44 protein-coding genes, 5 tRNA genes and 3 rRNA genes (2 of these 52 running past the window's edge) are annotated in these 57,671 nt (G+C 59.0%); 34 read left to right on the top strand and 18 right to left on the bottom strand.

Going from position 1 to position 57,671, the window contains the following annotated elements:
* The 9 genes from CJEIK_RS01970 to CJEIK_RS02010 all read left to right on the top strand — a co-directional run.
* Nucleotides 1–1,177, top strand: partial view of an acetyl-CoA hydrolase/transferase family protein gene (locus CJEIK_RS01970; protein WP_011273083.1) — the 3' portion only. Its footprint begins 329 nt before the window's first position; the window shows 1,177 of its 1,506 coding nt (coding positions 330–1,506); its start codon lies beyond the left edge, outside the window; it ends in the stop codon at nt 1,175–1,177.
* A 94-nt stretch (nt 1,178–1,271) separates the two neighbouring features.
* Nucleotides 1,272–1,344 (top strand) — tRNA-Lys (locus CJEIK_RS01975).
* A 239-nt stretch (nt 1,345–1,583) separates the two neighbouring features.
* On the top strand, nt 1,584–1,835 hold the full coding sequence (locus CJEIK_RS01980) for a hypothetical protein (protein WP_231913314.1): 252 nt from the start codon (nt 1,584–1,586) through the stop codon (nt 1,833–1,835).
* A 142-nt stretch (nt 1,836–1,977) separates the two neighbouring features.
* A tRNA-Glu gene (locus CJEIK_RS01985) sits at nt 1,978–2,050 on the top strand.
* Between the two features lies 1 nt (nt 2,051).
* Nucleotides 2,052–2,128, top strand: a tRNA-Asp gene (locus CJEIK_RS01990).
* A gap of 257 nt (nt 2,129–2,385) precedes the next feature.
* Nucleotides 2,386–3,576, top strand: coding sequence for an IS1249 family transposase (locus CJEIK_RS01995; RefSeq protein ID WP_169305858.1), 1,191 nt, complete (start codon nt 2,386–2,388; stop codon nt 3,574–3,576).
* A gap of 221 nt (nt 3,577–3,797) precedes the next feature.
* Nucleotides 3,798–3,871 (top strand) — tRNA-Asp (locus tag CJEIK_RS02000).
* 36 nt (nt 3,872–3,907) lie between these two features.
* Nucleotides 3,908–3,980 (top strand) — tRNA-Phe (locus CJEIK_RS02005).
* A gap of 101 nt (nt 3,981–4,081) precedes the next feature.
* Nucleotides 4,082–4,366, top strand: coding sequence for a GNAT family N-acetyltransferase (locus CJEIK_RS02010; protein ID WP_005296593.1), 285 nt, complete (start codon nt 4,082–4,084; stop codon nt 4,364–4,366).
* Between the two features lie 12 nt (nt 4,367–4,378).
* Here the strand turns inward: CJEIK_RS02010 and epsC are convergent, their stop codons facing one another.
* The gene (epsC, locus tag CJEIK_RS02015; RefSeq protein ID WP_005296589.1) at nt 4,379–4,963 is read right to left on the bottom strand and encodes a serine O-acetyltransferase EpsC; all 585 of its coding nucleotides are present in this window, start codon (nt 4,961–4,963) and stop codon (nt 4,379–4,381) included.
* A gap of 174 nt (nt 4,964–5,137) precedes the next feature.
* Nucleotides 5,138–6,073 (bottom strand): cysteine synthase A, encoded by a 936-nt coding sequence (gene cysK / locus CJEIK_RS02020; protein ID WP_005296586.1) that lies wholly within the window; start codon nt 6,071–6,073, stop codon nt 5,138–5,140.
* 192 nt (nt 6,074–6,265) lie between these two features.
* Here cysK and CJEIK_RS02025 point away from each other — a divergent pair, with 192 nt between their 5' ends.
* From CJEIK_RS02025 to CJEIK_RS02080, 12 genes are all read left to right on the top strand, one after another.
* Complete coding sequence (locus CJEIK_RS02025; RefSeq protein ID WP_005296584.1) at nt 6,266–7,063, top strand: enoyl-CoA hydratase-related protein; 798 nt, start codon at nt 6,266–6,268, stop codon at nt 7,061–7,063.
* Nucleotides 7,064–7,101: 38 nt separating this feature from the next.
* Nucleotides 7,102–7,641: a DUF2505 family protein gene (locus CJEIK_RS02030; RefSeq protein ID WP_005296581.1), complete on the top strand. Its 540-nt coding sequence runs from the start codon at nt 7,102–7,104 to the stop codon at nt 7,639–7,641.
* A gap of 182 nt (nt 7,642–7,823) precedes the next feature.
* The gene (gene ramA / locus CJEIK_RS02035; protein ID WP_011273089.1) at nt 7,824–8,681 is read left to right on the top strand and encodes an acetate metabolism transcriptional regulator RamA; all 858 of its coding nucleotides are present in this window, start codon (nt 7,824–7,826) and stop codon (nt 8,679–8,681) included.
* A gap of 91 nt (nt 8,682–8,772) precedes the next feature.
* The gene (gene murA / locus CJEIK_RS02040) at nt 8,773–10,029 is read left to right on the top strand and encodes a UDP-N-acetylglucosamine 1-carboxyvinyltransferase (protein WP_005296579.1); all 1,257 of its coding nucleotides are present in this window, start codon (nt 8,773–8,775) and stop codon (nt 10,027–10,029) included.
* Nucleotides 10,030–10,785: 756 nt separating this feature from the next.
* Nucleotides 10,786–12,313, top strand: a 16S ribosomal RNA gene (locus CJEIK_RS02045).
* A 405-nt stretch (nt 12,314–12,718) separates the two neighbouring features.
* Nucleotides 12,719–15,794 (top strand): 23S ribosomal RNA (locus tag CJEIK_RS02050).
* Nucleotides 15,795–15,947: 153 nt separating this feature from the next.
* Nucleotides 15,948–16,065, top strand: a 5S ribosomal RNA gene (rrf, locus tag CJEIK_RS02055).
* Together the 16S, 23S and 5S rRNA genes form the textbook arrangement of a ribosomal RNA operon.
* 211 nt (nt 16,066–16,276) lie before the next feature.
* A complete protein-coding gene (locus tag CJEIK_RS02060) occupies nt 16,277–17,029 on the top strand; it encodes an ABC transporter ATP-binding protein (protein ID WP_005294486.1) in 753 nt (250 codons plus the stop codon).
* A 2-nt stretch (nt 17,030–17,031) separates the two neighbouring features.
* Entirely contained in the window at nt 17,032–19,671 is a 2,640-nt protein-coding gene (locus CJEIK_RS02065) for an ABC transporter permease (protein WP_005294484.1), read from the top strand.
* A 41-nt stretch (nt 19,672–19,712) separates the two neighbouring features.
* The gene (locus tag CJEIK_RS02070; RefSeq protein ID WP_005294481.1) at nt 19,713–20,699 is read left to right on the top strand and encodes an alpha/beta fold hydrolase; all 987 of its coding nucleotides are present in this window, start codon (nt 19,713–19,715) and stop codon (nt 20,697–20,699) included.
* 45 nt (nt 20,700–20,744) lie between these two features.
* On the top strand, nt 20,745–22,004 hold the full coding sequence (locus CJEIK_RS02075; RefSeq protein ID WP_034964844.1) for an NRAMP family divalent metal transporter: 1,260 nt from the start codon (nt 20,745–20,747) through the stop codon (nt 22,002–22,004).
* A 41-nt stretch (nt 22,005–22,045) separates the two neighbouring features.
* Nucleotides 22,046–22,861 (top strand): putative hydro-lyase, encoded by an 816-nt coding sequence (locus tag CJEIK_RS02080; protein ID WP_005294477.1) that lies wholly within the window; start codon nt 22,046–22,048, stop codon nt 22,859–22,861.
* 35 nt (nt 22,862–22,896) lie between these two features.
* On the opposite strand, the gene CJEIK_RS02085 is transcribed toward CJEIK_RS02080, so the two are convergent.
* From CJEIK_RS02085 to CJEIK_RS02110, 6 genes are all read right to left on the bottom strand, one after another.
* A complete protein-coding gene (locus tag CJEIK_RS02085; RefSeq protein WP_005294474.1) occupies nt 22,897–23,541 on the bottom strand; it encodes a GntR family transcriptional regulator in 645 nt (214 codons plus the stop codon).
* Between the two features lie 14 nt (nt 23,542–23,555).
* The gene (locus CJEIK_RS02090) at nt 23,556–25,382 is read right to left on the bottom strand and encodes an acetyl/propionyl/methylcrotonyl-CoA carboxylase subunit alpha (RefSeq protein ID WP_011273095.1); all 1,827 of its coding nucleotides are present in this window, start codon (nt 25,380–25,382) and stop codon (nt 23,556–23,558) included.
* A 65-nt stretch (nt 25,383–25,447) separates the two neighbouring features.
* A complete protein-coding gene (locus CJEIK_RS02095; protein WP_005294469.1) occupies nt 25,448–27,115 on the bottom strand; it encodes a 5-oxoprolinase subunit B/C family protein in 1,668 nt (555 codons plus the stop codon).
* Nucleotides 27,112–27,888 (bottom strand): LamB/YcsF family protein, encoded by a 777-nt coding sequence (locus CJEIK_RS02100; protein ID WP_005294467.1) that lies wholly within the window; start codon nt 27,886–27,888, stop codon nt 27,112–27,114. Before CJEIK_RS02100 ends, CJEIK_RS02095 begins: the two co-directional genes overlap by 4 nt.
* Before the next feature lie 138 nt (nt 27,889–28,026).
* The gene (locus CJEIK_RS02105; RefSeq protein WP_005294463.1) at nt 28,027–28,782 is read right to left on the bottom strand and encodes a DUF3239 domain-containing protein; all 756 of its coding nucleotides are present in this window, start codon (nt 28,780–28,782) and stop codon (nt 28,027–28,029) included.
* A gap of 37 nt (nt 28,783–28,819) precedes the next feature.
* Nucleotides 28,820–30,466: a DNA repair helicase XPB gene (locus tag CJEIK_RS02110; protein ID WP_011273096.1), complete on the bottom strand. Its 1,647-nt coding sequence runs from the start codon at nt 30,464–30,466 to the stop codon at nt 28,820–28,822.
* 114 nt (nt 30,467–30,580) lie between these two features.
* On the opposite strand from CJEIK_RS02110, the gene CJEIK_RS02115 reads away from it, so the two are divergent.
* The 3 genes from CJEIK_RS02115 (at nt 30,581) to pbp2m (CJEIK_RS02125) (ending at nt 34,163) form a co-directional block, all read left to right on the top strand.
* Nucleotides 30,581–31,441 carry a LysR family transcriptional regulator gene (locus CJEIK_RS02115; RefSeq protein WP_012360809.1) on the top strand — a complete coding sequence of 287 codons (861 nt, stop codon included), beginning with the start codon at nt 30,581–30,583 and terminating at the stop codon, nt 31,439–31,441.
* Nucleotides 31,438–32,268 (top strand): serine hydrolase, encoded by an 831-nt coding sequence (locus tag CJEIK_RS02120; RefSeq protein WP_011273098.1) that lies wholly within the window; start codon nt 31,438–31,440, stop codon nt 32,266–32,268. The genes CJEIK_RS02115 and CJEIK_RS02120 overlap by 4 nt, the downstream gene beginning before the upstream one ends.
* Before the next feature lie 113 nt (nt 32,269–32,381).
* Entirely contained in the window at nt 32,382–34,163 is a 1,782-nt protein-coding gene (gene pbp2m, locus CJEIK_RS02125) for a penicillin-binding protein PBP2M (RefSeq protein WP_011273099.1), read from the top strand.
* A gap of 16 nt (nt 34,164–34,179) precedes the next feature.
* Here pbp2m (CJEIK_RS02125) and CJEIK_RS02130 read toward each other — a convergent pair whose 3' ends face one another.
* Nucleotides 34,180–35,760 (bottom strand): helicase-associated domain-containing protein, encoded by a 1,581-nt coding sequence (locus tag CJEIK_RS02130; RefSeq protein ID WP_115597293.1) that lies wholly within the window; start codon nt 35,758–35,760, stop codon nt 34,180–34,182.
* Between the two features lie 114 nt (nt 35,761–35,874).
* Between CJEIK_RS02130 and CJEIK_RS02135 the strand changes: the two genes are divergently transcribed.
* The 3 genes from CJEIK_RS02135 (at nt 35,875) to pbp2m (CJEIK_RS02145) (ending at nt 39,457) form a co-directional block, all read left to right on the top strand.
* Entirely contained in the window at nt 35,875–36,735 is an 861-nt protein-coding gene (locus CJEIK_RS02135) for a LysR family transcriptional regulator (protein ID WP_012360809.1), read from the top strand.
* On the top strand, nt 36,732–37,562 hold the full coding sequence (locus CJEIK_RS02140) for a serine hydrolase (protein WP_011273098.1): 831 nt from the start codon (nt 36,732–36,734) through the stop codon (nt 37,560–37,562). The genes CJEIK_RS02135 and CJEIK_RS02140 overlap by 4 nt, the downstream gene beginning before the upstream one ends.
* A gap of 113 nt (nt 37,563–37,675) precedes the next feature.
* Nucleotides 37,676–39,457, top strand: a complete 1,782-nt coding sequence (pbp2m, locus tag CJEIK_RS02145) for a penicillin-binding protein PBP2M (protein WP_011273099.1) — start codon at nt 37,676–37,678, stop codon at nt 39,455–39,457.
* A 16-nt stretch (nt 39,458–39,473) separates the two neighbouring features.
* Here the strand turns inward: pbp2m (CJEIK_RS02145) and CJEIK_RS02150 are convergent, their stop codons facing one another.
* Both CJEIK_RS02150 and CJEIK_RS02155 read right to left on the bottom strand, forming a co-directional pair.
* Entirely contained in the window at nt 39,474–41,054 is a 1,581-nt protein-coding gene (locus CJEIK_RS02150; protein WP_011273100.1) for a helicase-associated domain-containing protein, read from the bottom strand.
* 118 nt (nt 41,055–41,172) lie between these two features.
* Nucleotides 41,173–43,758: a helicase-associated domain-containing protein gene (locus CJEIK_RS02155; RefSeq protein WP_005294451.1), complete on the bottom strand. Its 2,586-nt coding sequence runs from the start codon at nt 43,756–43,758 to the stop codon at nt 41,173–41,175.
* Between the two features lie 201 nt (nt 43,759–43,959).
* Here CJEIK_RS02155 and CJEIK_RS02160 point away from each other — a divergent pair, with 201 nt between their 5' ends.
* Nucleotides 43,960–44,148, top strand: coding sequence for a hypothetical protein (locus CJEIK_RS02160; protein ID WP_005294448.1), 189 nt, complete (start codon nt 43,960–43,962; stop codon nt 44,146–44,148).
* A gap of 128 nt (nt 44,149–44,276) precedes the next feature.
* On the opposite strand, the gene CJEIK_RS02165 is transcribed toward CJEIK_RS02160, so the two are convergent.
* Together CJEIK_RS02165 and CJEIK_RS02170 are read right to left on the bottom strand one after the other, a co-directional pair.
* On the bottom strand, nt 44,277–45,461 hold the full coding sequence (locus tag CJEIK_RS02165) for an IS256-like element IS3503 family transposase (RefSeq protein WP_011018353.1): 1,185 nt from the start codon (nt 45,459–45,461) through the stop codon (nt 44,277–44,279).
* 303 nt (nt 45,462–45,764) lie between these two features.
* A complete protein-coding gene (locus tag CJEIK_RS02170) occupies nt 45,765–46,391 on the bottom strand; it encodes a resuscitation-promoting factor Rpf1 domain-containing protein (RefSeq protein ID WP_005294445.1) in 627 nt (208 codons plus the stop codon).
* 401 nt (nt 46,392–46,792) lie between these two features.
* Between CJEIK_RS02170 and CJEIK_RS02175 the strand changes: the two genes are divergently transcribed.
* Entirely contained in the window at nt 46,793–47,176 is a 384-nt protein-coding gene (locus tag CJEIK_RS02175; protein WP_005294442.1) for a cold-shock protein, read from the top strand.
* 67 nt (nt 47,177–47,243) lie between these two features.
* Here CJEIK_RS02175 and CJEIK_RS02180 read toward each other — a convergent pair whose 3' ends face one another.
* Together CJEIK_RS02180 and CJEIK_RS02185 are read right to left on the bottom strand one after the other, a co-directional pair.
* Complete coding sequence (locus CJEIK_RS02180) at nt 47,244–47,837, bottom strand: DUF2771 domain-containing protein (RefSeq protein WP_005294438.1); 594 nt, start codon at nt 47,835–47,837, stop codon at nt 47,244–47,246.
* Between the two features lie 63 nt (nt 47,838–47,900).
* Nucleotides 47,901–48,686: a glutaminyl-peptide cyclotransferase gene (locus CJEIK_RS02185; RefSeq protein WP_034964830.1), complete on the bottom strand. Its 786-nt coding sequence runs from the start codon at nt 48,684–48,686 to the stop codon at nt 47,901–47,903.
* 135 nt (nt 48,687–48,821) lie between these two features.
* On the opposite strand from CJEIK_RS02185, the gene CJEIK_RS02190 reads away from it, so the two are divergent.
* From CJEIK_RS02190 to CJEIK_RS02200, 3 genes are all read left to right on the top strand, one after another.
* Complete coding sequence (locus CJEIK_RS02190) at nt 48,822–49,565, top strand: DUF3027 domain-containing protein (protein ID WP_005294434.1); 744 nt, start codon at nt 48,822–48,824, stop codon at nt 49,563–49,565.
* 174 nt (nt 49,566–49,739) lie between these two features.
* Nucleotides 49,740–51,233, top strand: a complete 1,494-nt coding sequence (locus CJEIK_RS02195) for an NCS2 family permease (RefSeq protein ID WP_005294431.1) — start codon at nt 49,740–49,742, stop codon at nt 51,231–51,233.
* 2 nt (nt 51,234–51,235) lie between these two features.
* On the top strand, nt 51,236–52,156 hold the full coding sequence (locus tag CJEIK_RS02200) for a TrmH family RNA methyltransferase (protein WP_005294429.1): 921 nt from the start codon (nt 51,236–51,238) through the stop codon (nt 52,154–52,156).
* A gap of 6 nt (nt 52,157–52,162) precedes the next feature.
* On the opposite strand, the gene CJEIK_RS02205 is transcribed toward CJEIK_RS02200, so the two are convergent.
* From CJEIK_RS02205 to serC, 3 genes are all read right to left on the bottom strand, one after another.
* Nucleotides 52,163–53,077, bottom strand: a complete 915-nt coding sequence (locus CJEIK_RS02205; protein WP_005294427.1) for a DUF6928 family protein — start codon at nt 53,075–53,077, stop codon at nt 52,163–52,165.
* A gap of 21 nt (nt 53,078–53,098) precedes the next feature.
* Entirely contained in the window at nt 53,099–54,262 is a 1,164-nt protein-coding gene (sepH, locus tag CJEIK_RS02210; protein ID WP_034964881.1) for a septation protein SepH, read from the bottom strand.
* A 156-nt stretch (nt 54,263–54,418) separates the two neighbouring features.
* Complete coding sequence (gene serC, locus CJEIK_RS02215) at nt 54,419–55,576, bottom strand: phosphoserine transaminase (RefSeq protein WP_005294421.1); 1,158 nt, start codon at nt 55,574–55,576, stop codon at nt 54,419–54,421.
* Between the two features lie 362 nt (nt 55,577–55,938).
* On the opposite strand from serC, the gene CJEIK_RS02220 reads away from it, so the two are divergent.
* Together CJEIK_RS02220 and CJEIK_RS02225 are read left to right on the top strand one after the other, a co-directional pair.
* Nucleotides 55,939–57,216, top strand: a complete 1,278-nt coding sequence (locus tag CJEIK_RS02220) for a citrate synthase (protein ID WP_005294418.1) — start codon at nt 55,939–55,941, stop codon at nt 57,214–57,216.
* Between the two features lie 119 nt (nt 57,217–57,335).
* Nucleotides 57,336–57,671 carry the 5' portion of an FKBP-type peptidyl-prolyl cis-trans isomerase gene (locus tag CJEIK_RS02225; RefSeq protein WP_005294416.1) on the top strand. 24 nt of this gene lie beyond the right edge of the window, so only the first 336 of its 360 coding nucleotides appear in the window; it begins with the start codon at nt 57,336–57,338; the stop codon falls past the right edge of the window.

The raw sequence follows: 57,671 nt of genomic DNA on the forward strand, positions 1-57,671 counted from the left end.
AGATATCCACCTCTCCCACCTCGGCCAGCAGGTCGAGGAAGGCTTCTTCGGCCAGCTGGATGTAGCTGTCGTGGAAGCTGTGCGCATCGATGAGGCGGGCAACATCATCCCGTCCTCGGCAGTCGGCAATAACGTGGAGTACCTCAACTCCGCCCGCAAGATCATCATCGAGGTCAATGAATGGCAGTCCCTCGACCTGGAGGGCATGCACGACATCTACAAGATCCAGGACCTGCCGAACCGCACCCCGATCCCGATCAACCGCCCCGGCGACCGCATCGGCACGCCGTACATTCCGGTGGATCAGAATAAGGTCGTGGCCGTGGTGAAGACCAACGCCGAAGACCGCAACGCGCCGTTCAAGCCGACCGATGAGGTCTCCGAAAAGATTGCCGGGCACTTCCTGGATCTTCTGGAGGGCGAGGTCGAGGCTGGTCGCCTGACCTACGACGGCTACATCATGCAGTCTGGCGTGGGCAACGTGCCGAATGCTGTGATGGCGGGGCTTCTGGACTCCAAGTTCGAGAACATCCAGGCCTACACTGAGGTGATCCAGGACGGCATGCTGGACCTCATCGACAACGGCAAGATGACCGTTGCCTCCGCAACCTCCTTCGCGTTGTCCCCGGAATACGCAAAGAAGATGAACGATGAGGCGAAGCGCTACCGCGAGCACATCGTCCTGCGCCCACAGCAGATCTCCAACCACCCGGAGGTCATCCGTCGCACGGGCCTGATCGCCTCCAACGGCATGATCGGCTGTGATATCTACGGCAACGTGAACTCCACGAACGTGTCTGGTTCGCGCATCATGAATGGCATCGGCGGCTCCGGTGATTTCACGCGCAACGCCTTCCTATCGACCTTCATCTCCCCGTCAACGGCCAAGGACGGCGCCATTTCCGCCATCGTGCCCTTTGCCTCCCATATTGACCACACAGAGCACGACGTGATGGTCATCATCACGGAGTACGGCTACGCAGACCTGCGTGGTCTGGCGCCGCGTGATCGCGTGCCGAAGATTATCTCCGTTGCGCACCCGGACTACCGTCCGCTGCTGGAGGAGTACTACGAGCGTGCCTGCGCCGAGGGCAACCACCTGCAGACCCCGCACGATCTGAAGACCGCCTTCAGCTTCCACATCAACCTGGCGGAAAAGGGCTCAATGAAGGGCTAGCGCTGGCGCAAGTTCTGGTGCCGGCACATTGCCGGCGCCGGTACTAGGGGGCAATTTTCCGCTTCGGTGAGGCTTTAGATAGAATGCTCCCGTTGGGCCTTTAGCTCAGTTGGTAGAGCTACGGACTTTTAATCCGCAGGTCGTGGGTTCGAGCCCCACAGGGCCCACGAACTACCCCGTCGCGGTGCTTCCATGGAGATCATGGTCGCACTACGGCGGGGGTTTTGCTTTTGCGAGAAAACGAGGTCTGCTGATCCCTAGGATGAGGGCCATGATGGATCCTCGAAGTGAAGAGACCGAGAACCTCGCGTGGGAGCCCGCGCGCATTCAGTGTGCAGGTGGGACTGTGCTGGCCGGGCAGTAGGTGCTGCCCGACGGGGAAGAGCCGGAGAATTCGGTGAACCCAGTGAGCAAGGCGGTTGTGCTGCACCCGGCCACGGGCGTGGATATGAACCTTTACCGCAAGTTCGCCGCATTCCTCGCCAGTCGAGGCTGGGCCGCGCTGATCTACGACCTGCGAGGCGCGGGCGAGTTCGCGCAGCCGGGTGTGGGTAAGACCATCCCGCTGGGAGTGATGCTGCAATGGCGGCGATTGGCCGGTCGGGCACATGGGTTTCTACCGCTCGAAGCACCAGGATCTGTGGCCGGAGGTTGCTGAATGGCTGGAGCAACAAATCTTGTGAGGCGTAGGGTTGCGTCCCAAGGGGGCCAAAGTTGCTCGTCACGGGACAATTTGGTTGTTGCGCGGGAAGCAAGATAGACTAAGCGAGCTGTTTGAGGCGCAGATGCGTTTTGAACGAGCTCCCATCGTCTAGAGGCCTAGGACCCCGCCCTTTCACGGCGGTAACACGGGTTCGAATCCCGTTGGGAGTACGGCCCTGTGGCGCAGTTGGTTAGCGCGCCGCCCTGTCACGGCGGAGGTCGCGGGTTCAAGTCCCGTCAGGGTCGCCATAGAAGACTTAATAGAGAGCCTTTCTGGTGCTTATCGCGCCAGGGAGGCTCTTTTCTTTTTGTTCTTCTTTGTGACGCCCTCAGTTGGCGTGTTGGGGTTAAGTAGCAAAAAGTGTGTCTGACTTTCAGCATTATTACTGATCAGAACGGGTAAATCGGGCGGATATAAGCATCAAGACCTTATATCCGCCCGATTAGTGTTCAATCCACCGGAATGGCACCCGCATGTGCTAATCGGGGGTTGGTGTGCTTTCCGGGTGAGTAAAAACAGACCACGATGCCCGATATGCGCTGGGCAAATGAAGAAAAACGGAACCACTTCTAAAGGCACAACCAGGTGGCGATGCAAGGACCCGAACTGCTGCAGTTCCACGACACGAACCCGCACCGACCGCACGCAGGCCCGCGACTTTAAAGCCTTCGTCTCTTATGTCACCTCCACAGCAACGTTGTCTGAACTCGCTCAGCAACAAGGGGTAAGCCGTTGGACACTTGACCGCCGATTCAAACCGTTCTGGCTCATCGACATCCCCAACGACGGTGACCCACAGCGCGTCTACGACCAGATCTTCATCGACGGCACCTACACCGCCGCCGGATGCTTGCTCGTCGCAGCCAGCCACGACCACGTCATCGCATGGCACTGGACCAAACACGAAACCGCCCACGCCTACACGCAGCTACTCCGCAAAATCGCTGAGCCGCTCTGCGTCGTCCTCGACGGCGGACAAGGCGCACTTACTGCGATTAAAGCCTGCTGGCCGAACGCGATGATCCAACGATGCCTCGTCCATGCGCAACGCGTCATCCGCCGCTACACCACATCACGACCACGCACCGACGCCGGCAAAGCCATCTACGCCCTGGCGTTGAAACTGACCCGTATCACCACACTCGACCAGGCACGGGAGTGGACGCTGCGTCTGCACGACTTCGGACAGGTATTCAAAGCATTCCTCAACGAGAAAACGCCCGTGCCAAAAGAGCGCCGCACACTCAACAACCAGTGGGAATGGGCCCATCTGCGAGTTCGCAAGGCATACAACTCCCTGCTGCACCTCTCACGGAAAGGATGGCTGTTTACCTACCTGCAGCCACCACCGAATGCGCTTGAGCCTCAACGCTGGGCTTCAACGACAAACAGTCTGGAAGGCGGCATCAACGCCCAGCTCAAACGCATCGCCGACGCGCATCGCGGCAGGTCCGGGGAACGCCAACGCAGAATGCTCGAGTGGTACCTGCACTCGAAAACGCAACTGCCTGACGACCCATTAAAGATCGCCAGGCAGTGCAATTTCGGCCAAGATCAACTCGCCAAAGTCAACGATCTTGTCGAAGAAGACCACAACAAAGCCGACCAGGAAACAGGCCGACCAGCCTTCTACGACAACGCTATCCCAACCGAGTACGAACACTCGATAGGAATCAGAAAAGGCCCCATGAAGTAACAAACGGTGTGCCCGCCCCGCAACACGCCGAGCGGACACACTTTTTGCTACTTAACCCGCGTGTTGAGCATTTCAGCAAGGGTGTGAAGGTCTGCTGGAAACAGGGTTTGAACAGCTGATTTGCTTAAGAACTTTGAGACTGTGTAGAGTCTATTCTCGTGCAACGGACGGCTTAGACAAGTTGTTGTCTGGTCGTTTTATTTAGTTGCGCAGGCAAGATTGGCCCTGTGGCGCAGTTGGTTAGCGCGCCGCCCTGTCACGGCGGAGGTCGCGGGTTCAAGTCCCGTCAGGGTCGCTTCGATGTTCGAATCGGAAGCGGTCGGGCAACGAAGGCCAGATAGCTCAGTTGGTAGAGCGTTCGCCTGAAAAGTGAAAGGTCGCCGGTTCGATCCCGGCTCTGGCCACACTCAACCCCGGTAGCGGAAAGCTACCGGGGTTTTGCCGTAAGTACACTGGGTTTAGAAGCAAAATGCAGTAGTGGCAAGAGGAAGGGAGCTCCAGCACTATGTCAGGCACCAAGAGCATCGTTCACGATCAAGCGCAGAGCCGCTTCGTCATCTACGTGGATGATCAGGAGGCAGGCTTCGCCGAGTACGTCCAGGAGGGCACCGTCCGCGATTTCAACCACACCGTCGTGGATCCGGAGTTCCGCGGCCAGGGACTGTCCAAGCCGCTTATCAGCGAGGCTCTGCTGGAGACCAAGGAGGAGGGGCTAGAGATTAAGGCCAGCTGCTCCGCTGTTAAGGCCTTCGTGGAGAAGAACCCGGACTTTAAGGAGCTGCTGGCCTAGTCGGCTGCGCGCTTAGATATTGTTCTGCATGTCGTCGACCCACTTCACGGCGTCGACGAGCGGGGTGTTCTGGTCGGGCTTGCGGGGGCGGATCTTCGCCGGGATGCCCGTCAAGATGGAATTCGGGGGAGCATCTTTGGTCACCACAGCGTTGGCGCCGATCGCGGAGCCCTCGCCGATAGTGATGGGCCCCAGTACCTTCGCACCTGCGCCGATCATCACTCCGTTGCCGATGGTGGGGTGGCGCTTGCGCTGTACCAGTTCGGAGCCTCCGAGCGTTACGCCGTGGTAGAGCATGACGTCATCGCCGATCTCTGCGGTCTCGCCGATGACCACACCCATTCCGTGGTCGATAAAGAATCTGCGGCCGATGGTGGCGCCCGGGTGGATTTCGATGCCAGTAAACCCGCGGGTCGCTTGGCTAATGATGCGCGCGATGCCACGGTGCCCGCGCTTCCACAGTGCGTGGGATACGCGGTGTGCCCAGATGGCGTGCAGCCCGGAGTACACAATGGCGTTTTCTACGTCTCCGCGTGCTGCCGGGTCGTGTTCGCGGGCATTGGCCAGATCTTCGCGGATGCGTCCAAGAATGCTCAACGGTGTGGTCTTTCGGTTGGTTGGGTATCGGCTAGAAAGCTTTTGCAGCCACTATAACGAGAAGGCGCTGCCCCCTATTCCACCGCTGGGTGGAAAGGTGGTAGCGCCTACTTGCCTGCAGCTACTAGCTGCTGGGCAGCCGCCACTTGAGTGCGGCCGACTGCCAGAGCTGAATTAGTCACGCAGGTCGTCGAACAGCAGGGTGGAGACGTAGCGCTCGCCGAAGTCGGGAACGATGACGACGATGGTCTTGCCTTCGTTCTCTTCCTTCTGAGCTTCCTGCACGGCTGCCCATACGGCTGCACCGGAGGAGATGCCGGACAGGATGCCCTCGGAGACAGCCAGCTCGCGGGCGGTCTTGGTTGCGTTCTCCAGCGGAGCGTCCACTACGCGATCCAGGATGTCCTTGTTCAGGTTCTCCGGGAAGAAGTTGGTGCCCAGACCCTGGATCTTGTGCGGGCCGAAGCGGCCTTCGGTCAGTAGCGGGGAGTCCGCCGGTTCCACGCCGACGATCTCGATCTTGTCGTTCTTCTCCTTCAGGTACTTAGCTGCACCGGAGATGGTGCCGCCGGTGCCTACGCCGGCAACGAAGATGTCTACTTCACCGTCGGTGTCCTCCCAGATTTCCGGGCCGGTGGTGTTGTAGTGAATCTCCGGGTTCGCCGGGTTGGCGAACTGGCGAGCCAGGATTGCGTTGTCGGTGTTCTCGACGATCTCGTTGGCCTTGTCGACCGCGCCCTGCATGCCGGCAGACCCCGGGGTCAGGACGAGCTCAGCGCCCAGAGCACGCAGCATGATGCGACGCTCGTTGGACATGGTTTCCGGCATGGTCAAGACGACCTTGTAACCCTTTGCAGCGCCGACCATAGCCAGCGCGATACCGGTGTTTCCGGAGGTTGCCTCAACGATGGTGCCGCCTGGCTTGAGGGTGCCGTCCTTCTCGGCTGCTTCAATGATGGCCTTACCGATGCGGTCCTTCACGGAGTTAGCCGGGTTAAAAGCCTCTAGCTTCAGCAGCACGTTGGCTTTCAGGCCTTCGCCGTATGCGCCTAGCTTGACTAGCGGGGTTCCGCCGATGAGGTCGGTGATGTTGTTGTAAGTTTTCGCCATTGGGGTGATCCTTTCATTCTAGACTGATCGGTCTATACCGGGAAGTCTACACCTCTGTGGCGCTGGATACCACTGTCCATTTACTCCGTTAGTTTGAACTCGCTGTTTGCAGGCGCGTTTTGATTCTTAAAGACGCCCTTACGCCCCGAGCTTCGCCAGATTCTCAGGCACGGCAGCAGGGGATTTGGTTCAATGGCAAGCATGACTACCGAAAACCAGACTTATGAAAACATCAAGGTGGCTGTTCAAGGTGCCGTTGCGACCATCACCCTGGACCGTCCGAAGGCTCTTAACGCACTGAACAGCGCAGTCCTTTCTGAGATTATTCCGGCAGCGGAGGCGTTGGATGCGGATCCTCAGGTCGGTGCCATCGTCATTACCGGCAGTGAAAAGGCTTTCGCCGCTGGCGCGGATATCAAGGAAATGAAGGATGAAACCTACCCAGAGGTGGCAGAAAAGCGTCTGTTCGGCGATTGGGAGAAACTGGCGCAACTGAAGACCCCGCTGATCACCGCTGTATCCGGTTTTGCCTTGGGTGGCGGCTGCGAGCTGGCGATGCTCGGCGATATTCTGTTGGCCAGTGAGTCTGCAAAGTTTGGCCAGCCGGAGATCACACTGGGCATCATCCCGGGAATGGGTGGTACCCAACGCCTGACCCGCGCAGTGGGGAAGTACAAAGCGATGGACCTGATCCTCACAGGCCGCATGATGGATGCCGAGGAGGCTGAGCGCAGCGGCCTAGTATCCCGTGTGCTCCCGGCAGAGGGGTTCGCTGAGGAGGTGCAGAAGGTAGCAGCCAAGGTGGCAAGCATGTCCCATGTTGCAACGGCTGCCGCGACGGAGATGGTGGACGAGGCCTACCGCTCCACTCTCGAGGAGGGCGTGGAGGCGGAGCGCCAGCAGTTCTGGCGCCTCTTTGGCACCGCCGACCAGAAGGAAGGCATGGCCGCTTTCGTGGAGAAGCGCAAGCCGGAGTGGCAGCACCGCTAACCGCGCCGCCAGGCATCATTCCTGGCACAATTGCGACTATGTCACATTCGAAGCAAGTCAACCGCACCATTGACCTGTCCATTCGCGACGTTTACGAAGTCGTTTCCGGCGAGACTTTCCTGCTGACCGTCGAGGGAATGGTGGAGCAAACGGAGTCCCAGATCATCGAAGCCGAGCGGGAGGTTCTACCCGATGGTCGGGTATGGGCGCGGGTTGGCGTGAGGGCGTCACAAAAAGAGCTAGAAGAGCTCTCCAAAGACGGTCAGGCGCCCATTGCCTATCAAGAGACCTATGTATCGCGTCCGGATGAGACTGGCGCTTTCGAGATGAAATCCACGATGGATTTGCCGATGAAGATGGGGACTATGGATACCCATTTTGTCTACGCTCCCGTCGTGGATGGTGTGCCAGAGGACGCAGTGCAAACGGGTCCCACGCAGACCGTGGTTGAGGCGATCTTGACCGCAGACGTGTCTGTGCCATTGATCGCAGGAAAGCTCGAGAAGCACCTATTGAAGGCTGCCGACAAGACGGTGGATAACAGTTTGGCGCGCATCAAAAACCTAGCCAGCGCTTAAGTTTCTCTGAGTTTTGTCCCTTGATAGCCCCGATAAGGCCGCTCGGATTCCCATCCCTTTTTGCGAATACGAGCATGGGGGCAGTTTTGGGGGTAGCAAGGGGGTGAACTATACTCCCTCTCACACGACGTCTTAGCTCTTCGAGGGCAGGCGCCACGGGTCAAGTTTGAGGAGTGAACCAGGTGGACCAGCAGCGGCAACGCGATGACGACGATGTCATCATTTCTGCGCTGAATTCTCTAAAGAACGCGACCGGGATCCCGGTAACCATGTATGCCACGAGCTCGGCTGACGGAAAACTCCGGATCTCCAAATGGGTGGGTCTGCGCACGCCGGCACTACACAACCTGGAGATCGCGCCGGGTGCTGGTGTTGGCGGGCGCGTAGTGACTACCCGCCGCCCCGTGGGCGTGTCCGATTACACCCGTGCGAAGGCCATCAGCCACGACTTCGATCGCCACATCCGCGACGAGGGTCTGCACTCCGTTGTTGCAGTGCCTGTGATTGTGAAGCGGGAGGTTAGGGGAGTTCTCTACGCTGGTGTTCACTCGCGGGCTCGCATGGGCGACAAGGTGCTCGAAGAAGTAACCATGACTGCTCGCTGCCTGGAACAAGATATTGCGGTCAATGAGGCGCTGCGCACTAATGATGCTGGGCGGGGTGCGGCCGCGGGAGCGTCTGCGAACAAGCAGGTGCGATCGATGTCCGGTGCGGAATGGGAGCAGGTGCGCGCTACGCACAGCAAGCTGCGCATGCTCGCCAACCGCGTAGATGACGATGACCTGCGTCGCGACCTCGAAGTGCTGTGCGACCAGATGGTTTCCCCAGTGCGCGTGAAGCAGACCACCAAGCTTTCAGCGCGCGAGCTCGACGTACTGGCCTGCGTGGCGCTGGGCCACACGAACGTGGAGGCTGCAGCCGAGATGGGTATCGGCGCGGAGACCGTGAAGAGCTACCTACGCTCCGTGATGCGCAAGCTCGGTGCGCACACTCGCTACGAAGCGGTAAACGCCGCGCGACGTATCGGCGCATTGCCCTGATATCAATTCTGCGAGGCCCTCGAGTAGCTTCAAGCAGCTCTAAACAATCGCTCCGCTTTGCGCGGGGCGATTTTTTTATAGGCTGGGTGGCGTGAAAGACAGCTTCGTAGTGACAGGTGGAACCAGACTGCAGGGCGCCATCAAGGTATCCGGCGCCAAGAACAGCGTGCTTAAGCTAATGTCGGCGGCGCTTTTAGCACCCGGAACCACCACGTTGACCAATTGCCCCGAAATCGCCGACGTGCCCTACATGGCAGAAGTTCTGCGTGGCCTGGGTTGTGAGGTGGAGCTCGATGGCGACGTCGTGCGCATCACGACCCCGGAGAGTATCGAGTACAACGCAGACTTTGAGGCCGTGCGTCAGTTCCGTGCCTCCGTTGCTGTGCTGGGGCCGCTAACCTCGCGATGCCACAAGGCGCGGGTTGCTCTTCCCGGTGGTGACGCCATCGGTTCCCGTCCCCTCGATATGCACCAATCTGGTCTAGAGCTGCTGGGTGCAACCACCAAGATCGAACACGGTTGCCTGGTCGCCGAGGCTGAAGAACTTCGTGGTGCACAAATCAAGCTGGACTTCCCGTCGGTGGGTGCAACAGAAAACATTCTGACCGCCGCGGTGCTGGCGGAGGGCACAACCACGCTGGACAATGCGGCTCGGGAGCCGGAGATCGTGGATCTGTGCAACATGCTGGTAGCGATGGGCGCCAAGATCGACGGTGCCGGTTCCAACACCATCACCGTGGAAGGTGTGGACCGGCTGAACCCGGTGGATCACGAGGTTGTCGGCGATCGAATTGTCGCTGGCACTTGGGCGTATGCGGCCGCGATGACGCGAGGAGACATTACAGTCGGCGGTATCGATCCACAGCACTTGCACCTGGTCCTGGAGAAGCTAAAGCTCGCCGGCGCCCAGGTTGAGACTTATCCGACTGGCTTTAGGGTGGTGCAGAACGAACGCCCCAAGGCGGTGGACTACCAAACGCTACCTTTCCCCGGATTCCCAACTGATCTGCAGCCGATGGCGATTGCACTGTGCACGGTCAGCGAGGGGATGAGCGTGATCACGGAGAATATCTTTGAGTCCCGTTTCCGATTTGTTGACGAGATGATGCGCTTGGGTGCAGATGCCAGCATCGACGGCCACCACGTAGTTATTCGGGGCAGAGAGCAGCTTTCCTCTGCGCCAGTGTGGAGCTCCGACATTCGTGCGGGCGCAGGCCTAGTACTAGCCGGCCTGGTAGCGGATGGAAAGACTGAAGTGCACGACGTGTACCACATCGATCGCGGTTACCCGGAGTTCCCGGAACAGCTGCGCTCGCTCGGGGCGGAAGTGGAGCGCGTGCAGCGCTAGAAGGCTGTAAGCGAGGGGCTAAGCCTCTCGGACGCCTGGAACGCCCCTCAAGTGTGTTGCCGACACTTTATAAAAACCACCTCTGGCCTGCGGGTTTGTGTTTGTTGTGGGGTGTGTGTACATTAATCCAAGTCAGCGCGACACGGCGCCGCGAGTTACACACTCTCGGAACGCTGGAGGTCATAAGCGTCTGGCTAATCATTTTGAAGCTGTAAAAACAGTTCGTGTGTGCGAGTGCAGCGGGTTGTTTACCGGGAATTTGCTCTATTTTCACGGTTGCTTTACACTCGTAATCCGTCGCAACGTGGCTGCCACTGTGTGGTGTGTTTGTTGTGTGCGTAGGTTGTTTGAGAACTCAATAGCGTGATGAACCAAGTTTAGATACTTTGTTGACCAACCTTTGTGTTGATTCTGATGCATTGTATGTCTGTTCACTTTTTTGTGACTTGTTTCAGTGCTCCACTGGCCCCTATGGATTGTGGGTTGGTGGTGGTTACGCCAGCGTGGTTTTAACGTCTCCACGATATGTAATGTGCGTATCCCAACGAGAGGTGCCTTTTTCTTACGGGTGCTTGTTGGGCTGATAAATAGTTTTGGAAAGTTGTGGATGTATGTTGTGTCTGATCAATAGCCGGCGAGACTGTTTGAGTGTTGTTGGTGTTGGTTGATGTGATTTATTTATCCTTTTTTCAATTCTTTTGTCAGTAATTTTTTGTTTGCCTGGTTTTCAGGCTCACCATGTGTCTGATGACAGTTTTTATGGAGAGTTTGATCCTGGCTCAGGACGAACGCTGGCGGCGTGCTTAACACATGCAAGTCGAACGGAAAGGCTCCTTGCTTGCAAGGGGTACTCGAGTGGCGAACGGGTGAGTAACACGTGGGTGATCTGCCTTGCACTTCGGGATAAGCCTGGGAAACTGGGTCTAATACCGGATAGGACCATGCTTTAGTGTGTGTGGTGGAAAGTTTTTTCGGTGCAAGATGAGCCCGCGGCCTATCAGCTTGTTGGTGGGGTAATGGCCTACCAAGGCGACGACGGGTAGCCGGCCTGAGAGGGTGTACGGCCACATTGGGACTGAGACACGGCCCAGACTCCTACGGGAGGCAGCAGTGGGGAATATTGCACAATGGGCGCAAGCCTGATGCAGCGACGCCGCGTGGGGGATGACGGCCTTCGGGTTGTAAACTCCTTTCGCTAGGGAAGAAGCCACTGTGTGGTGACGGTACCTGGATAAGAAGCACCGGCTAACTACGTGCCAGCAGCCGCGGTAATACGTAGGGTGCGAGCGTTGTCCGGAATTACTGGGCGTAAAGAGCTCGTAGGTGGTTTGTCGCGTCGTCTGTGAAATCCCGGGGCTTAACTTCGGGCGTGCAGGCGATACGGGCATAACTAGAGTGCTGTAGGGGAGACTGGAATTCCTGGTGTAGCGGTGAAATGCGCAGATATCAGGAGGAACACCGATGGCGAAGGCAGGTCTCTGGGCAGTTACTGACGCTGAGGAGCGAAAGCATGGGTAGCGAACAGGATTAGATACCCTGGTAGTCCATGCCGTAAACGGTGGGCGCTAGGTGTGGGGGTTTTATTTACGATTCCCGTGCCGTAGCTAACGCATTAAGCGCCCCGCCTGGGGAGTACGGCCGCAAGGCTAAAACTCAAAGGAATTGACGGGGGCCCGCACAAGCGGCGGAGCATGTGGATTAATTCGATGCAACGCGAAGAACCTTACCTGGGCTTGACATACACCGGATCGCTGCAGAGATGTAGTTTCCCTTGTGGCTGGTGTACAGGTGGTGCATGGTTGTCGTCAGCTCGTGTCGTGAGATGTTGGGTTAAGTCCCGCAACGAGCGCAACCCTTGTCTTGTGTTGCCAGCACGTTATGGTGGGGACTCGCGAGAGACTGCCGGGGTTAACTCGGAGGAAGGTGGGGATGACGTCAAATCATCATGCCCCTTATGTCCAGGGCTTCACACATGCTACAATGGTCGGTACAGTGGGTTGCGATACCGTGAGGTGGAGCTAATCCCTTAAAGCCGGTCTCAGTTCGGATTGGAGTCTGCAACTCGACTCCATGAAGTCGGAGTCGCTAGTAATCGCAGATCAGCAACGCTGCGGTGAATACGTTCCCGGGCCTTGTACACACCGCCCGTCGCGTCATGAAAGTTGGTAACACCCGAAGCCAGTGGCCCAAACTTGTTAGGGAGCTGTCGAAGGTGGGATTGGCGATTGGGACGAAGTCGTAACAAGGTAGCCGTACCGGAAGGTGCGGCTGGATCACCTCCTTTCTAAGGAGTATTTATTATTTTTGTTTTGTTTCTGGGTGAATAGGTAGCCGGTTCAACCATCGGTTGGTGGTGGTTGTTGGGTACTGTTTTTGTTCAGGTCGCTTTTTGTTGAAGTGTGGATGTTGTGTGTTGGGGTTGGCACAGTGTTGGGGTTGGCAGAGTTGTTGTTTGGTTTGTCATGTTGTTGGGTGTCTGGGACAATCTGTTGTTCCTGATTGTGGATGCTTTCGATGGGCTGACGGAGTGTTTCGTTGGTGTGTTGTGGGTGTTCAGTGTTGTTTGAGAACTGTATAGTGGACGCGAGTATCTTCTTTTTGTGATTTTTTGTTTGAAATCATTTTTGTTCACGCGCTGATTACATGAATGTTTTGTTTGTGTGGTTGGTGTGTGGGTGTCTTAGTATTGTGTGTTGTCTGTGAAGGGCGCACGGTGGATGCCTTGGGCATGATAAGCCGATGAAGGACGTGGAAGGCCGCGATAGTCCTCGGGGAGTTGTCAATCGAGCGTTGATTCGAGGGTGTCCGAATGGGGAAACCTGGCCACAGTTGTGTGTGGTCGCTGCATGGATGAATTCATAGTCTGTGTGGTGGTAACGCGGGGAAGTGAAACATCTTAGTACCCGCAGGAGAAGAAAATAATAATGATTCTGCTAGTAGCGGCGAGCGAACGTGGATTTTGGCTAAACTGCATGCGTGTGATACCTGGCAGGGGTTGCGTGTGTGGGGTTGTGGGGTTGTGTTGTGCGGTGCTGCCATGCCGTGCCCCGGCATTGTGTGTTAGCGGAAGTGGTTTGGAATGGCCTGCCGTAGACGGTGAGAGTCCGGTACGTGAAAGCATGTGGTGTTGGGGTTGACATGATTTACCCGAGTAGCAGCGGGCTCGTGGAATCTGCTGTGAATCTGCCGGGACCGCCCGGTAAGCCTGAATACTTATTGTGACCGATAGTGTATGAGTACCGTGAGGGAATGGTGAAAAGTACCCCGGGAGGGGAGTGAAATAGTACCTGAAACCGTGTGCCTACAAGCCGTCAGAGCCTTTAGAGGGTGATGGCGTGCCTTTTGAAGAATGAGCCTGCGAGTCAGCGGCATGTCGCGAGGTTAACCCGTGTTGTGGGGTAGCCGTAGGGAAACCGAATCCTAATTAGGGTGTTTGTAGTGGCATGTCCTGGACCCGAAGCGGGGTGATCTACCCATGGCCAGTGTGAAGCAGCTGTAAGAGGCTGTGGAGGCGCGAACCCACTTAGGTTGAAAACTGAGGGGATGAGTTGTGGGTAGGGGTGAAAGGCCAATCAAACTCCGTGATAGCTGGTTCTCCCCGAAATGCATTTAGGTGCAGCGTCGTGTGTTTCTTGCCGGAGGTAGAGCTACTGGTTGGTTGAGCGGGACTATCATCTTAGCGACGTCAGCCAAACTCCGAATGCCGGTAAGTCAGAGCGCGGCAGTGAGACTGCGGGGGATAAGCTTCGTTAGTCGAGAGGGAAACAGCCCAGATCGCCGGTTAAGGCCCCTAAGAGTGTGCTAAGTGGAAAAGGATGTGGGATCGCGAAGACAGCCAGGAGGTTGGCTTAGAAGCAGCCATCCTTGAAAGAGTGCGTAATAGCTCACTGGTCGAGTGGTTCTGCGCCGACAATGTAGTGGGGCTCAAGTACACCGCCGAAACCGCGGAACTCAATCTTTTGGTTGGGTTGGTAGGGGAGCGTCGTGTGATCGTTGAAGCTGCCGGGTGACCGTGTGGTGGAGGTTATGCGAGTGAGAATGCAGGCATGAGTAGCGAATGATGCGTGTGAAACGTATCCGCCGGATGACTAAGGGTTCCTGGGTCAAGCTAATCTTCCCAGGGTGAGTCGGGTCCTAAGGCGAGGCCGACAGGCGTAGTCGATGGTTAACGGGTTGATATTCCCGTACCCGTGTGTGTGCGACCAATGGTGAATCAGTGATACTAACCGCCCTGAAGGATGCCACTCACACTTTGTGTGTGTGGTGTGTGGATGCGTGGGACCTGATCTGGTAGTAGCCAAGCGATGGGGTGACGCAGGAAGGTAGCCAAGCCACTTATTGGATTGTGGTGTAAGCGTGTGGCCCGCAGGAATTGGTAAATCCGTCCTGCATGTGGGTGAGGCGTGATGCGTACCCGTTGTGGGGATGTTGGTGATCCTATGCTGTCGAGAAAAGCCTCTAGTGAGTGCATGTACGGCCCGTACCGTAAACCGACACAGGTGGTCAGGTAGAGAATACTAAGGCGTTCGGGTGAACTGTGGTTAAGGAATTCGGCAAAATGGCCCCGTAACTTCGGGAGAAGGGGTGCCACTGCTGGTGAACGACGTGTTGAGCTGGTGGTGGTCGCAGAGAATAGAGGGAAGCGACTGTTTACTAAAAACACAGGTCCGTGCGAAGACGGTAAGTCGATGTATACGGACTGACGCCTGCCCGGTGCTGGAAGGTTAAGAGGACCTGTTAGATCCTTGTGGTCGAAGCGGAGAATTTAAGCCCCAGTAAACGGCGGTGGTAACTATAACCATCCTAAGGTAGCGAAATTCCTTGTCGGGTAAGTTCCGACCTGCACGAATGGCGTAACGACTTCCCTGCTGTCTCAACCACAGGCCCGGTGAAATTGCAGTACGAGTAAAGATGCTCGTTACGCGCGGCAGGACGAAAAGACCCCGGGACCTTCACTATAGCTTGGTATTGGTGTTCGGTTCGGTTTGTGTAGGATAGGTGGGAGACTGTGAAGTGGCCACGCTAGTGGTTGTGGAGTCGTTGGTGAAATACCACTCTGATCGGATTGGGCATCTGAACCTCGGCCCGTGATCCGGGTTAGGGACAGTGCCTGGTGGGTAGTTTAACTGGGGCGGTTGCCTCCCAAAGTGTAACGGAGGCGCCCAAAGGTTCCCTCAGCCTGGTTGGCAATCAGGTGTTGAGTGTAAGTGCACAAGGGAGCTTGACTGTGAGACTGACAGGTCGAGCAGGTACGAAAGTAGGGACTAGTGATCCGGCACCGGCTTGTGGAAGCGGTGTCGCTCAACGGATAAAAGGTACCCCGGGGATAACAGGCTGATCTTCCCCAAGAGTCCATATCGACGGGATGGTTTGGCACCTCGATGTCGGCTCGTCGCATCCTGGGGCTGGAGTAGGTCCCAAGGGTTGGGCTGTTCGCCCATTAAAGCGGCACGCGAGCTGGGTTTAGAACGTCGTGAGACAGTTCGGTCTCTATCCGCCGTGCGCGTTGAAACTTGAAGAAGGCTGTCCCTAGTACGAGAGGACCGGGACGGACATACCTCTGGTGGGCCAGTTGTCACGCCCGTGGCATGGCTGGTTGGCTACGTATGGGAGGGATAACCGCTGAAAGCATCTAAGCGGGAAGCCTGTTCTGAGATGAGGTTTCTTTTGAGGTTCCCTATAGATTATGGGGTTGATAGGCCGGATCTGGAAGTCATGTGAGTGATGGAGGTGACCGGTACTAATTAGCCGATGTTCAACACAAAAGCCACTTTTGTTGTGTGGTTGTTGCTGAGACGATTTCGGATTGTCGCTAAATTGTGCTCGCGTCTGTTATGCAGTGTCTGGAACGGCACTACACACCAGTAAGCCCCGGTTGTGGGGTTTGGTTGGGTGTGTGTTTTGTTCTGTTGTGGTTTGTCGGTGGTTGTTAGCGGTGGGGTCACGCCCGGTCCCTTTCCGAACCCGGAAGCTAAGCCTACCTGCGCTGATGGTACTGCACCTGGGAGGGTGTGGGAGAGTAAGTCACCGCCGGCACTAAAACTATATAGAGAGGCCCAGAGCCTTTCCCAGTAGAGGGAAAGTGCTCTGGGTCTTTTTGCCATTTCCGAGTTCTTGGCGTCTGCCTCTGTTGCTCCAAACGCTTATAATTGCTTTAGTCGAACAATTTCGCCTCCCCGGGCATTATTTGCTCGTTTAGCCCACCAATTAGTGGAATTAGCCACCGAACTAGCTTGGAGCATCGTTGATGAACCACTCAGAGAACAAGCAATTGCCCAGCGCCGCTCGGGCCGTGGATGTAAGGAAAATCTACGGTCACGGAGAAACTGAGGTTAAGGCACTCGACGGAATCTCCATCGACTTCCACGACGGGCAGTTCACCGCCATCATGGGGCCTAGCGGTTCCGGCAAATCCACACTTATGCATTGCATGGCTGGGCTTGATTCCATTTCTAGTGGTAAGGCATACATCGGCGATACCGACATCTCCACGCTTAACGACAAGCAGATTACCGCTCTACGCCGTGACCGCCTGGGCTTTATCTTCCAGTCTTTCAACTTGGTCCCCACCCTGACCGCAAAGGAAAACATCACCCTTCCGCTGGACATCGCAGGCCGCAAGGTCAACCAAGACTGGTTTGACGAAGTTGTCGTACGCCTCGGGCTAAAAGACCGTCTAGATCACCGTCCGTCCGAGCTTTCAGGTGGTCAACAGCAGCGGGTTGCCTGCGCTCGCGCTTTGGTTGCTCAACCGGAGATCATCTTTGGTGACGAGCCAACTGGCAACCTCGATTCCAACAGTTCCGCAGAAGTACTCAGTATTCTGCGCAACGCCGTTGATAAGGACAACCAGACAGTTGTCATCGTTACCCACGATCCGAAGGCTGCCTCCTACGCAGACCGTGTTGTTTTCCTAGCCGACGGACGAATCGCAGATGAGCTAGAAAAGCCTGACGTGGACGCCGTTCTGGGCGTCATGGGCAAACTGGAGGACCACTAGCCATGTCCAACGCCACTCGTAGCGCTAAGCATCGTGGTCCAACCGATGCGGGGAAGTCTCATACCAACCACGCCCGCGCAGTTGCCAAGGTCTCCTACCGCAGTGTGTTGGCGAACAAGGTTCGTTTTCTACTCACCATTCTTGCGGTAGTTCTGGGCACAGCTTTCATTTCGGGATCGCTCATGTTTACGGACATGATGCAGAAGTCCTTCGATGGTGTCTTCAGCAACATCTACTCTTCAGTGGATGTCGAGGTCACCCAGAAGGACCCAACCAAGCCGATCACTCAGGAGACCAGGGAGAAGCTAGAGCAGCACAAAGACGTCAAGGGCGTCGCTATGGGCTCTGAGACGAGTGTTGTGGTCGCCAAGGACAACAAGCAGCTCAGCACCGGTGGCGCTCCTTCTGTAGTAGCACCCAATGACACCGGCGAAAACGCACCTGGTCCCGCCATCACCGTGGTCGACGGGCGCGAGCCCAAGGGGGCGAAGGAGGCGATAATCAACTCCGATGCCGCCGAGAAGCACGGCGTACACATCGGCGACACTCTGAAAGCCATCGACGTTCGCGATAGTCACGAGTACACAATCGTCGGTATCTACGACACAGACTTCTCTGTAGGCGGTTACCTCGGCCTGGCGCTTGACACCCAGGTCTATATCGACCGCTACACCAACGGCACTTTCCCTGACGGTTTTTGGTTGTCCGCGAAAGATGGCGTGACCGCGGAGCAACTAAAGGAATCCGTCCAGGAAGATTTTCCTGAATACGAGGTTGTCACTGGCGACTCGATCGTGGAGAAGGCGACCCAGGAGATTCAGGACGGACTTAGCTTCGTCAACTACTTCCTGCTCGCCTTCGCTCTGGTCAGCCTATTGGTGGGCGCGTTCATCATCGCTAATACTTTTTCCATGGTCGTCGCCCAACGCATACGGGAGTTTGCGTTGCTGCGCTCTCTGGGAGCCTCCCGTGGCCAGCTGACAACTTCGGTTGTGTTCGAAGCCGTGCTTGTTGGTGTTGTCGGTTCGGCCTTGGGCATTCTGGCCGGCATGGGGCTGGCCAAGGGCATCTTCGCAATCATGGACATGGCCGGGTTCGGCCTGCCAAGCACTGGCCTCAGCCTCACCCTGCAGGCAGTGTTGTTGCCCCTCATTATCGGCGTGCTCATTACCGTGGCTTCCGCATGGTCTCCGGCGCGCCGTGCCGGTCGCGTACACCCGGTCGAGGCGATGCGCTCTGGCGATGTCTCCAGCGCATCACCGCTGAAGCTACGCACAATCTCCGGCGCCATCGTGTTCCTTCTCGGTGTCGCCGCCGCGGTGGTCGCTCTTGTTCTTAAGGACGCCGACACTGGTGCAAGGGCAAGCATTCTGGGTGTCGGTTCCCTGTTGGTGATTCTTGGCACCTTCCTGGTCTCTCCGGCACTATCCATTCCAGTTGTCCCCGCACTGGGGCGCGTCTTGGGCGCTCCATTTGGGACGGTTGGAAAGTTGGCGTCCACAAACTCCCGAAGGAATCCGCGACGCACCGCAACAACAGCGTTCGCCCTGACCTTGGGCGTGGCGCTGGTGGCGGCGTTTGGAATGGTCGGCGCGACGATGAAGAGCGCCATGGAGGACATGATTGGTGACACGGTGAAGTCCGACCTGGTGGTCAGCGGCCCGCAGAACCAGGGCTTCCCACTGCCGCAGGGTGTGGAGAAGGCCGTAGACGAAGCAGATGGCGTGGGCTCGCACTCGACCCTGGGAGTGGCGCCGGTTAGCGTAGGCAAGCCGTTAGCCGAAAGCAATGTGACCTATGCGGGGAATTATGCGTTCTACTTCAAGGGGCCTCTCGGTAAGTCCATGGGGCTTAGCTCCCTGGGAGAGGAAATGAAGTCCGACGAGCCGGGTTTCTATGCTTCCGAGAACAAGGCCAAGGCCATGAAGTGGAAGGTCGGCGACAAGGTGCCGATGTATCGCGTTGGTCAGGGCGAAATGGGCAAAATCAAGCTGCTGGGGATCTACACCGAGCCGCTGCAGTCGCAGACTCTGCTCAACGAGGCCGCGCTGAAGCCCTTCGTGGGGCAGGGCAAACCCCTCGACGAGACGGAAGATCTAAGCATCTTGCAGATTCTCGTCCACGGCGATGGGAATATCAGCGAGAAGGATCTTAAGGACAACGTTAGCAAGGCCGTGGAGCCGTTCATCGTGGCAGATGTGCTGACTCCCACCGAGTACGCGGGTACCGTATCCAGCAGCATCGACCAGATGCTGATGATCCTGAATGCCATGCTGGCGCTCTCGATCCTGGTGGCGATCTTGGGCATCATCAACACCTTGGCGCTGAACGTGATTGAACGCCGCCAGGAAATCGGCATGTTGCGTGCTGTGGGCATGTTCCGCAAGCAAGTGCGTCGCATGATCATCCTCGAGGCCGTGCAGATCGCCATCTACGGCGCACTGGTGGGTGTGCTCATCGGCGTGGGCCTGGGCTGGGTCTTCGTAAAGGTGCTAGCTTCTGAGGGCTTGGACAACGCGGTCCTGCCGTGGCAGCTGCTGACTGGCATGATTGTGGGCTCCGGCATAGTGGGAGTGCTTGCCGCTCTGTGGCCGGCGCACAAGGCGGCGAAGACCACCCCGCTGGAAGCGATTGCCGACTAAAGCAGGGACCTTGTCCGGGGTCGAAACTACAATGGCTAACTATGAGCGAGCAGACCCCGAACTCCGACATTGTTAACCTGCCAGGCACTAGCGGTGACGTGCAGGCTGGCGTGGAACCGCTGAATGCTAGACAGCAGCTGGGCCAGCTAAACAACTTCTTTGAGGATAACTACCCGGAGATCTTCAATTCCCTTGTCAATGACGAGGGAATCCCTTACAAGGAGCAGTCCTGCCCCGTCCCCGCCGAGCTGGTGGACGAGACGGAGCGTATGTGGGCGCGAGTCCCCGATCTGCTTGCGCACAGCAGCTTGCTGGTGCTGGGCGCGGGGTTGGATCACCGCATGCCGCACGTCGCCTATACCTCCCAGGTGCAGGCCGAACCATGGACGTCGCAGCATCCTTCACTGCCGGATGGGGTAGTTGGAACGGTATTGACGCCCCCTGATCCCACCGGGGCCGTAGCCGTCAGCCTGCACGGCGGACCAGGCTGGTTCGGTGACGGTGCAAGCCACGACCAGTTCTGGCTTCCCCTCTTCGCCGCTCTTGCGGAGCGTTCCGGGGTGACCATTGTGGATCTGACATATCCGTTGCCCGGCTACGGATCCTGGGACCTTACTCAGCAGGACGTGGCGGAAGCGGTTGTGCAGATCAAGGAGGAGCTGGCGCCAAAGTCCTTCGGCCTGGTGGTGTTCGGCAGTGGACTGGTGGCCGCGGGCCAGGTGGTGGGATCGGCACTGAGCTCGGCTCTGGGGCCGGACTTTAAGCTGGATTTTTTGACGGCGCTCAGCCCGCGAATTCCGGAAGGATTCGCGGTGGATATTGCAGGGGTGCCCACAGCAGTCTCCTATGCAAAGTTCGACAGCAGGGGAACCGCAGGGGGCGTCATTAAGAAGTACTTCGAGGAAAGCGGCGCCGAGGTGCAGTTTTACGAGTACGACAGTGAACATATCATTGCGGCTCCCGCGGTGTGGCGACAGCGAGTGGATGAGCTGGCGGAATGGCTGCAGAAGGCAGTTGCGGATTGTTGAACAACATTCTAAAGTGATACAAATCACTGATAGAAAGGTGCCGACATGTCGAACACAGATCAGCACGAGGGCAGCACGCCCGCAGAAAGCAAACCAGCAGGCGGAAAGCCCGAAGCTGCCCGCGCGGCTACATTCACCGCGTCAATGGGCGCAATGTTCCTCATGGCCACCAGCGCCATCGGCCCGGGATTCATCACCCAAACCACCGTGTTTACGGTGGAGATGGGCGCGGCGTTCGCGTTTGCGATCCTCGTCTCCATCCTGGTGGACATCGCCATCCAGCTGAACGTTTGGCGCGTGCTGGGCGTATCCGGCAAGCGCGCCAACGAGTTGGGCAATGAGATTCTGCCGGGGCTCGGCTGGGTCATGGCAGCGTTCGTGTTCATCGGCGGGCTGATCTTCAACATCGGCAATATCGGCGGAACGGGCTTGGGTATCAATGCGATGCTCGGCTGGGACCCACTGCTAGGCGGCGGGTTGTCCGCAGCGATCGCGATCTTCATCTTCCTGTCGAAGCGCGCGGGTATGGCTCTGGACCGCATCGTTGTTGGCCTGGGTGCCATCATGATTTTGCTGATGATTTACGTCGCAGTAGTTTCCGCGCCGCCACTAGGTGAAGCTCTGAGAAACACAGTGGCGCCGACCGAGGTGGACTTCCTGGTGATCACCACCCTTATCGGCGGCACGGTCGGTGGATACATCACCTTCGCGGGCGCACACCGCATGATTGATTCCGGGCAGACTGGAGTACAGAACGTCAACACGATCACCAAGGTTTCGGTCTCCGGCATCATCGTGACCGGTGTGATGCGTACGCTTCTGTTCCTGGCGATCCTGGGCGTGGTCGCTTCGGGCGTGACGCTGGCCGGCGATAACATGGCCGCAGACGCGTTCCGCCATGCCGCTGGCGACATCGGCGTGCGCTTCTTCGGCGTGGTGCTGTGGGCCGCAGGCCTGACCTCTGTGGTGGGGGCTTCCTACACCTCCCTGACCTTCGTTACCCCGCAGTCGATGAAGAAGTCCACCTTCAACTGGCTCGTCGTGGCTTTCATCGCCGTGTGCGCTGTGATCTACCTGATCCTGAACCAGGCTCCGCAGAAGCTGTTGATCTTCGCCGGGGCTTTCAACGGCCTAATCCTGCCGATCGGCTTCGCCGTGGTTCTGTGGGTGGCCTGGCGCCGCCGCGACCTGCTGCAGAACTACAAGTACCCAACCTGGCTGTTGGTGGTGGGCGTGATTACCTGGGTGCTGACGGTCTATCTGGGATGGAACTCCATGAGCAAGCTTCCGGGCATCTGGGCATAAGAAGAATCGGAGCATAAGAGGTAGAAAAGGGAGCCACGGAAATGGCAGACGAGGTCGTAGGGCAGGAGTATCAGGGGAATCCAGGTGCATTCTCGCCACAACAGGCGCGTCAGATCTTCCGCGCCGGCACCGTGGCTCACACCTCGGGCTACTCGCGGGGCTATGCACAGGCGAACCTGATCACCCTGCCCCAAGAGCAAGCATTCGACTTCCTGCTGTTCGCCCAGCGCAACCCGAAGCCGTGCCCGCTGCTCGGCGTGCTGGAGGCCGGACAGGTTTCCTCCGAGCTGCTGGCGGACGGGGACATACGCAGCGACATTCCTCTGTACCGCGTGTACCGCAAAGGCCAGCTGGACAGCGAGGTCCCGGACGTGCGCGACGTATGGCGCGAAGATCTAGTCAGCTTTATCATTGGCTGTTCTTTCACATTCGAGACCGCGCTTCTGGATAACGGCGTGCCGGTGGAACACATCGCCCAGGGCAAGAACGTGCCCATGTATCGCACGAGCATTCCCACCAATTCCGCGGGGGCTTTCTCTGGCCCGATGGTCGTCTCCATGCGCCCCATCCCGGCTGCACAAGTAGCCGACGCGGTACGCATTACCTCCCGTTACCCGGCAGTACACGGCGCTCCGGTGCATGTGGGTGATCCTGCCGCCATCGGCATCCAAGATCTGAACAACCCGGACTTCGGCGAGGCTGTGGATATCCCCGCCGGCACAATCCCTGTCTTCTGGGCGTGTGGCGTGACCCCTCAATCGGTGGTGATGGAATCCAAGCCCGAATTCGCGATCTGCCACGCCCCTGGGCACATGTTGATCACCGATGCGCGCGACCTGCAGTACCAGGTGCCCTGAGTACACACCCCAGAGAGAAACCTCGTGCGCGTTTCTTAGCCGAAATAACGCTCGATGTTATCGCCCGTGCGCTGTAGGAACCTGGCCAGCTGACTTGCTGCCTCCTGCCAACGCTCTTCTGCGATTAGATCTGTCACCGTGCGGTTCTGCGCGATGAACTCCACGTGGAACTCGTGGTTCAGGCGGTTGGCGCGGGCAAACCCCAGGCGCATCTGCGCCAAAATACGATCCATTGACTGGTTCAGCCCCTCGGACCCTGCACTGGCGACAATCGCGCGGTGAAAATCCTGGTTCGCATCCGCGATAGCACGGATATGCTCGTCGGTGGCATGGGAACCCACGGAATCTCGCAGATCTTCGGCGGTGGAGACGATCCCCTCCAACTTGTCCAAGCCTTTCCGTTGGCCCCACAGAAGTGCCCCCGGCTCCAGCACTGTGCGGGCAGCGTACATGTCAGCCAAGTCCTCACGAGTGGGCTCCGCAATAAAAACACCCCGGTTGGGGATCCGCTCCAGCAGGCCCTCCGAAACCAGGGTGGCGAAAGCTTCCCGCAGAGTGTTGCGGGAGATTCCCAGCGACTGGGCCACGTTCACCTCATTGAGCTTCTCGCCCGGTGCATAGGCACCGGAAGCGATGCCGTCAAGAAGAGCTGAATGCGCGATAGCCGACTGGGAGTGCATAGCAGTACAGCTTATTACGCAATGTGCCCCAGTGCGTCACCCTTCGACACATTGTCGCCCGGATTCAGCTGCGCCAGCGTGATAGTACCGGCGGACTTGGCCTCCACCGTGGATTCCATCTTCATGGCCTCGATAGTGGCGATCGGCTGGCCGACCTCCACGGAATCGCCATCGGCGACCTGCCACTTCACCAGCACACCGGTGTACGGGCACACCACGGCGTTAGCGTCGGTGCTGCCACCGGCGGAGCTACCCGCCGAGGCGTCCGCGCCGGAGTTACCATCGGCCGCGCTGGAACCGGTGGTGGAGGAGGCCGAGGTGGCGTCCGCACCTGAAGAAGCAGCGGTAGCAACGCCGAAGGAAGAAGGAAGGCTCACGCGGTGCAGGCGGCCGTCGATCTCCACGGTAAGAGTAGTGCGCTCGGTGTAGGCATCCTCGACGTCCTCGGGGGAAGATCCTGCATAACCCGCGCCGATGCCCGGCTCGTACTCCTTATCCACCCAGTCGGTGTAGACGTGCAGATCGTCACCGCAGAACGCGGGGTGGGTAACGATGTCCTTGTGGAACGGCAGTACGGTGCGCACCCCCTGAATGCGCATCTCAGCCAAAGCAGCCTGGGCGCGGCGTAGAGCAATCTCGCGATTCGGTCCCTTGACGATCAGCTTGGCCATCAGGGAATCGTAGAATCCCGGGATGGTGGAGCCAGCGCGCACGCCCGCGTCTACGCGGATGCCCGGACCCGTCGGAACCTCGAACTGGGTGACGGCGCCGGGAGAGGGGACGAAGCCATTGGCAGCGTCCTCCGCGTTGATGCGGAACTCGAAGGCGTGACCGTCGCTGACCGGATCCTCATCGAAGCTGAGCGGCAGGCCGGCGGCGATGCGGAACTGCTCGCCGACGATATCCACTCCAGTCACGACCTCGGTGACGGGGTGCTCGACCTGCACGCGGGTGTTGACCTCTAGGAAGCTGACGGTGCCGTCCTCGGCGACGATGAACTCCACGGTGCCCGCGCCCGTGTAGTTCGCAGCCTGGCAGATGGAGCGGGAGCCCTCGATGATGTCGGTACGCTGCTTATCCGTCAGGAACGGCGCCGGGGCCTCCTCGACGAGCTTCTGGAAGCGGCGCTGCACAGAGCAATCGCGCGTGCCAACGACGCGCACGTTGCCGTGCGTATCGGCCAGCACCTGCGCCTCCACGTGGCGGGGCTTGGTCAGGAATTTCTCCACGTAGCACTCGCCACGACCGAAGGCTGCCTTGGCCTCACGACCTGCGGACTCGAAGGCGGCCTCGATGTCGTTGTAATCGTGCACGACCTTCAGACCACGGCCACCGCCGCCGAATGCGGCTTTGATGGCGATGGGCATGCCGTGCTCGTCGGCGAAATCGCGGGCCTGCTCCCAGTTCGGGATCGGATCCGGGGTGCCGGGCGCCAGCGGGGCGCCAACCTCGGTGGCCAGGGCGCGAGCAGCGACCTTGTTGCCCAGGGTCTCAATGGCCTCCGGTGTGGGGCCGACCCAGGTCAAACCAGCCTCCGCGACGGCGCGGGCGAAGTCTGCATTCTCCGAAAGGAAGCCGTAGCCGGGGTGCACGCAGTCTGCGCCAGCACGCAGGGCGATATCCAGTAGGGCTGGGATGTTCATGTACGTTTCAGCGGCGGTATTGCCGGGCAGGGTGTAAGCCTCGTCGGCGATCTTTGCGTGCAGGTTGTCCACGTCTGCCTCGGAAACGACGGCGATGGAGCGAATGCCGAGGTCCCGGGCTGCGCGGGCGATGCGAACGGCGATCTCGCCGCGGTTGGCGATGAGGACGGTCTGTAGTGGGAAGGTCTCGTGGCTCATGGGTTCGTTCCTTGTCGTTGCGGTCGTTGCGGTTGTTGTCGTCTTGAGCGTTGTGTCGGGGCGCATTACTGGGTTTTAGCCTGGGTTTTAGGCGTGTCTTCTTGCGAGGCAGTCTCAGCGCTTGCCGGCTGTGTGAAGTCGATCAGCTCGAATCGCACAGTATCGCCCGGCCCAAGCTGGCCGGCCTTGTCCAGGTCCTTGTCGATGACAGTGGCGATAACGGGGTAGCCGCCGGTCACCGGGTGGTCTGCCAGGAACACCACGGGCAACCCATTCGGCGGAACCTGAATGCTGCCGCTAACCATGCCCTCGCTGGCTAGTTCGCCGTCGCGGTCGCGCTGTAGGGGTTCCGGCGCTTCGTTCCCCTCTGCTAGCGCCAGGCGCAGCCCCACGCGGTTCGACTGGCCCGTCACGATCCATTCGAGCTCCGTGAATCGTTGCAGTTCTGCTTCGCCGAACCAGTCGTTGCGCGGCCCGGCCACACAACGCAGTACGTTCGTGCCATCAAAGGGGTTGGTGGTCGCACTACCGACGGAGGCTCGGGCAGTACGGCGCCCGGCCTTCAATACGTCGTCGGTGGCCACGGGCTGTGGCCCCAGCCCGGAAAGAATATCGGTGGAGTTGGAGCCCAGGACCTCGTCCGTCACCAGCCCGCCGCGTACGGCCACGTAGTTGCGTAGGCCGTTGCCCGCCCCGCCGAGTGGTTCTACCTTCAGCGTCTGCCCAGCCTTCACCTGCACCGGAGAACCTAGTTCAAAAGTTCGCCGGCCGATCGATACGTTCGCACGTGCACCTGTCACGCATACGGCGGTATCCACCAGGGCTTGTAGTTCGATGCCGCCGATGTTCTCCAACACCGTTGCACTCGAGGCGTTGCCCACCACGTCGTTTGCCGCCCAGGCGCTGGCCCGATCGACCGCGCCGGACCCGTTCACGCCGATGTCGCCGTGGCCTGCGCGTCCCGTGTCCTGGAACAGGGTCTGCAGCCCCGCGTCTAGGACCTCTAGGCTTGGTCGCGCTGGGACGATAGGTTTCTTGCTTTGTGACGCCCCCACGCCTGCGCCGGCCGTGGTCTCCTGTCCGGAGCCAGACTCAGCGCTGATGGATTCGCGTACCTGGCGATAGCGCACAGTATCGCCAGGCTGCAGCAGCGCAGGTTGCTCTGCATTCGTATCCCACATTGGCTGCGTGGTGTGGCCTAGCAGTTGCCAGCCGCCGGGAGAGGTACGGGGATAGACGGCGGAGAACTGTCCGGCCAAGCCGACCGCGCCCGCCGGAACGGCGGTGCGCGGGGAGCTGCGACGAGGCACGTCCCAGGTGTAGGACTGGTCGCCTGCAGCCGGCACGCAGTAGGTAAAGCCCGGGGCGAAGCCACCGAAGGCTGCTAGCCACTGCTGCTGGGTGTGGCGGGTGATGAGCTCCTCGGTGGAGATACTCATCAGCTCCGCGACATCCGCCAGATCCTCGCCGTCGTAGACGACGTCAATGGTGACCTCCCGCGGGTTGGCCTCCGCAGAGCTCTGCGGGTGGAAGTCCCGCAGGGAATTCAAACCGGCGATGGCGGAGGAGTGGGCGTCAAAACAAACAAGTACAGTGCGCGCCGCGGCGATGGCCTCGACCTGACCGGGCAAGGGGCTGGCGACGAGCGAGGCGTGCCAGGCCATCACGGTGGCAAGGTCGGGCAGGTCTACGATGACGGCGCGGGTGCCGACGGGGGAAACGGTGTGGCTCACAGGAAGCTCCCGATGGTGATGTTGTTGGACTGCAGTTCGGCGGCGATGCGCTCTGCCATGGCGACCGCGCCGGGGGAATCGCCGTGGACGCACACGGAATCGGCGGTGGTGCGGATGGTGGAGCCGTCGATGGCCTCGATTGTGCCTTCCTCGGCCATGCGCACCACGCGGCGGGCGACGACCTCCGGGTCGTGCAGAACGGCGCCGTTTTCGCGGCGGGAGACCAGAGTGCCGTCCGGGTTGTAGGCGCGGTCGGCGAAGACCTCGTTGATCACTCGCAGACCGGCCTTTTCCGCGTAGTCGGCGGCAACCGCGCCGGGCAATAGCATCACGGGCAGGTCCGCGCCGAAGGCCTTGATGCCCTCGATGACCGCCTTGGCCTGGGCCTCGTGGTGGACGATCGTGTTGTACATTGCGCCGTGGGGCTTGACGTAGCGCACCTGCGTGCCTCGCGCTTTAGCCAGCGCGTCGAGGGCGCCGATCTGGTAGAGAACCTCGTCAGCCAGCTCGGCGGGGGAGTAGTCGATAAAGCGGCGGCCGAAACCAGCCTGGTCGTTGTAGCCGACGTGTGCGCCGACGGTGACGTTGTTCTCCGCGGCGGCGGCCAGGGTGTTGGAGATTGCGTGGGCATCGCCGGCGTGGAAGCCGCAGGCGACGTTGGCGCTGGAGACGATGGCCACCATTGCGGCGTCGTCGCTGACGGGGTTGCCGCCGGTCGTTTCTCCGAGGTCGGCGTTCAGGTCGATGGAAAGCGAACTGCGGGTGGTGGACATGTGATCGACTCCTTGTGTGGCCGGGAGTGAGGGAAAGCCGCACCTCCGGCCGGATTGTTCAACAATGTGCGTGCCAGTTTAGTGACCTACACAACCATTGTGAAATCAATCACCCGCCTGTCGCAACGGTGACCTGCGTTATTTTTTACCCTTTTTGGCTTTCTTGTCCTGCTTGTCTTGCTTGTCCTGCCCGCCTTGGTTGCTCGCCGGCTTGGCGTCAGCCTTGCCGTCTTCCAGAACGTACACACTGCGGTTAGCCTGCTTGGCCTTGTCCACCTGGTCCAGCAGACCCTCCAGGCGGTTCCACAGGTTCGTGCTGATCGCCCGCTCCGCACGCTTCCACACCTTCGCATCCCCAGTGCCCCACGCCACCGGCATGGGAGAGATCTCCTCGTACACCTTCGGCCCGCGCGTGGGCCGGTAGCCGGTCACGGCCATCGACGGCACTCGCGCACCGACCTCGCGAGGAACACCCGGCACAGAGGTCACGGTGCGGTAGGCCAGGGCGGGAACGGTTTTCACTGGCTCGGTAGAGGCGTCCACAAGCATCAACAGCACCATGTCGCGCGCGTTGACCTCCGCGATCATCGCCGGGGCCAGCTGGTACATGTCGAAGTATTGCTGCGGCGAGCCCATCTTGCGCGGCAGCACCGGGATCAGGATCAGGCACAGCAGCGCGAACACACCCAGCGCGAAGCTAATCGCCAAGGCCCACCACTGGGAGCCCGCGGTGATTAGCAGCACGGCGACGATCACAATCAGAACGGCGGCCAGCACGCCTGCCGAAACCTGCATACGCTTCGCATCGCGCAGGAACTCGTTGTGCTTGCGTGCATACTCCTCATCGACGTCGAAGTTGAAGTCAACCTGCATAGGCTGCTGGGCGGCGGACATGGGGCTCCTTAAAACAGAGGATCGGTCTGAGAAGATTCTAAAGGTCGAAGGAATCGACGATGCGGTAGCCGTAGCCCTGCTCAGCCAAGAAGCGCTGACGGTGCGCGGCATAATCTGCGTCTAGTGTGTCACGCGCGACGATGGAGTAGAAAAACGCCCCACCGCCGTCCGGCTTCGGGCGCAGGATGCGGCCCAGGCGTTGCGCCTCCTCCTGACGCGAGCCGAACGTGCCGGAGATCTGGATGGCCACGGATGCGCCGGGCAGGTCGATGCTGAAGTTCGCCACCTTGGAAACCACCAGCGTCTTCAGCTCACCATCGCGGAACTGCTGGTAAAGCTTCTCGCGCTTGGCATTGCCAGTCTTGCCGTCGATGACGGGCACATCCAGCTCCTCGGCGATCTCCTCCAGCTGGTCGATGTACGCGCCGATGATGAGCGTCGGCTCGTCCGGGTGCATGTCCATGATCTTGCGTACCACCTTCGTCTTCGTCGGGGTGGTGGCGGCCAGGCGGTATTTGTCGGATTGCTCGGCGGTTGCATAAACCATCCGCTCTGCTTCGGTCAGCTGCACGCGCACCTCGGTGCAGTCCGCCGGGGCGATCCAGCCCTGCGATTCGATGTCCTTCCACGGGGCGTCATAACGCTTCGGCCCGATCAGGCTGAAGACGTCACCTTCGCGGCCGTCCTCGCGCACCAGGGTGGCAGTCAGCCCCAGACGGCGGCGAGACTGCAGGTCGGAGGTCATGCGGAACACCGGGGCGGGCAGCAGGTGCACCTCGTCGTAGATGATCAAGCCCCAGTCGCGGGAGTCGAACAGTTCTAGCGCCCTGTATTCACCCTTCGACTTGCGCGTAACCACCTGGTAAGTAGCGATGGTTACGGGGCGGATCTCCTTCTTCTCTCCGGAGTATTCGCCGATCTCATCCTCCGTCAGGGAGGTGCGGCGCACCAGCTCGTCCTTCCACTGTCTGCCCGCGACGGTGTTCGTCACCAGGATCAGCGTGGTGGCCTTTGCCTTGGCCATCGAGGCCGCGCCGACCATCGTCTTGCCGGCACCACACGGCAGGACGACCACACCCGAGCCGCCCTCCCAGAAGCTATCGGCCGCCATCTCCTGGTAGTCGCGCAGCTGCCATTCTTCGTGTTCCTGCGACAGCTCGATGGGGTGTGCCTCGCCGTCGACGTATCCCGCCAGGTCCTCTGCGGGCCAGCCGACCTTCAGCAGTTCCTGCTTGAGCCTGCCGCGCTCGGAAGGGTGTACAACGACCGAGTCCTCGTCGATCTCCGCGCCCAACATGGGCTTTATTTTTTTGTGACGCCGGATCTCCGTCAGCACAGCCCTGTCCGTCGTCTCCAACACGAGCCCGTGCGCGGGGTGCTTGATGAGCTTCAGTCGCCCGTAGCGATCCATCGTGTCGGCAATGTCGATGAGCAGTGGCTGCGGGACGGGGAACCGCGAGTAAGTTTCCAGCACGTCCATGACCTGTTCCGCGTCGTGCCCGGCGGCACGGGCGTTCCACAGCGCTAGCGGGGTGATGCGGTAGGTGTGTACGTGCTCGGGTGCGCGCTCCAACTCCGCGAACGGCGCCAGCGCGGTGCGCGCCTCTTGCGCCTGTTCGTGGTCGATTTCCAGCAGCACTGTCTTGTCCGACTGCACAATGAGCGGTCCGTTTCCAATGCCCACGCTGTGTGTCACTTCCTTTTTGTTTATCGACGCCACCGCGACGGTGTTGCTCAAGCCAAAGACATCATTCTACGCTGCAGTGGTGCGAACTCGTGCTCCACTATGCTGAGACCCATGATTGCTCAGACGGGAAATCTGCGCCAATGGCAGTATTTCGTGGCTTTAGCGGAGACCGGTAGTTTTACAGCGGCGGCAGCGCGACTGGGAGTGAGTCAGCCGCCTGTCTCCAATGCCATTAAGCGCTTAGAAGCTGGTGTAGGTACACCGCTATTTATCCGAGGGGCGGGGGAAGTGAAACTAACCGAGGCAGGGTTGACCTTGCTTCCATATGCCCGGGTGATTAATCGCGATCTTCAGACTATGCATTCGATGATTGACGGTATCCGAAGTGGTGCGCAAAGCGGGTTTCGTTTGGCCATCAGTAGTGCGCTTCCAAGCGAGATAGGATCGCGTATTGCAGCAAAGGCACAGCAGCATGATGGAGTAGTTTTGTCGTCACTGCCTTCTGTTGAGATTCTTGCCCGTGTTGAAGAAGGCGCTATTCATGCGGGGCTTGTTCAAGCTCCGGTTCCCTTGGGTACTCACCGCAGTGCGAGGCAGTTTTCTCTGTCACGTGATCTAGTGGTGCCGCCGGGGTATTCAAGGTTGGATAAGACCTTGTCTCAATTGAATCTGCTGGTGGAGAACCTGAATGACAATTCAAGTGCAGCCAGTGGTTTGGCGAGAGAGCTATTTCGGTCGGGTGTGTCTTGCGAAATTAATGATTCAGAGGATGCTCTAGGTAGGGGCTTATTGATTGGAAGAGGGGAGGGGATGTCTTTGGTATTTCGCGGTTTTCACCAGTTTGACAATGCTATTGAGCTTCCTTCCCGTTTCGATTTTTCCGTGGATGTAGTGGTTCGCCGAGGTGGGATGGACAATGGCGCCGAGGCCATGGCGGTCGCCGAAAGAATTTGTCGAAGGATTAACCAATGACTGCACGGATGGAGATGGCCCTGGAAAACGTGTTGACGCGGTCGGGGTGTGAGGGATGGTGGTGTGCATCGCGACTGCACGATGGGGTGACTATCGGACGCAAACAAGACGAGAAAATTACGGTGGCATCCTTATATAAAATCCGGCTCCTCCACCTCACTTTGGAAGCGATTCAACGAGGTGATCTGGATCCTCGTCTTCGTGTTGACGTTGCACCGTCCAAAGGAACTTACGAAGGGTATGGGTTCGCTGCCTTTGATGACGCAGTGAACGTGAGTCTCCGAGACTTAATGAAACAAGTCGCATCGGTGTCAGATAACGTGGCCGCCCACGAGATTTTGCGTCTACTGCCTGCGTGGGCTCGAGAAGCATTTCTTAAACGGTTTCCACCTCATTATGACTTGCAAGATCGGAATAGCTTAGTGACGGCGGAGAAACAATTGCGTCAATATGTTCAATCCCAAGGGGGGAGAAGTACAGATATAGCGTTTTCTGCAGTCTCTTCGTTGGCGGAAATAACTAATGACTTGGAACAGGTTTGGAAAGACGATAGTGCAGCGGTACGTCGATCTATGTGTGAACTCTTGGGGTTGCAGGTGTGGCGTCACCGTGTTCCTTCAGGCTTTCCTCCAAGCGGCGTTGATATCTATGGAAAAACGGGCACTGTAGGACTTCTCCATGGTGAAGCTTCGATTATCCAGGTTGAGGGCGAGGAGCCCATTGTGGTGTCCATCATGCTGAAACAGGTGGTGCCAGAACAAGCAATGAGTACTCACGATGGTGCTATTGGCGAAGTGGCTAGACTGCTCGTGGACGCTCTTCGTTAGAATTTCTGCCACTTGAATACACACTTCTACCATCGCCTATATGTAAATGAAATGAGACAATTGCATTATGTGATATTGGTGGCATCCAATGCGTCTCACTTAACGTCACTCCCATGATGACTAAGCACAATCGTTTCCGTCAGTCGGTGATTGCACTCTGTTCGCTCTCCGCAGTGATGTTGAGCAGCTGTTCAGCTCTACCGTGGGAATCAGACTCAGACGTATTTCTCAAAGCTTTCAACGCGGGAGATGACAGCAAGGCTGCACGGTATCTGGATCATCCAGACCCGGAGCGCGCCCTTCATGAATTTCGGCAGTCACTACATGGTGTGAAGGTCAACATCGAAAAATCTGATATTTCCAATGGAAAGCAGAATACTCATGTGACTTGGTCCAAAGATGGTGTGGAGTTGGAGAGCAATGGTCGGCTCGTCCTTAGTGGACAGGATGGTAAGCCTCAATGGTTGCCTTCGATCTTCGAAGCTCAGTTGAGCGATGATTCCGCACTCTTTTTTGCTGAAGATAAACAGTACGATCTTCCAATTAAAGATCGCTTGGGCAATGAATATATGACCTGGACGAAAGTTATTCAGGTACGAGGTCGCAAAGACATAGCCTCTAGAGCGCAGGAATTGGCCCAGATTTTTGCACCAGTGTCTCCCACAACGACTAAGGAGTGGATCGAGCAGACCTTGGGAGAGTCTCAGGATGAAGACACCGTGCTCCTCACTTTGAGGCAGGAAGAATTCCGGAAGATACAAGAGCAACTTAGGACCTTTGAGGGAATTTCCACTGTGGAGCAGGGGCGTCTCTTAAGCGTGTCCAAAACTCTTAACTCTCCGCTGGATGCTGAATTGAACAAATATTGGGAGTCAGTGCTCGATGCTAATTCAGGATGGTCGATACGCGCTGAGAGTTCACAAGGTATGACGACGGTAGCCTCTGAGCCGCCTCGCCGAGTTCAGCCAATCGCAACCACTCTGGATAACACACTGCAAAGCGCAGCAAAACAAGCAGTGGACAGTGAGCAACGTGCCGCAGTTCTAGTCGTGCTCAATCCTAGAACAGGAGGTGTCCTTGCCGTTGCACAAAATGACAAGGCAAATAACCAAGGGCCAATCGCACTCACCGGGCTATTCCCACCGGGATCGACGTTCAAAACTGTGACCACAGCGGCGGCACTAGAGGCAGGGGTAGTCAGCATGGATGAGGAACTACCTTGTCCTAGCAATATCACCGTCGCTGGACGCAAGATTCCCAACGATCATGACTTCGATCTAGGTAGCGTTCGACTGGAAGAAGCTTTCGCCCAATCATGTAACACAACCCAAGCGGTCATTTCGGATCGTTTGGGAGAAGATGATCTGCAACGGACTGCTTTAGAACTCGGAATTGGCTCCGACTTCGACGTACCAGGGATGACCACACTTACTGGTTCGGTGCCGCGGACACCGGCTGGACCTCCTCGTGTGGAGGCTTCTATTGGACAGGGCGAGGTTCTAGCTAGTCCATTTGGGATTGCGCTCATGCAATCGACTGTCGCTAACGGCGGCTTGCTTGTTCCTCCACAGCTCATTCAAGGCGAACAGACAGTAGTGAATAAACAGGCAGACCAGCATGTCAGCGATACAACTATTCAAAGCCTCCGGACGATGATGAAATCAACAATTGACCACGGTTCAGCTAGGTCGTTGAGTGATCTTAGTGCACTTGGCGGAAAGACTGGTACAGCAGAAATTGATGGCAAGCTTTCCAATGGCTGGTTCGCTGGAACGACAGGGGAATTGGCGATTGCGTCCCTTGTAATCGAAGGAGATTCTTCTCAGCCAGCTGTGGAAATGGCCGGGCGTTTCCTTCGCTCGCCGGATGTTCAGAAATTCTCTGGAATTCAATAAACTTGCGTCATAACCTCTAGCACGGCACGTCCACCGCAGCGATGCGGTGGGGTTGGATCGTGAGGCTCTCCCCGGTGGATTCGAGCACCGCGGAGATGGTGGAGGGGGTCATCATCACGATGGAGATCCAGTCATGGCTGGTGGCACCCGCATAGTCCACGTAGTGCAGGCGCACCTGTGTGCCCGCGGTATAGGCGCGGCGCAGCTCGGACATGATCTCCCGCGGCGAGCGGAAGGTCCGGGTGTCCGAGGCCTTCGTGCCGTCCGCCGGGTCCACGGCGATGGCCTGGTCGTGGGCGCGGCGAAAACCCTCCACGGCGCCGTCGATCTCCGAGGCGATCTCGGTGGAGTCCCCAGTGATGTCCATGATGTTGCGCTGGGGAGTATCCACGCGAGACGGGACACGAGCCGAGTGGGGTTCGGTGGCGGAGCCCTGCTGGAATGCCCTGGTGGCGTCGTCAATCAAATACCGCAGGGACTGGGGAACGGACGAGAGACCGCCGGGGGACATGCGATCCAGGAAGGCCTCGATGTCCTTCCATGGGGCGTCATAGCGCTTCGGCCCGATTAGGCTGAAGACGTCGCCTTCGCGGCCGTCCTCGCGCACCAGGGTGGCGGTGAGCCCCAGGCGGCGGCGGGACTGCAGGTCGGAGGTCATGCGGAACACCGGGGCGGGCAGCAGGTGCACCTCGTCGTAGATGATCAAGCCCCAGTCGCGGGAGTCGAACAGTTCTAGCGCCCGGTATTCGCCCTTCGACTTGCGGGTAACCACCTGGTAAGTAGCGATGGTTACGGGGCGGATCTCCTTCTTCTCTCCGGAGTATTCGCCGATTTCGTCCTCGGTCAGGGAGGTGCGGCGCACCAGCTCGTCCTTCCACTGTCTGCCCGCGACGGTGTTCGTCACCAGGATCAGGGTGGTGGCCTTTGCCTTGGCCATCGAGGCCGCGCCGACCATCGTCTTGCCGGCACCACACGGCAGGACGACCACACCCGAGCCGCCTTCCCAGAAGCTGTCGGCCGCCATCTCCTGGTAGTCGCGGAGCTGCCATTCTTCGTGTTCCTGCGACAGCTCGATGGGGTGTGCCTCGCCGTCGACGTATCCCGCCAGGTCCTCTGCGGGCCAGCCGACCTTCAGCAGTTCCTGCTTGAGCCTGCCGCGCTCGGAAGGGTGTACAACGACCGAGTCCTCGTCGATCTCCGCGCCCAACATGGGCTTTATTTTTTTGTGACGCCGGATCTCCGTCAGCACAGCCCTGTCCGTCGTCTCCAACACGAGCCCGTGCGCGGGGTGCTTGATGAGCTTCAGTCGCCCGTAGCGATCCATCGTGTCGGCAATGTCGATGAGCAGTGGCTGCGGGACGGGGAACCGCGAGTAGGTTTCCAGCACGTCCATGACCTGTTCCGCGTCGTGCCCGGCGGCACGGGCGTTCCACAGCGCTAGCGGGGTGATGCGGTAGGTGTGTACGTGCTCGGGTGCGCGCTCCAGCTCCGCGAACGGCGCCAGCGCGGTGCGCGCCTCTTGCGCCTGTTCGTGGTCGATTTCCAGCAGCACTGTCTTGTCCGACTGCACAATGAGCGGTCCGTTTCCAATGCCCACGCTGTGTGTCACTTCCTTTTTGTTTATCGACGCCACCGCGACGGTGTTGCTCAAGCCAAAGACATCATTCTACGCTGCAGTGGTGCGAACTCGTGCTCCACTATGCTGAGACCCATGATTGCTCAGACGGGAAATCTGCGCCAATGGCAGTATTTCGTGGCTTTAGCGGAGACCGGTAGTTTTACAGCGGCGGCAGCGCGACTGGGAGTGAGTCAGCCGCCTGTCTCCAATGCCATTAAGCGCTTAGAAGCTGGTGTAGGTACACCGCTATTTATCCGAGGGGCGGGGGAAGTGAAACTAACCGAGGCAGGGTTGACCTTGCTTCCATATGCCCGGGTGATTAATCGCGATCTTCAGACTATGCATTCGATGATTGACGGTATCCGAAGTGGTGCGCAAAGCGGGTTTCGTTTGGCCATCAGTAGTGCGCTTCCAAGCGAGATAGGATCGCGTATTGCAGCAAAGGCACAGCAGCATGATGGAGTAGTTTTGTCGTCACTGCCTTCTGTTGAGATTCTTGCCCGTGTTGAAGAAGGCGCTATTCATGCGGGGCTTGTTCAAGCTCCGGTTCCCTTGGGTACTCACCGCAGTGCGAGGCAGTTTTCTCTGTCACGTGATCTAGTGGTGCCGCCGGGGTATTCAAGGTTGGATAAGACCTTGTCTCAATTGAATCTGCTGGTGGAGAACCTGAATGACAATTCAAGTGCAGCCAGTGGTTTGGCGAGAGAGCTATTTCGGTCGGGTGTGTCTTGCGAAATTAATGATTCAGAGGATGCTCTAGGTAGGGGCTTATTGATTGGAAGAGGGGAGGGGATGTCTTTGGTATTTCGCGGTTTTCACCAGTTTGACAATGCTATTGAGCTTCCTTCCCGTTTCGATTTTTCCGTGGATGTAGTGGTTCGCCGAGGTGGGATGGACAATGGCGCCGAGGCCATGGCGGTCGCCGAAAGAATTTGTCGAAGGATTAACCAATGACTGCACGGATGGAGATGGCCCTGGAAAACGTGTTGACGCGGTCGGGGTGTGAGGGATGGTGGTGTGCATCGCGACTGCACGATGGGGTGACTATCGGACGCAAACAAGACGAGAAAATTACGGTGGCATCCTTATATAAAATCCGGCTCCTCCACCTCACTTTGGAAGCGATTCAACGAGGTGATCTGGATCCTCGTCTTCGTGTTGACGTTGCACCGTCCAAAGGAACTTACGAAGGGTATGGGTTCGCTGCCTTTGATGACGCAGTGAACGTGAGTCTCCGAGACTTAATGAAACAAGTCGCATCGGTGTCAGATAACGTGGCCGCCCACGAGATTTTGCGTCTACTGCCTGCGTGGGCTCGAGAAGCATTTCTTAAACGGTTTCCACCTCATTATGACTTGCAAGATCGGAATAGCTTAGTGACGGCGGAGAAACAATTGCGTCAATATGTTCAATCCCAAGGGGGGAGAAGTACAGATATAGCGTTTTCTGCAGTCTCTTCGTTGGCGGAAATAACTAATGACTTGGAACAGGTTTGGAAAGACGATAGTGCAGCGGTACGTCGATCTATGTGTGAACTCTTGGGGTTGCAGGTGTGGCGTCACCGTGTTCCTTCAGGCTTTCCTCCAAGCGGCGTTGATATCTATGGAAAAACGGGCACTGTAGGACTTCTCCATGGTGAAGCTTCGATTATCCAGGTTGAGGGCGAGGAGCCCATTGTGGTGTCCATCATGCTGAAACAGGTGGTGCCAGAACAAGCAATGAGTACTCACGATGGTGCTATTGGCGAAGTGGCTAGACTGCTCGTGGACGCTCTTCGTTAGAATTTCTGCCACTTGAATACACACTTCTACCATCGCCTATATGTAAATGAAATGAGACAATTGCATTATGTGATATTGGTGGCATCCAATGCGTCTCACTTAACGTCACTCCCATGATGACTAAGCACAATCGTTTCCGTCAGTCGGTGATTGCACTCTGTTCGCTCTCCGCAGTGATGTTGAGCAGCTGTTCAGCTCTACCGTGGGAATCAGACTCAGACGTATTTCTCAAAGCTTTCAACGCGGGAGATGACAGCAAGGCTGCACGGTATCTGGATCATCCAGACCCGGAGCGCGCCCTTCATGAATTTCGGCAGTCACTACATGGTGTGAAGGTCAACATCGAAAAATCTGATATTTCCAATGGAAAGCAGAATACTCATGTGACTTGGTCCAAAGATGGTGTGGAGTTGGAGAGCAATGGTCGGCTCGTCCTTAGTGGACAGGATGGTAAGCCTCAATGGTTGCCTTCGATCTTCGAAGCTCAGTTGAGCGATGATTCCGCACTCTTTTTTGCTGAAGATAAACAGTACGATCTTCCAATTAAAGATCGCTTGGGCAATGAATATATGACCTGGACGAAAGTTATTCAGGTACGAGGTCGCAAAGACATAGCCTCTAGAGCGCAGGAATTGGCCCAGATTTTTGCACCAGTGTCTCCCACAACGACTAAGGAGTGGATCGAGCAGACCTTGGGAGAGTCTCAGGATGAAGACACCGTGCTCCTCACTTTGAGGCAGGAAGAATTCCGGAAGATACAAGAGCAACTTAGGACCTTTGAGGGAATTTCCACTGTGGAGCAGGGGCGTCTCTTAAGCGTGTCCAAAACTCTTAACTCTCCGCTGGATGCTGAATTGAACAAATATTGGGAGTCAGTGCTCGATGCTAATTCAGGATGGTCGATACGCGCTGAGAGTTCACAAGGTATGACGACGGTAGCCTCTGAGCCGCCTCGCCGAGTTCAGCCAATCGCAACCACTCTGGATAACACACTGCAAAGCGCAGCAAAACAAGCAGTGGACAGTGAGCAACGTGCCGCAGTTCTAGTCGTGCTCAATCCTAGAACAGGAGGTGTCCTTGCCGTTGCACAAAATGACAAGGCAAATAACCAAGGGCCAATCGCACTCACCGGGCTATTCCCACCGGGATCGACGTTCAAAACTGTGACCACAGCGGCGGCACTAGAGGCAGGGGTAGTCAGCATGGATGAGGAACTACCTTGTCCTAGCAATATCACCGTCGCTGGACGCAAGATTCCCAACGATCATGACTTCGATCTAGGTAGCGTTCGACTGGAAGAAGCTTTCGCCCAATCATGTAACACAACCCAAGCGGTCATTTCGGATCGTTTGGGAGAAGATGATCTGCAACGGACTGCTTTAGAACTCGGAATTGGCTCCGACTTCGACGTACCAGGGATGACCACACTTACTGGTTCGGTGCCGCGGACACCGGCTGGACCTCCTCGTGTGGAGGCTTCTATTGGACAGGGCGAGGTTCTAGCTAGTCCATTTGGGATTGCGCTCATGCAATCGACTGTCGCTAACGGCGGCTTGCTTGTTCCTCCACAGCTCATTCAAGGCGAACAGACAGTAGTGAATAAACAGGCAGACCAGCATGTCAGCGATACAACTATTCAAAGCCTCCGGACGATGATGAAATCAACAATTGACCACGGTTCAGCTAGGTCGTTGAGTGATCTTAGTGCACTTGGCGGAAAGACTGGTACAGCAGAAATTGATGGCAAGCTTTCCAATGGCTGGTTCGCTGGAACGACAGGGGAATTGGCGATTGCGTCCCTTGTAATCGAAGGAGATTCTTCTCAGCCAGCTGTGGAAATGGCCGGGCGTTTCCTTCGCTCGCCGGATGTTCAGAAATTCTCTGGAATTCAATAAACTTGCGTCATAACCTCTAGCACGGCACGTCCACCGCAGCGATGCGGTGGGGTTGGATCGTGAGGCTCTCCCCGGTGGATTCGAGCACCGCGGAGATGGTGGAGGGGGTCATCATCACGATGGAGATCCAGTCATGGCTGGTGGCACCCGCATAGTCCACGTAGTGCAGGCGCACCTGTGTGCCCGCGGTATAGGCGCGGCGCAGCTCGGACATGATCTCCCGCGGCGAGCGGAAGGTCCGGGTGTCCGAGGCCTTCGTGCCGTCCGCCGGGTCCACGGCGATGGCCTGGTCGTGGGCGCGGCGAAAACCCTCCACGGCGCCGTCGATCTCCGAGGCGATCTCGGTGGAGTCCCCAGTGATGTCCATGATGTTGCGCTGGGGAGTATCCACGCGAGACGGGACACGAGCCGAGTGGGGTTCGGTGGCGGAGCCCTGCTGGAATGCCCTGGTGGCGTCGTCAATCAAATACCGCAGGGACTGGGGAACGGACGAGAGACCGCCGGGGGACATGCGATCCAGGAAGGCCTCGATGTCCTTCCATGGGGCGTCATAGCGCTTCGGCCCGATTAGGCTGAAGACGTCGCCTTCGCGGCCGTCCTCGCGCACCAGGGTGGCGGTGAGCCCCAGGCGGCGGCGGGACTGCAGGTCGGAGGTCATGCGGAACACCGGGGCGGGCAGCAGGTGCACCTCGTCGTAGATGATCAAGCCCCAGTCGCGGGAGTCGAACAGCTCCAGCGCCCGGTATTCGCCCTTCGACTTGCGGGTAACCACCTGGTAGGTGGCGATGGTCACGGGGCGGATCTCCTTCTTTTCTCCAGAGTATTCGCCGATTTCGTCCTCGGTCAGGGAGGTACGGCGCACCAGCTCGTCCTTCCACTGCCTGCCCGCGATGGTGTTCGTCACCAGGATCAGGGTGGTGGCCTTTGCCTTGGCCATCGAGGCCGCGCCAACCATCGTCTTTCCCGCACCACACGGCAGCACTACCACGCCCGAGCCGCCTTCCCAGAAGCTGTCGGCCGCCATCTCCTGGTAGTCGCGGAGCTGCCATTCTTCGTGTTCCTGCGACAGCTCGATGGGGTGCGCCTCGCCGTCGACGTATCCCGCCAGATCCTCTGCGGGCCAGCCGACCTTCAGCAGTTCCTGCTTGAGCCTGCCGCGCTCGGAAGGGTGTACAACGACCGAGTCCTCGTCGATCTCCGCGCCCAACATGGGCTTTATTTTTTTGTGACGCCGGATCTCCGTCAGCACAGCCCTGTCCGTCGTCTCCAACACGAGCCCGTGCGCGGGGTGCTTGATGAGCTTCAGTCGCCCGTAGCGATCCATCGTGTCGGCAATGTCGATGAGCAGCGGTTGCGGGACGGGGAACCGCGAGTAGGTTTCCAGCACGTCCATGACCTGTTCCGCGTCGTGCCCGGCGGCACGGGCGTTCCACAGCGCCAGCGGGGTGATGCGGTAGGTGTGTACGTGCTCGGGCGCGCGCTCCAGCTCCGCGAACGGCGCCAGCGCGGTGCGCGCCTCTTGCGCCTGTTCGTGGTCGATTTCCAGCAGCACTGTCTTGTCCGACTGGACGATCAGGGGGCCGGTGCCGATGCTCACTAGCTGGACGCTCCTCACAAGGGGTAGGGGATGCTTTTGTCTTGCTTTTGGGACAACCCTCTACTGTAGCTGCACTGTCATCTTGCAGTTGTCTCCCGCTGTAGCCGGCTGTGGTGCGCTAGTATTCCACGCTGCTGAGGCGGTGCGGCTGCACGGTGAAGCTCTCGCCACTGATTTCGGAGACCACTGCGATGGTGGACGGTCGGATCATGACGATTGAAACTTGGTCGCTGGTTTGCTTGCCGTCGTTATTGACAAAACTAATCCGCACGATCGTGCCGGCGGAATACGCCCGTGAGATCGCGGCCATCATTTCTTCGGCGGTGTGTACCACGCGGGAGCCTTCGTGCTGGCCTGCCCCTGCGCCTACCACTGTGCCTGTAGCGCTTGCGTCGGTCCGATCTGCGTTGTCGTGGCTGCGGCGGAACCCCTCAATGGCGCTGGCGATGACCTGATCACTTGCCCCCGACTCCGAATGCAGCCCTTCGCGAGTGGGGGTTGCTACCCGCGAAAGCACGGGAGCATCCGCGAGTGCCTGCCCACCCTCCAGGCGCAATTGCACGCCCATGGCCTCCAAGCGGTCGGTTACAAACGATAGCTGTGCTGCGGAAACCGCCACTGTCGGCGCGATCCTCCTCAAGCGCAGTCCGTCGATATCCGGCAGCGCCAGGATCCGGTCCAGTGCCTCGGGTTCCGTCACGCTCAGATACATCTGCGCCACCCCGGCCGTTGCCTGAGAGAGGCTGCGCTCCGCATCGTGCAGCATGTAGCGCAGGGCCTGCGGAATGTTTTCCGTCCCGCCCAGCGCGCGGGCCTCCAGGAATTCCTCAATTTCTGCAGCGCCAAGCCCCGCCCGCAGCGCCCGTTCCACGGACTCCTTGGACATTCGCCAAACGCTGGCCATGCCGCCGGATTCTTGATCGCTGAACTTCGCCAGCATCGCCTGGTCGGCCGGGCGCAGCAGTCCCGGCGCCATGATCGTGTGGTCTGCCTGCACAATCAGCTGCTCCACCGGGGCAGGAAGAATCTCCGCCAGCGCGTCGGCCAGATCCGCCACGGGGTTTGCTGACTGATGTGTGCTACCGCCCAGTACGTCGCGCAGTGCGGCCATCGCCCGGGTAGGTACGGTGTCTCTTCTTAATGACGCCAACACACCAACCTCTTTAGCCTCCTCCCACACTGCATCCCAGGCGGTGTGCGTGGTGCGCCAGGCCTCGCCGGGGCGCACGCGCCAGAGCTCTTGCTGGAGTTCGGCTGATTGGGGCGTGGGGGCGTCACTACCAAAAGTGCCAAGATCAGCGAACAGTGACGGGAAGGTTCGGCGTAGGCCGCGCGCAGCGTGTGATGCCGTACCAGCCTCGAAGGGGCGGACGTCCGGTTCGTCGACGAGCCAGGGAGCGTAGGCGCTGCCGGCCCAGCCGACTTGCAGGATCGCCCAGGCAGTGGCGGGGGAGGCCTCCAGGAAGTCGAGGGCGAGCTCCGTGGGCGCCCAGTAATCGCGCGCGGGCTGGCCGGCCGGGGTGGGAGTAGCTCGGCCGCGGCCGATGAGGTTCGCGTGGGCGAGCCATGTCAGCAGATGGAGGGTGGTTTCGGCGGGCTCGTCGCGGCGACGGGCGACCTTGTTCACCTCGCGGGTGCCGATACCGCCGGAGGAAAGGGGAACAATCGGGTTGCGGCCGAGATCCTCGATGAGGTGGCCGAGGTCTTGGATTAGCTGGATGGCCTGGGCTGCGCCGACGTCATCTGCGCGAGAGCTTCGGGTAGAGCCAGAGCCGGTACCGGGGCCGGTATCGCCCGGGGTGTCGCTGACCTGGGGCGCAGCGATCGCTTGGTGAGGGGCAGCGAAGTACCCACCCGGATCGGCTATGAGCGTGCCATGCAAGAGCTGTTGCACGCGGCCCGTTAGGCGCGCAGTTGTATCGTCGAGCTGGTCCAAAATACCCCGGCGCACCAGGGTGGGCAGGGGCTTGGAGGGATCCGCACCTTCGTGCAACGAGGCGGAGTGCCCTACGCCGCCCCCGTTGGCCAAGGTGGATAGCAACCGGCGCTGACGGGGTGGAAGATCTTCCACGACCTGGGGAAGCTCGGAGGTGGGGATGGGGCAGCGGGTGGAATCGACCAGCCGCCATAGCTGCTCCGTGGAGGGTTCAAACATGCGCGGCAGGTGGGGTGGGATCTTCAGCGGGGTTTGTGCGCTAGGCAGCTGCGTGGAGGGGAGCGTGAAGTCTGGCCCGAAAACCAGTCCCCAGTGGCAGAGGGATTGCACGGCAATGCGAACCTCGACCTCGCTCGGGCGTTGCGAAGTCGGCGTGCCGGCGATATCGAAGAGCTCGTCGAGCATGTCGATCAGCTCCGCCACCGTGCATGGGTGATGCACCGCATCGAGTTCACACGCTGCATGGCAGACGGCGAGCTCGAGGGAATTCAAGTGGAGTAGTGCCGGGTCGGGGGAATCCGCGAATAATTCTGAATGGCGGCTGCGGCCGGGGGGGGAAACAGCAGCGGAAAGGCTATCGAGCGCTGCACTGCTTCCAGTTAGGTTTTCCACGAATGTTGTGGGGTTCGATTCCAGCAAGCGAGTGAGCAGGTCCGCGAGTGCTTCATCCGACTGCCCGAACAGCCATTCTCCGTAGGAGGGAAACCCGCTGCGAAGAGAAGCAGGGGAGCTGCCATCGGCGGTAGAGTTCGCGGAGTTGTCATGCATAATCGCTCTATTCTAGCTGGAAATTCTACTACTTTCTGCCGTGGCAGCAGTTGAGCGGGGACTGTGCAGCGATAGTGCAGCGGCAGAGCGCCGACAGTGCGGCAGTTCGGAACGTGAGGAATCCGGTAGAACGGGTGGGGGCGTGGGTAGAAATTGCCACTTCGTGTGTCCTTTTCCCTTCCGATGTGCAAAGATACAACTATGGCTAACGTTGAGAAGAAGGGCTATGTCGACGCAGGCTGGCCGACCGATATTCCTGAGGGCCGTCACGCTGTTACCGAGCTGGTGGCTGATACCGCGGGTGCCCTGAGCCCCTACGGTGACATCGAGTTTCCTGTCGATGCTTCCGAGCTTCCGTACGTGCACTCGTTCACCGTTATTAACAAGTAACTGAACTATCAAACTAATGAAGGTGGCGCGCCTCCCCATTGGGGGATGCGCGCCACCTTTCGCTTGCGACGACATCTGAGTTTGCGGGTTAAGTAAAGAAAAGTGTGTCTTTTCCGGGCGTGTTGCGGTTATTTGATCCAGCCTTTTTGGATGCCGAGGTTGTGTTGGTAGCTGGTGTCGATGGCGGTGTCGTATTCTGCTGGTGCACCGATGTCATTGGTAGTGGCTGTGGTGTTGTGGGTGATCAGGTCTGTTGCTGTGGAAAGTGCGTCTTGACCCCATCGTTGGTCCCTGGCGATCTTGACCGGATCGTCAGGGACTTCTGTATGTAGATACAGCCACCAATCCATCACTGTGCGTTGATGCGGTAGTGATAGTCCGCGGTGTCTGCGGGCTAGTTCTTTTATGGGGGCGTTGATGCCACCTTCGAGGCTGTTTGTTGTTGCTGCAAGGTTGTCGGGGTCGATGGTTGTTGGTGGGGGTTGCAGGTAGGTAAACAGCAGGTCTCTGCGGTGCAGAGATAGCAATGATTGATAGGCCGCTCGGACGCGTTGGTGGGTGTAGACCTTGGTGTAGGCGCCGGTAGCAGGGTCTTTGATGGTGGTTTTCTCGTTCATCCATTCCCGGTAGGTGTGGTCGAATTCGTGCAGGTGGGCGACCCATGTGGATGCTTGGTCAAGGTCGGTGATGCGAGTGAGTTTCAGGGCTAGGCGGTAGAGGGTTTTGCCGGCATCGGTGCGGGGGTTGCTGGTGGTGTGGCGGCGGACTGTTCGTTGGGCGTGGACGAGGCAGCGTTGGATGCGTGTTGTTGGCCAGCAGTGGTGGATGGCTGATTGGGCACCTTGTCCGCCGTCTGTGACTGCGATTAGTGGTGCGGCAATGGGGCGTAGGAGTTCGGTGTAGGCGGCGGTGGTTTCGTGTCTGGCCCAGGTCCAGTTGATGACGTGGGTTTTACTGGCTGCGATCAGGAGGCATCCGGACTTTAGATAGGTCGCGTCGAGGAAGATTTGGTCATGGATGCGGAATGAGTCGATGGTGGGTGTGGGGATGATCCACCAGCACCATCGGAATCGGTGGTGCATGGTTTGCCTGGTTACGCCATGGTGTGCGGCGAAGGTGGTTAGAGATTGGGTGCCGGTGGCCCATTGGATGAACAAAGCCATGGTGGCGGTATTTTTGTTGTGGGTTTGGGTGTTGCGGGTAAAGGAGTGTCCGCAGTGGGTGCAGCGCCAACGGGTGGTTGATTTGCTGGTGGTGCCGTTTTTCTTTGTGTTGTTGCCGCATAGTGGGCAGCTGGGGCGGTTGGTGGTCATCCTTTAATCCAACCGGTGTGCGGTTAGCACAAATGTGGCCGGAGGTGCGGGATGGTGTGGGTAATAGCTTTCGGGGAGCTATTCTTTGGTGATTTGTGGTGTGTGGTCTGGGGTTATGGTGGCATGCGGACACACTTTTCTTTACTTAACCCGAGTTTGCCTGAGTCCACCTTCGGGACCATCGGATATATGGGGCAGCTTAGTCGAGTGCCTCGTAGGTGCTTTAGGTCCTAAGCTGTGTGATTACAAAAAGCCGGGTCAGCACGCAGTGGCGTGCTGACCCGGCTTTAGCTAGATCTGCTCTTAGTGAGGCAGCACGGCCTGCAGCTGAGCGGAGTACTGCTTGTAGGTGTGGTTCAGGGAGTGCTTGTTGGCGTTGTAGTAGTCGGTGACTTCCTTCGGCACGGAGTAGCCGAGCTCCTCGATGCGCTTGACCAGTGCATCGTAGAACTTGTCTACAGCCAGAGCGTTGGAGTTGCGGGACAGGTCGCGAACGGCCTTTTGTACAACCGGAGCCGGAGCAGCCGGCTTTGCCTTCGGCTTTGCGGCAGCGTTGCGCGGGGTCGGCTTGGAGTTCAGGCCCAATTTGGCGGAGCAAGCCGGCCATGCGCCCCAGCCCTGGCCAGCCAGAACGCGCTCTGCAACGGCGATCTGCTGCTCGCGGGTTGCCTGGTATGCGTACGGGGCGTACTGCTTACCGCCGTAGCCAGCCCAAGTGGACGGGCTGAACTGCAGGCCACCGTGGAAGCCGTTGCCGGTGTTGATGGACCAGTTACCGCCGGACTCGCACTGTGCCAGGCGATCCCAGTCGGAATCCGGAGCTGCGGAAGCGGTCGGAGCCAGCAGTGCAGAGGTTGCTGCTACTGCAACGCCTGCGACGGACAGGCGGGCTGCGGTGGTGAAAGAGCTGGTCTTTGCGTGACGTGCCATATTTGCTGAGTTTCCCTTCGGGCGCCCTGTCTTGCTGATGGCGCCTTTTGTTTCGTTATCTCTTCAAGTTCCCTTGAAATCAGTGAACTTCTTGCTTCTGTGACGTCGAGCCGTTTGCTCGTTCGCCTTAAGGTCATGGGCTACGCTACTGGTTTGTCACGTTTGTGTCACGTTTTTGGCAAGATCCGACACTTATGTGGCGTTAAGGCGAATTTTTGAAATGCTCATTGACCTGGATTTTATCGGAATGAATCCATTTCGTTATAGTTTCGTAATGTGACGAAGATCACATTTGGGGTGTGACGTCTGTGACCTGTGTGATTTGTTGACGGGATTTGCCCTACCTCGGCATTCTCGCTAACCTAATGCATTCTATTGACTTCAAAGAATAGGGTGATCCCATGCCAACCGGAAAAGTGAAGTGGTACGACGCTGATCGCGGCTACGGCTTCGTCAGCAACCCTGGGGACGAGGACGTCTACGTCGGTTCCCAGGTGCTGCCCGACGGCGTCACCGAACTGGTCAAGGGCCAGCGTATCGAGTACGAGTTCATCGCCGGTCGCCGTGGACCGCAGGTACACACTATGACGGTGTTGGACAACGGCCCCCGCCGTGCACAGCACAAGTACAACCCAGAGCAGCTTCACCAGATGGTGCAGGATACGATCACGCTGCTAGATAGCAGCGTGTTGCCAGTACTGCAGTCTGGGCGTCGGCCGGAGCATAAGGAGGCTCGCCAGGTGGCAGAGATCCTTCGTACCATCGCGCGCGAGCTCGATAGCTAGACCTCGATAGTCGAATCCCGGACTCCACTAAAACAACCCCCTCGCAACCCCCTCGAACTTGAGGGAGCTACTGGGCGATCTCGATCGACCAGATGGTTGCGTAGGGGGTTTGCTCTTCGTTGTCGTCCAAGCCGACCAACATTGTGTGCAGCTCCAAAACCTTCAGCTTGGGAGTGCCTCCGTCATCTGCCTTCATGGAAGACTCTATGTCCAGCGTGACTTCCTCACGCTCGTAGGCCTTGTAGTAGTTGTCTTGGTTAGCGCCTGGTTCGTCGAAGATCTGCAGCAGCGACCAGTCGTGGTTGTAGATATCCTCCGGTGGCTTAATCGTGACCTTCTTAGCATTACCCACGTGCAGCTTGTAGGGCTGGGAAGGCTTGCAGTCCGGATCGTCCAATTGGCACACGGAGTAGGGTGCGATCTCGTGTTCCTCTCCATTGACCACGGCAATGATCCGCTGATCCTGCGGTAGCGTTTCGATTTTCCCGTCCTGCCAGCGGTTATAAAGCAGCACGCCGCCGATCACCACCACCACGAGGGCGACGATCGCACCCATCGTCATCAGCTGCTTTCGTTGGGCTCGCTGGCGCTGCTGTTTCTTGGACAGCTTCGGCGCAGGCGCGGCGGAAGGCTTCGGACTGGTTTTCTCTTGCTCGCTCACGCCTCCCGATCCTAATTCACTGGCCGGACAAGCCCTAACCCCTAGCCGCCTTTTTAGCCACGCCTAACCCTGCGGCTCCTTAAAGCGCACCTCGTACATCTCGTCCCACAGCTTGCCGGTCAGGTAGAAGCGCCGGTCGTCTGGGGAACTGCCTGGCACGACCGCTATGCCATTCAACACGTCCGCGCCGTCGCGCTGTGCTGCGGGGAAAAGCCCGGCTGTATCCACAACGTGTGTGACCTTCCCGTCTTCCGGGTCGATCTCCAAGATCGTGTCGGTCTGCCACACGTTGGCCCACACCTTGCCGTCGGCAGTGCATTCCAATTCGTTGAGTTGGTCGGTGCCTTCCACTTCCACGGAACCAGTCTTGGCGAAAGTTTCGGGGTCGCGAAAAGTCAGCGTGCCCGAGCCGTCGCTCATTACCAGTCGATCCTGCTGGGAGCACAAGCCCCACCCCTCGGTCTCGTAGTCTGCCCGGTCCACCTCGTCGAGTGTGCGTGCGTCGCGCTTAATCGCGGTGTGTTCCTTCCATGTCAGTTGCCACGCCGTATCGCCATGAATCGCAACCCCCTCGCCGAACAGCTCCTTGTCTAGGCTCTGTTCGCCGGATTTTTCGCCCTCCAGGTTCGTGTAATAGATCTTCGATTCGCCGTATAGACCAGTGCCGACCAGTAGGCGCCCGTCGTCGGCCGTCTCAAGCCCCTGGGTAAACGCAGATTTGTCCCATGAGTGTACTTCGTCCACCGTGACCTCGAGCATCGGTGCATCGCCATACTCTTTTGCTGTTGTCCCTGGTTTTATTAGTGACGCCCCGTCGTCCGCACCGCACGCCGATAACGAAAACGCCAAAGCTGCGGCTCCTACAGCTGCGAATATTTGGGAAGTAACCCGCCCGTTTCGAAGCTGGGGGCGGGATGCGTGAGGGTGGCGTCGGTAAGAGAACATGCAACCATCATGCATCACAGTGAACGGGTGGCAGGCATAATGGTTCAGGTGAGTAGGAAGAAAAAGGCAGATCCGATTCTTTTTTCTGCGCAGGCGAAGGAAACCGCCCGCGCCGCAGTGGAAGAAGTGGGCGGCGACGAGGTGGGGAAGGCCCTCGGTATCGCAACGGACGGCGAAGGTTTGGGGATTTACCGTTACGCCAGCCACGTGCCCGGCTATCGTGGCTGGGAGTGGGTTGTGGTGCTGGTGACTGTGCCGGGTAGTGGGATCCTGACCATCAACGAGGTCAGCCTGCAGGCAGGCAAGCACGCCTCCCTGGCCCCCGAGTGGGTGCCCTATGAGGATCGCGTCCAGCCGGGCGACTTGGGGCCTGGCGATACGCTCCCGCCGCGCCGCGACGACGAGCGGCTGACCGCGTGGGCCAAGCTGCAGGATGGCGATGGCTTCCTGCGCAACCCGCATGCAGGCAATACGCTTTCGCACGAGGGGTTGCGACAGGCCCGCAAGCGCTGGCGCGAAGGGGAATACGGGCCGCGCTCCGAGTTCGCGAAGAAGGCCGATTTGCAGTGCGAAACGTGTGCGTTTTACCTGCCTATCGACAACGTGGAAAACGGTGTAGGCGTGTGCACGAACGAGTATTCCGCCGACGGGCGCGTGGTTCAGCGGGATTATGGTTGTGGCGCGCACTCGGCGACAGTGGAGGAATCCATCGGCGAGGAGCTTGGGGAGGGCACCAATAATTACGGGGTGTACGTCGACGAGGGATTCTCGCGCTTCGAATAAGTAGGACGCCGGCTCCAGCGCAGTTGGGGTGCCCCGGACGGGTACCTAATAGTTGCATAAATGCCCTGCGGGGTGGTTACTTATGACTTGTCGTTTCAAATTGTGGTGGCTACCTACGGTTCTGCTGGAGGGTGGCTCCCAAGCACAGTCCGAACAGGTAGGGGAGAAACCCGCATGGCAGATGCACAGGCCGCAAAGGCCGCAGAGACAAAATCTGGGGAACCGCAGGACCGTGGCTTCCTAGACCGCTTTTTCCATATTTCGGAGCGCCACTCGACGGTGGGCACCGAGGTCCGCGGTGGTGTGGTCACGTTCTTCGCGATGGCCTACATCATCATCCTGAACCCGTTGATCCTGGGCACCAGTGCAGACTTCAACGGCGACGAGCTGGGCACCGCCCGCGTGGCTGCGGTTACCGCTCTGGCGGCGGGTGTGATGACCATCGCCTTCGGCATCATCGCCCGCTATCCCTTCGGCATCGCTGCCGGTCTGGGCATTAATACCCTGGTGGCCGTCACCTTCGTCGGCACGGAGGGGCTGACCTGGCCGGAAGCCATGGGGCTGGTGGTCATCGACGGTATCCTCATCGTGCTGCTGGCCATCACGGGCTTCCGCGAGGCTGTGTTTAACTCCATCCCGAGCTCGCTGAAGGCGGCCATCGGCGTGGGTATTGGCCTGTTTATTGCAATGATTGGCTTGGTGGACTCCGGCTTCGTCCGCCGCATTCCGGATGCCGCGGGCACCACCGTCCCGGTTGGCCTGGGCATCAACGGCTCCATTGCTTCTTGGCCCACGTTCGTCTTCATTATCGGCCTGCTGATCTGTGGAACCCTGGTGGTCCGCAAGGTTCGCGGCGGCCTGTTCATCGGCATCGTCGCCAACACCATCATCGCCATGATCGTTGAGGCGCTCACTCACACCGGTCCGTCCTTCGTCGATGGCAAGCCGAACCCCGCAGGCTGGAACCTGGCAGTGCCGCAGAGCCCGGACTCTCTGGGCGGTATGCCGGACCTTTCCCTGGTCGGCGCTGTGGATCTGTTCGGTGCGTTCAGCCGGGTGGGCGTGCTGGCAGCGTGCATGCTGATCTTCACCCTGGTGCTGGCGAACTTCTTCGACGCTATGGGAACCATGACTGCACTGGGCAAGCAGGCTCAGCTGGTAGATGAGGAAGATCGTCTGCCAAACCTGCGCACGGCCCTGATCGTCGAAGGTGGCGGCGCGATTGTTGGTGGCGCGGTCTCTGGCTCGTCGAACACCGTGTTTGTGGACTCTGCGGCGGGTATTGCCGACGGCGCCCGCACGGGTTTGGCCAATGTGGTTACCGGCCTGCTGTTTATCTTGGCGATGTTCTTCACTCCTCTGTACGAGGTTGTGCCGATCGAGGCTGCCGCCCCGGTTCTGGTGATCGTGGGTGCGATGATGATGGCACAGATTAAGGACATTGACTTTGCGCGCTTCGATATTGCCCTGCCGGCCTTCCTGACCATCGTGGTCATGCCATTTACCTATTCCATCGCCAACGGCATCGGCGTGGGCTTCATTACTTACGCCGTGATGGCACTAGTCGGCGGTCGCGCAAAGAAGGTCCACCCGCTGTTGTACTTGGTGGCTGCGATGTTTGTTGTCTACTTCGCCGCCGATCCGGTGATGGATCTGCTGCGAGGCTAGCAATGGCCATTTTTTCGCCCATCCGGATCGATGACCCGCGTGACTCGCGCCTGGACGACTTTCGGAACCTCAACGCCTCCGACAAGAAGTCCGGCGAGCAGCTGATCATCGCCGAGGGCACCTTGGTTGTCCCGCGCCTGCTGGCTAGCCCTTATCCGACCCGCGCGGTCGTGGGGTTCCCGGGGAAGCTGCGGGCGATCGAGGCGGAGCTGTCTCGCGCTCTTTCTAGTGATGACGCCAACTTTTCCGTGTTCGAGGTTTCCCGCGAGGTCTTAAAGGAAGTCGCGGGTTTCGATATGCATAGGGGACTGGTTGCGTCGGCGGATCGGTTGCCTGTGAACCCTGTGGGTCCTGTGGGCCCTGTGAGCACGGCTAGCACCGGGGCCCCGGTAGGCACAGGGGCGAGTGCCGTGGAGGCAGTGCTGAACCACCTGGAGGAAGCCGCCGACACCAGCGGAGTGATCGCCGTGCTAGAGGGAGTGGGGGATCACGAGAATATCGGCTCCATTTTCCGTAACGCTGCGGGGCTCAACGTTGATGCCGTGCTTTTTGGCGCGGCCACTGCCGACCCTCTGTACCGACGCAGTGTGCGCGTTTCCATGGGCCATGTGCTGCGCCTTCCGTGGGCGAGGTTTCCCGGAACGACGACAACCTGGCAGCGGGATCTGGAGTTGCTACAGCGGCGTGGCTACGAGGTCGTGGCACTCACGCCGGCGGGGGACACCACGCTTCGCGAGGCTACGGAGGCGGCTCGCATGCGCGGGAGGAAAGTAGCGGTGATGGTCGGCGCCGAAGGGCCCGGACTGACGGAGCACGCCATGCGTGCCGCGGATGTGCGCGCCAGTATCCCGATGGCTCGGGGAACTGACTCGCTAAACGTGGCTACAGCGGCAGCCATCGCCTTCTACGAAGCAGTCCGCTAGGCGGGTTTACTTCCCGCGGCTGCGGCGGCGTACCTCGTCGCCGATCTTCTGGGAAGCCCCGCGTAGCCCCTTCAGCCCAGCGGAAAGCCCCTTGCGTGCCCCCTTTCCCAAGGAGGTCAGCACGTTCTTGGCTACCTCCGCGCCGCTGGGTTCGCTCTCACGGGACGGGGCGGCGTAATCGTCATAGCCTTGCTCATCGTCGTAGACGGAGACCATGTCGTCCGGCTTGGGGCCCCCGTGCGTCAGACCGTCGTACTCGGAGGATTTCGCCTCCGGCCGGCCGTCGACGGCGAAAGCTGCAATGGGCAGTGCCGGGCCGGAGGCGGAGACTGAAAAGCCTAGCCAGGACTCAATGGCGGCAGCAGCAAGCTCTGCGGGAACGAATGGCAATTGGATACCACTGGCTTCGGTGTTGCCTGCCCAGTAGTCAGCCTCGAACTCGCCGGGCAGCCCAATGTCCTCGAACACCGTCTCGCGAGTGGCGCAGAAGGATCGTTTGAGCTGGCCGCCGGACCAGTGGGCGAAGCCACCGAAGGTTTCGTCTACTTCCGTGGAAGCCGGATCTCCTCCGTCCCCCGGCTTCGTCGAAGCTGCGGTTTCCGGGTCTGCCACCACACAGGAGGCGTACACGTCGGCTGCGCTGACCAGTGTGCGGTAGCGTTCTGGCAACTCGGAGAGCTTTCGCAGGTCGGGGATTACTGTTTGCACCACCGACAACCCCGGATAGCCGCCGATGTAGAACTCATCGGTGCCGGGGGTTGCGCTGCGTGTCATGTCGAAGTCGCCGATATGCGTCAGCGGCCAGGCTGGGTTCAGTTGTGCAAGGTACTTGCGGGCGAAGCCACGGTCGACCTTATGCTCCTGGTTCACCACGGTGCTGGGGTTGGCAGCATTTACAAACCAAAGGGTCACCAGGGTCACAGCTGTGGCTCCTTCTATCGCCTAGTTCTTTTTCTTGGGGTTGGTGCGCACACCGAGCAGGACGTCTTCCCAATGTGGGGTCACGGCCTTGCGCTTACGCTTCGGCTTCGCGGCCTTTGCGTCGGGGTGCATTAGGAAATCATTATCACCGCGTTCGTTCCGTTCCGCAGGGGAATCGTCGCCGGTGGGGGGAGTGCCCTGTGCGGTGTGAGCCTCAGTTACGCGGGACTCGTTAGACCGTTCGTCCCGGCGATCCAGATCGGCCTGGTCGCCCTCCCAGTGCTCATCCTCAGGAGCCTGCGTTGGATGCAGCAGGGGAGTTACCGGCGAAACGCTGCGCACCGGTTGCCCATAGCGCGGGTTCACCAGGTCGCCTGCGATGCTGTTGTGCGGGTGCGCCAGTGCTTTCTCCGAGCCGCGCAGTTCGATGATGAACTCCGCGGTGTGCGTGCTGGTACGCCCAGCCGCGTCCTTCTCCCAGGCCACGGTGACGATCCACTGCTTGGCGGCATTTTGGTAAGCATCCCATTCGGCGTCCGAAAGAGATTCCCCGTGCGCCGCCAGAGCTGTTGCCAGAACTTCCCACAGTGGCTGGTTAGAAACGCCATCTCCGTTTACCGGCAGCGCCGCGTGTGCGAGCTCCGCGATGCGTGCGCGCTCCTGGAGGATCGGCCAGGCGTAGGGCTCAATGCGAGACTCGTCTGTGTCCGCCTCGTCCGCCAGCTCGGCCACGGTAGCGCCGTGGCGGATGCGATCCTGAATCACACGTGGGGACATCGAAATCCGGGTGCGGTGCGGACGCGCGTTAGGCCGGTTCTGTCCGCGCCCCTTGAACAGTGACGCCACCTCGGCTTCAACTGCTTCCTCCTCAGCGCGGGTTGCCGCTTGCTCCTCCTCCCGGTGTGCCTCTGCGGGATCTGTGGCGGCATCGGCAGGACCGGCGGCACTGGACGCGCTGGTGGCATCTGAGTCGGAACTCTCGGAAGCCACGGAGCGAGGATCAACCTCGGCTTCTACGGAAGCGCTGCCTGCGCTGGCCGTGGGGGCGTCACTAAGAAAAGAGCGCAACTCGTCGGTGACGGGCAGAAAGTACTCGGCGATAGGGCCGCCGACGGCCGGGTCAACGGCGCGCAGCACGAGCGATGAGGCATCGCTATCGGCGACGACAAATTTCAGCTCTTGCAACGTGGCCTCCTGACGGGTGATGCGGCAAATGACGGCAGTGTTATTAACATCACCCTCCAACCTTAGCTAAAAGCTCGGCTGGAGGGTGAGTGAATTCAGTCGCTAGAAGTAGGCGAAACCAGGGGCAACTGGGCGAAACGCTAGCCCAAAGGTGGGCTACTTGGCAGCGTGACCGCCGTCGAGGATGAAGTCGATGGCGCCGGTCAGCTTCTTGACGTCCTCCGGGTCGATGGCCGGGAACATGCCGATACGCAGCTGGTTACGGCCCAGCTTGCGGTAAGGCTCGGTATCCAGAATGCCATTGGCGCGCAGGATCTTGGCGATCTTGGCGGCATCGATGTTCTCGTCGAAGTCGATAGTGCCGACGACGAGGGAGCGGGCATCTGCGTCCTGTACGAACGGGGTGGCTTCTGCGCGGGAGTCGGCCCAGCTGTACAGGGCCTGGGAGGACTCGGTGGTGCGGGCTACCATGCCGTCCAGGCCACCGTTGGCGTTCATCCACTTCACCTGATCGTCCAGCATGAGCAGGGTAGCGACGGCCGGGGTGTTGTACGTCTGGTTCTTGCGGGAGTTATCCACGGCGGTCTTCAGATCCAGGAAGGCCGGGATGTAGCGGTCGGAAGCGGCGATCTCCTCCACGCGCTCCAGTGCGGCGGGGGAGAAGGCGGCTAGCCACAGGCCACCATCGGAAGCGAAGCACTTCTGTGGGCTGAAGTAGTAGACATCAGCCTCATTCATATCGACGGGCAGGCCGCCGGCGCCGGAGGTTGCGTCGATGGCGACCAGGGTGTCGTCCGAGGCGGCCTTCGGGCGGGTTACTGGAACCATTGCACCCGTGGAGGTTTCGTTGTGAGCCCAGCCGATCAGATCCGCATCGGTACCATCCAGCTCGCTCGGGGACGGAGCGGTGCCCGGCTCGCCCGCAACAATCTGGGGCTCGTCCAGCCACGGGGCCTTCTTGGAGACACTGGCGAACTTGGAGGAGAACTCACCGTAGGTCAGGTGCGCGGACTTGTTGCGGATAAGGCCGAAGGAAGCGGCATCCCAGAAAGCGGTGGCGCCACCCAGGGAGAGGATGATTTCGTAGCCCTCCGGCAGGTTGAACAACTGGGATAGGCCTTCGCGCACGGAGCCGACGACATCCTTTACACCAGCCTGGCGGTGGGAGGTGCCCAGAATGGCTGCATTGTCTTGGATAGCCTGCAGCTGGGCTGGGCGGACCTTGGACGGTCCACAGCCGAAGCGGCCGTCGGCGGGAATGAACTCCGCAGGGATAGTGGGCAGAGTGTTCTGGTCGTTGGCAGGTGCGTTCATCTTTCCCTCTGATCGCTCGTATTTTTTGCGCTTGACCTTATAGGGTAGACCTTTGCGCCGGCAGCTTGGCCAAAAGGTGCCAAAAATATAAGAATTGTGGGTGGTGAGGCCGTGATTTACCCCCGCTTACGCCTGCTAGTCTGTCATCTGCGTCACATAGGCACTACAGTGTGCCGTATCCCCCCGTCGGCTTAGCTATGCAAGTATCGTCATACGGGGAAGCCCTCAAGCGGCTACAATTTACAAGTGAAACCGTGAATCTGTGTTCCGCTCCAACGGTGCCAGCGCAAGCTTTTACCAGAAAGTAATCGCTACAACATTCGCTGCGGGCAGGCACGTGAACATTTCAGAAAGGGATGTCAATGGCTACTGATAATCAGGACAAGGCCGTTCTCCACTACCCAGGTGGAGAGTACGAAATGGACATTGTCCGCGCCACCGAAGGTAACGACGGTGTCGCACTGGGCAAGATGCTGGCAGAAACCGGCTTGACCACCCTGGATCCCGGCTACGTGAACACCGGTTCCACCAAGTCCGCCATCACCTACATCGACGGTGCAAACGGCATCCTGCGTTACCGTGGCTACGACATTGCCGACCTGGCCAACAACGCAACCTTCAACGAGGTTTCCTACCTGCTGATCAACGGCGAGCTGCCGAACAAGGAGCAGGCTGAGGAGTTCAACACCAACATCCGCAACCACACCCTGCTGGATGAAGACTTCAAGGCACAGTTCCGCGTGTTCCCGCGCGACGCTCACCCGATGAGCGTTCTGGCTTCCTCCCTGAACATTCTGTCGACCTATTACCAGGACTCCCTGGATCCGCTGAACCCGGATCACCAGAAGCTGAACACCTACCGCCTGATGGCGAAGGTGCCGATGCTGGCTGCTTACGCTTACCGCGCTTCCAAGGGTAAGCCGTACATGTACCCGGATAACTCCATGAACGCGCGCCAGAACTTCCTGCGCCAGATGTTCGGCTACCCGACCGAGCCTTTCGAGGATGACCCGGTGGTTACCAAGGCTCTGGACAAGCTGCTGATCCTGCACGCTGACCACGAGCAGAACTGCTCCACCTCCACCGTCCGCATGGTTGGTTCTTCCCAGGCCAACATGTTCGTCTCCATCGCCGCAGGTATCAACGCTCTGTCCGGCCCGCTGCACGGCGGTGCTAACCAGGCCGTTCTGGAGATGCTGGAGGAGATCCACGCTAACGGTGGCGACGCTACCGAGTTCATGAACCGCGTGAAGAACAAGGAGCCGGGCGTTAAGCTGATGGGCTTCGGTCACCGCGTGTACAAGAACTACGACCCGCGTGCGGCCATCGTCAAGGAGTCCGCACACGAGATCCTGGAGCACCTGGGTGGCGACCACCTGCTGGATCTGGCTATGAAGCTGGAAGAGATTGCGCTGGCTGATGATTACTTCATCTCCCGCAAGCTCTACCCGAACGTGGACTTCTACACCGGCCTGATCTACCGCGCTATGGGCTTCCCGACGGACTTCTTCACCGTCCTGTTCGCCATGGGGCGCCTGCCGGGCTGGATCGCTCACTACCTGGAGCAGGTCAACGATCCGACCGCGAAGATCAACCGTCCGCGCCAGATCTACACCGGCGAGGGTGCGCGCAAGCTCTAAATCCTTTTTGGTGACGCCCCCTTGGGCTGGCTACGCATTGCGTATGCCCCCAAGGGGGTGTTTCGCGTTTTGCTAGGGTGGGAGTTCGAGAAGCTATCAGTTTTCAAAGGAGACTTCCCATGAGCAAACCGCAGATCGACCTCTCGAACGGCCCCGCACCGAAGGACCTGGTGATTGAAGACCTGGTGATCGGCGAGGGCGCAGAGGCCGTGCCGGGCGGCATGGTGGAGGTGCACTACGTGGGAGTGGACTTCGCGACCGGCGAGGAGTTCGACTCTTCCTGGGATCGCGGCGAGTCCATCGAGTTCCCCCTTTCCGGCCTGATCGAGGGCTGGCAGGAGGGTATCCCGGGCATGCGCGCCGGTGGTCGCCGCAAGCTGACTATTCCCCCGGAGAAGGCGTACGGCCCGGCCGGTATGGGCCACCCCCTATCTGGCCGTACGCTGGTCTTTATT

Origin of the sequence: Corynebacterium jeikeium, assembly GCF_028609885.1 — a bacterium.
GTDB lineage: Bacteria > Actinomycetota > Actinomycetes > Mycobacteriales > Mycobacteriaceae > Corynebacterium > Corynebacterium jeikeium.

Bases quoted from the DNA above. Each gene is read 5' to 3' on its own strand.
- CJEIK_RS02010 (WP_005296593.1), top strand. From the start codon at position 4,082: ATGTCAGGCACCAAGAGCATCGTTCACGATCAAGCGCAGAGCCGCTTC.
- cysK (WP_005296586.1), bottom strand. From the start codon at position 6,073: ATGGCGAAAACTTACAACAACATCACCGACCTCATCGGCGGAACCCCG.
- CJEIK_RS02025 (WP_005296584.1), top strand. From the start codon at position 6,266: ATGGCAAGCATGACTACCGAAAACCAGACTTATGAAAACATCAAGGTG.
- CJEIK_RS02030 (WP_005296581.1), top strand. From the start codon at position 7,102: ATGTCACATTCGAAGCAAGTCAACCGCACCATTGACCTGTCCATTCGC.
- CJEIK_RS02060 (WP_005294486.1), top strand. From the start codon at position 16,277: ATGAACCACTCAGAGAACAAGCAATTGCCCAGCGCCGCTCGGGCCGTG.
- CJEIK_RS02065 (WP_005294484.1), top strand. From the start codon at position 17,032: ATGTCCAACGCCACTCGTAGCGCTAAGCATCGTGGTCCAACCGATGCG.
- CJEIK_RS02070 (WP_005294481.1), top strand. From the start codon at position 19,713: ATGAGCGAGCAGACCCCGAACTCCGACATTGTTAACCTGCCAGGCACT.
- CJEIK_RS02075 (WP_034964844.1), top strand. From the start codon at position 20,745: ATGTCGAACACAGATCAGCACGAGGGCAGCACGCCCGCAGAAAGCAAA.
- CJEIK_RS02080 (WP_005294477.1), top strand. From the start codon at position 22,046: ATGGCAGACGAGGTCGTAGGGCAGGAGTATCAGGGGAATCCAGGTGCA.
- CJEIK_RS02085 (WP_005294474.1), bottom strand. From the start codon at position 23,541: ATGCACTCCCAGTCGGCTATCGCGCATTCAGCTCTTCTTGACGGCATC.
- CJEIK_RS02090 (WP_011273095.1), bottom strand. From the start codon at position 25,382: ATGAGCCACGAGACCTTCCCACTACAGACCGTCCTCATCGCCAACCGC.
- CJEIK_RS02100 (WP_005294467.1), bottom strand. From the start codon at position 27,888: ATGTCCACCACCCGCAGTTCGCTTTCCATCGACCTGAACGCCGACCTC.
- CJEIK_RS02105 (WP_005294463.1), bottom strand. From the start codon at position 28,782: ATGTCCGCCGCCCAGCAGCCTATGCAGGTTGACTTCAACTTCGACGTC.
- CJEIK_RS02115 (WP_012360809.1), top strand. From the start codon at position 30,581: ATGATTGCTCAGACGGGAAATCTGCGCCAATGGCAGTATTTCGTGGCT.
- CJEIK_RS02120 (WP_011273098.1), top strand. From the start codon at position 31,438: ATGACTGCACGGATGGAGATGGCCCTGGAAAACGTGTTGACGCGGTCG.
- pbp2m (WP_011273099.1), top strand. From the start codon at position 32,382: ATGATGACTAAGCACAATCGTTTCCGTCAGTCGGTGATTGCACTCTGT.
- CJEIK_RS02135 (WP_012360809.1), top strand. From the start codon at position 35,875: ATGATTGCTCAGACGGGAAATCTGCGCCAATGGCAGTATTTCGTGGCT.
- CJEIK_RS02140 (WP_011273098.1), top strand. From the start codon at position 36,732: ATGACTGCACGGATGGAGATGGCCCTGGAAAACGTGTTGACGCGGTCG.
- pbp2m (WP_011273099.1), top strand. From the start codon at position 37,676: ATGATGACTAAGCACAATCGTTTCCGTCAGTCGGTGATTGCACTCTGT.
- CJEIK_RS02155 (WP_005294451.1), bottom strand. From the start codon at position 43,758: ATGCATGACAACTCCGCGAACTCTACCGCCGATGGCAGCTCCCCTGCT.
- CJEIK_RS02160 (WP_005294448.1), top strand. From the start codon at position 43,960: ATGGCTAACGTTGAGAAGAAGGGCTATGTCGACGCAGGCTGGCCGACC.
- CJEIK_RS02165 (WP_011018353.1), bottom strand. From the start codon at position 45,461: ATGACCACCAACCGCCCCAGCTGCCCACTATGCGGCAACAACACAAAG.
- CJEIK_RS02170 (WP_005294445.1), bottom strand. From the start codon at position 46,391: ATGGCACGTCACGCAAAGACCAGCTCTTTCACCACCGCAGCCCGCCTG.
- CJEIK_RS02175 (WP_005294442.1), top strand. From the start codon at position 46,793: ATGCCAACCGGAAAAGTGAAGTGGTACGACGCTGATCGCGGCTACGGC.
- CJEIK_RS02190 (WP_005294434.1), top strand. From the start codon at position 48,822: ATGGTTCAGGTGAGTAGGAAGAAAAAGGCAGATCCGATTCTTTTTTCT.
- CJEIK_RS02195 (WP_005294431.1), top strand. From the start codon at position 49,740: ATGGCAGATGCACAGGCCGCAAAGGCCGCAGAGACAAAATCTGGGGAA.
- CJEIK_RS02200 (WP_005294429.1), top strand. From the start codon at position 51,236: ATGGCCATTTTTTCGCCCATCCGGATCGATGACCCGCGTGACTCGCGC.
- serC (WP_005294421.1), bottom strand. From the start codon at position 55,576: ATGAACGCACCTGCCAACGACCAGAACACTCTGCCCACTATCCCTGCG.
- CJEIK_RS02220 (WP_005294418.1), top strand. From the start codon at position 55,939: ATGGCTACTGATAATCAGGACAAGGCCGTTCTCCACTACCCAGGTGGA.